A 57,671-nucleotide genomic window follows, 5' to 3' on the forward strand; every position below is an offset into this window, starting at 1 on the left:
TTTTTCTGTATGTATATCGAAGCCTTTACCATTATCTTCAACAGTTAATTGAATAGCATCATTTTGGTAACTGATTTGCACGTCGATTTCGGAAGCTTCTGCATGTTTTATACTATTGCTTACTAGCTCTTGCACAATTCTAAATATATTGGCCTCTGCTTTTTTAGACAGGTTGATGTCACTCCCAATAGATTGAAACGACACTTTTGCATCGTGAATGGCATTCGTTGTACTACAATAATCTTCAAGCGCTTCAACCAAACTAAAATCTTTAAGTGCTGGTGGCACTAAATTATGTGAAATGGCTCGAACTTGCTCACAGGACTTATCTATCATGATCACAGCTTCATTTATGACTTCATTATTCTTTTCTAATAATGACGTTAATTTGTATTTAATTGCAGACAGATCTACATTGACTCCATCATGTAATTCCTTTGCTATACGGAAGCGTTCTTTTTCTTCACCTTCCATTAACAACTCTAGTGTTTTTACTTGTTGTTCACGTTTAAGTGTTAGTATTTCTTGATTTTTCCGTTTTTGACGCTGTTGGTATAAAAACCAGATCAAAATAGATGTTAATAGCAGAAATATTGCTAGACCTGTCATGAGTTTATATTGAGATTGTTTTTTTTGAAGTTGGGATTCCTGTTTTTGAATTGATAGTTTTTGTGCTATAATTTCTTTGTCTTTTTTTTCTGTATTATATTTCGTTTCAACTTCATTAAGGTGTTCAAGATTTTCTTTAGAAAGTATAGAATCATTATAGGCTGAAAAAGCTTCATAATTAACTAAAGCATCATTATAATTGCGCTTTTGCTTGTAGATTTGAAACAAACTATAGTGAAGCTCTCTTAAAACTTTTTTGGACTCTGGTGCTTGTGCTATCCCTTCTTGTAAAACCTGTTCGCTTTTAGATAATTCACCTATTTTTAAATAAGCCTTTCCTAAGGAATTTCTGGTCTCTGCCAAAACTGTACTATAATTGTTTTTTTTCTGAATAGTATAGGCCTCTTTTAAATATGTAATGGCAGTTTTATAATCTTGTTTCTCAATATACAACTCAGCAATATTCTGACTGTTGATCGACAAACCCCAATCATAATTAAGTTGTTTATCCATTTCTCTAGCCTCTTTAAAGTAGAACAATGCACTATCTTGTTGTTTTGAATGCAGAAAGGCAGTTCCTAAATTACCATATGCATTGGCCAAATCATCTTTATACTGACTTCCTTTCAATGTTGTAATAGCTTTTCTATAAGTTGAAATTGCATTTTTGTATTGTTCAAGATTTTTCTGAAGAATACCAATACTATTTAAGGTCATACCTATGCCTTTAATATTATTTGATTTTTCGTAAATCTCTAAAATTTGATAATACAACGTTATACTGGTTTCATAATTACCTTTCAGGCTATTGATTACTCCTTTCTGAAACAAATCATTTGCAATCCTAAACGAATCCTTTTGAGATACGTTGTATTGGTAAGATTTGTCTACATAATCTAATGCTATATCGTAGTCTCCTTTAAGGCGAAACAAAACGGCATACCTGTAGTTTAATTGAGCCATGCCTTTTGGATTATTTGCCTTTGATAAAATTGCAAATGAAGAATCTAAATGAGATTGAGAAACTTCTAAGTTCTTTCCTAAATTTAGCCATGCAATTCTGCCGTGAACAGTTGCCTTTAATTTGAGACTATCTGTAGTTTTTAAAATCTGTTTTAGACTATCTAGTTCCTTATTTTGCGAAAAACAACAAAGTCTGAATAGAATTACGCCAATATATATAAGATGTTTCAAACCAATTGATTTATAGCTTATTAAAGATAGTATTTTTTAACTCAAGTCGTTTTATAATAATTAGTTATCATCAGAGACTTTACTAAGGTGTAAAATTTCAGGTGTATTGTTACTATACAACTCTTCAAACTCAATAACAGTGGCATTGCCGTTTACACTAGTGACAATCCAATCTTCAACCAGATCGTTCAAATCAGCATCTCCAGGATTATCGATATTATCAAAATCTAGATAAACAACCCAAGTATCTTCACTCAGATTATCTTCAATAAATACTTCAATTAAAGCGGTTTCTGAAACTTCATTGTAAGTTATAACAGCACGTTCCTCTTCAACATTGAACGTAAATTCGTAACCAGTAAATTCTGTGGTACGATTTTCATTTTCGTCTGTAAATAGACTAATACTCCATGTTCCATTTAGAAGCTCTGGCGAAAACTCTTGACTAGAATTTCCTGAGTCATCATCGTTGCTGCAGTTTAGCACTAATGAGAAGAAAACAAATAGGACTAAGGTTTTTAATAGAGATTTCATAGTAACAGATTTAAATTTATACCTGCAAGCTATTACCATATGACTAAAAATTGCTAAGGGCATTCCTTGATTTACGAAAAATCAGGGAATACCCTTATATAAAATTGAATTCGAAATAGAAGATGAAATCTGAAATGAGATACTGAAACAAGTTCAGCATGACAAACGCTGATTATCTAAAACGCATTAACAATAGCAAAAAAGTCTTCTGCTTTTAATGACGCTCCACCAATCAAACCACCATCTACATCTGGCTTAGAGAAAATCTCTTCTGCATTTGCTGGCTTCACGCTTCCTCCGTAAAGAATAGAAACACTGTCTGCTACATCTGCTCCATATTTGTTGGCTAGTGTTTTTCTGATAAACGCATGCATATCTTGTGCTTGTTCTGGTGTAGCCGTTTCACCTGTTCCAATAGCCCAAACTGGCTCGTAGGCCAAAACGATATCTTTAAAAGCTGTAGCCTCTAAATGGAATAACGCATTTTTAATTTGGTTACCAACTATGTTTTCTTCATTTCCAGCTTTTCTATCAGCTAATTCTTCTCCAAAACAGAAAATAACACGCATCCCTTTTGCTAATGCAGCGTCTACTTTTTTAGCTAATAACTCATCTGTTTCATTAAAATATTCTCTGCGTTCACTGTGTCCTAAAATCACTGTTTTTACACCTACACTTTTTAACATACCAGCACTAACTTCACCAGTATATGCACCATCTTCTGCAAAATGCATGTTTTGGGCAATTACTTCTATATCACTCTTTCTTAAGGACTCAAAAGCACTCCATAAATTTGTGAAGGAAGGTGCTATCATTACCTCAGCATCAGAACTTTTTGTTTGGTTTTTTAAATCGGTAATTAATGATTGGGTTTGCGACAAACCATTATTCATTTTCCAATTTCCGGCTACGATATGTTTTCTCATAAGGTTGATTTAAACTTCTCTAAAGAAGATGTGTGTATTTATATTTTATTAAATACAAAAATACTTAATTTTTCAGAGCTGCAATCAACTTTTCGTCATCAGCTTCAATAACATCAAATACAACGATTTCGCCAGCTTTATTTATGACCATGTATCTAGGAATCCAACCAATACTTACAAAATCTCCGAAAGATGATTTTTTCCCTTTGGGTAAAAAATAATGCTCACCAACTACATCATACTTTTTTATACCTCGTTTCCATGGTGCTTCGCCTCTATCTAAAGAAAAAAACAAGTACGCTGCTTCAGGATACGCCTCTTGAAGTGCTTTTACCTTTGGCATACCTTGAATACAATCTCCACACCATGATGCCCAAATATCGATGACTATAGTTTTACCTTCGTGTTTTTCTAAAATAGATTTTAGTGACATAGTATTCCCCTCTAAAGTCGTAAACGTGTCATTTAATGCTGCCTCACTAAACTGTGTTGGCGCTTCCGCACAACTAAGAAAACTAAATAGGAATAAGAACAAATAACTTATCTTTTTCATGCTTATCTTTTTATTGTAATTTAACTTTTGGATCTAACCAAACATAAATTAAGTCGACTAAAATATTAATCATTACAAACAAAGTTGCAATTACTAAAACAGAACCCATAATTACTGGTAAGTCTAAAGTATTAAGTGAGTTTACAATTTCTTTCCCAAGTCCGTTCCAACCGAAAATAAACTCCACAAACACAGCTCCTGCTAGCATAGATGCAAACCATCCTGAAATTGCCGTAACTACTGGGTTTAATGCGTTTTTTACCGCGTGACGTTTTATAATTTGAAACTCGCTTAAACCTTTTGCTCTTGCAGTTCTTATGTAATCTTGATTGAAAACTTCTAATAATGAGTTTCGCATCAATTGAATAACTACTGCAAGTGGGCGAATACCCAAAACAATGGCTGGTAAAATCAAATTTTTCCATTTAATGTGCATCGCTTCACCAAAATCATCGAGTTCGTAGAGGCTTCCTGTCATTTCCAAATTAGTGTATTTATGCAATACATAACCAAACAACCAAGCGAATAAAATTGCACTGAAAAACGAAGGTACACTCATACCTAGCGTACTGAAAATTTGAATGGTTTTATCAAGCCATTTGTCTTTGTACAATGCAGAAACTATTCCAAGCAATACACCTAAAATCATGGCAATAATAATCGCTGAAACTGCTAACACAAAAGTATTTGGTAAAGTTTCCCCTAAAACTTGAGTCACCTTTTTTCCTTGTTTTGTAAATGATTCTCGTAAATATGGAAACTTTAAAACAGTGGTTGTATTTCCTATTGAAAACAACTTTACCGCACTATACTTGTTTTGCGACAAATAGGTGTAATCCTCTTTGTTTTTAGAATGAAATGATAATGGTGATAAATCGTTGATGTAATAGCCATATTGGGTTAAAATAGGTTTATCAAAACCATATTTTGCTTTTACTTTTGCTAATTGCTCACTATCTTCATTTTGCCCCATCATCATTTGTGCGGGATCTCCAGGAAGTACATTAAATAAAAAGAATATCACCGTCACTACTCCAAATAATGTGAGTATGGCGTAAAGGGTTTTATTTAGGAAGTAGTTTATCAGTGGTTAGTTATTTGTTGTCAGAAAACTAAAAACTCTTTTAGTTTTCCTTTAATTTTACTTGAACAAAGCCTGTATAAGATGTGTTATTTTCAATATTATACTCTTTTAAAGCAATTTCATTTTTATTAACATTAACACTTTCAATCATATTTGAATCTAATGCTTCTACTAGTTCCTTTGTAGAAGCTTCTCCATCAATAAAGTACGCAATATTTTCATGTAGAAGTTTTTTGGGAGAACTGATTTTAGGTGCAACTTTAGGCAAATCTAAATCCTCCAAATCATTCCAATGCACTTTTTGCTTTACAGTGCCATTGTCCAACTCCAAAATTCCAGGGTTAGAACGCACCACTGTTTTTAACGCTTTTTCATCACATAAATACCATTCAAAATCAATATCATAGGCCTCATTTATACGATTTTTTGCTTCTTCGCCTGATGCCGTTAATCCTATTATTTGATAATTATTTTGTCTTACTCGTTTTTGTAATGCTTTTAACTTTGAAGCACCATCTCGTTCTATCTTTTCAAGGCTATATGATACTACTATAATTAGATTTTCTTGATCTAAATAGTGCGCCGTTAAGTCTTCATCTACACTTTCAATAGAAAAATCAACTACTGGCGGTGTATAACCCTCTTGAATAACTTTGGTTTCTACACCAATAAATTCACCTTCAACCGAGGGATAAGCTCCATTTGTAGTAATTATTTGTTCTTCTCCGTTTACTTTAAATTTCCAGCTATATTCCTGTACTGGTTTTGGTGCGTCTTCTGGAATGGTCATACCTTCCTTGATATTTTTCCCAATAGCATACGCCCTAAAATCTATCGTTGGCAAATGCATTAATACGTGGTAACCAAACCATAAACTCACGACAAAACCTAATAAGGCTAATATTGTTATTGGGAGCTTAGTAAAAACAGGTTTTATATGTTTTACACCGATGAATAGAATTAGTATAAGCACCAACAACGCCACATCTTTCCAAAATGTTTCCCACGGTTTTAATTTTATAAAATCTCCAAAACAGCCACAGTCTTTTACCTTTTCAAAATAGGCTGCATAAAAGGTTAAAAACGTAAAGAAGATTATCATCAATAATAAACTCCAAACCGTGAATTTGGGTTTATAGCCAATTAATAAAAACACACCTAAAACCACTTCAAACACAACTACAAAAACTGAAATTAATAAGGCATAAGGTTCTAAAAAAGGAATATTTAATACATCTGGACTGAAGTATTCCTGCAGTTTATATGAAAAACCTATAGGATCATTTAGTTTTATAAATCCTGAGAATATGAATAATACGCCTACTAAAATTCTTGAAATACTTACAATTGCTTTCATGCTTTGTCTTCATTTAAATGAATCATCGCGAAAACCGCATAGTTTATCATATCCTGATAATTAGCATCAATGCCTTCACTTACCAACGTCTTACCTTGATTATCTTCAATTTGCTTCACCCTCAATAACTTCTGCAAAATCAAATCCGTTAAACTACTCACTCTCATATCGCGCCATGCTTCGCCGTAATCATGATTTTTATCTTCCATTAACTTTTTGGTGATAGCTACATGCTTTTCATATAATTCAGTCGCTACTTTGGTAGACATGTCTGGTTGTTCCACCACACCCTTTTCCAATTGAATTAATGCCATAATACAATAATTGATAATACCAATAAATTCACTCTCCTGCCCTTCATCGACCTTCTGAACATCATTTTGTTGTAGGCCTCTAATACGCTGCGCTTTAATAAAAATTTGGTCAGTTAAAGAAGGTAATCTTAAAATTCGCCACGCACTACCATAATCGCTCATTTTCTTTACAAATAAACTTTTACAGGTATCTATTACCGCATCATATTGTTTTGAAGTATCTTGCATTGATAAATTGTTTTTTGCGTAAATTTCGCATAAATAATTAGAATGTTCAAAGTTTGTGGTTTAAAGTTTTAAACTACATACAAACACTTTAGAAAAACATATTAATGACCATAAATTGCAAAGGCAAACTTGTTGATTTATCTACTCCCAAAGTGATGGGTGTTTTAAATGTTACTCCTGATTCGTTTTATGATGGTGGCAAGTATAAAGATGAAACCTCTATTCTAAAACAAGTAGAACAAATGCTAAATGAGGGCGCTACTTTTATAGATGTTGGGGCCTACAGTTCAAGACCAAATGCGGAACATGTAAGTGAGGAAGAAGAGTTAAACCGCATCTTGCCTATTGTACAATTAATTTTAAATGAATTTCCAGAGACTTTAATCTCAATAGACACATTTAGAAGTGAGGTGGCTAAACAATGCATGAAAACTGGTGCTGCATTAATAAATGATATTTCAGCTGGTAATTTAGATGAAAACATGCTGAAAACCATTGCTGCATTGCAGGTGCCTTATATCATGATGCATATGCGAGGAACACCCCAAACGATGCAAAGTTTAACCGAGTATGATGATTTAGTAAAAGATATTTTATTTTATTTTTCTGAAAGAATTGTTGCTGCTAGGGATTTAGGTATTATAGATGTCGTGATAGACCCAGGGTTTGGTTTTGCAAAAACCTTAGAACAGAATTTTGAATTGTTGAACAAACTCGAATTATTTAAAATGATTGAAAAACCACTATTAGTTGGTGTCTCTAGAAAATCTATGATTTATAAAACTTTAGATACTTCAGCACAAGATGCACTTAACGGGACTACAGTTTTAAATACTATCGGCTTGCAAAAAGGCGCTTCTATTTTGCGCGTACATGATGTAAAGGAAGCTGTGGAAGCTATAAAATTGGTTGAGGCTCTACATTAAAACACCTCCCTGACCCACTCCTTTTAGGAGGGACACTCATAGTCTAAGAAACAGCACAAAAATGATAAATATCAAAAAGAAAACGCTACAGTTTCCTCTCTAAAAAGAGGGGATTAAGGGGTGTGTTAAGTGTATAAGATGAAAATCTACTATAATCCAAAACTAAAAGAACTTGCAAGACAACTTCGTAACAACTCTACGAAGTCTGAAATAAAACTATGGACATATCTTAGAAGAAAACAAATGCATGGTTACGATTTTCATAGACAGAAACCAATAGATAATTATATTGTTGACTTCTTTTGCAATAAATTACGGTTAGCAATTGAATGTGATGGGTATTCGCATGAAATCATAGAAGTTTATGAGAAAGATGTAAAGAAAACAAAGCGATTAAACGAATTAGAAATTCATATGTTAAGATTTTCTGATTATCAAATAATGAATGACATTGATAACGTTATTAGGGCTATTGAGGATTATATTTTTAAATTTGAAGAATATGGATTTACACCTCCCTGACCCCCTCCTTATTAGGAGGGACACTCATACTTTTAAAAATAAAAATAAATAAAATGTCGAAAGTTCATTAATAGTAAATTAAACGCAACAGTTTCCCCTCTAAAAAGAGGGGAGTAAGGGGTGTGTAAAAAAACTTATTCAAAAAATGAAATATAAGATTATATCTCTATTATTAGCAGCATTGTTTTTTTCCTGCGGAAACGAAAAAGAGCTACAACTACCTCAAATTGAAAAAGCGGATATCAACGAAATTCAAGATGTTTCTCCTGCTTACTTGTTTTATGATGAAACCCAACCGGATAGTGTTTTACTAAATAGAAAAAATTTGATAAGCACTACCAATTGGTTAGTAAATGTGGATAAACGCTTGACGTTGAAGCAGGCTATTCCACATATTAAGTTTTTACAGGACAAAAAGAAGTCTTCCAGTCATAAAAATGAAAATGCAAAGAATTACTTTACCTGTCATGATTTGAGTATTAATAATTTGGGGTTTTTAGAATTTACCACAACCAATTACAACCTAGAAAAACCAGAAATAATTCCATCAGATATCTCTAGCTTTGAACATTCTGGAAATATTCATTTAATTTATTTTGGTGAAAATAAAGATATTTCAATTTCTAAAGGAAATACTATTCCAATTCCAGAAAAAATGAATATTTCTACCTTGAAAAAGGAAATTAAAGAAATTGACACGCTAACAGGAAGAATAATTTTAAATTTTGATAAGAATTTAAAATTCCAAGATTATATTTTTTATAAATCCAAAATATCAGATTTAAATCTTAATCATCTATCAATATCAAATAAAGAGTATCTTTATAATTGATCACAATTTCTTAAATTTACCAAAACCTATCAGCTATTGAACATCTTTGATGACATTTTAAACCTTCGTTTTATAGACTATCTAGATGTTGTGCTTGTTGCACTCCTGCTCTATTATCTCTACAAACTTGTAAAAGGCACGGTTGCCATAAATATTTTTCTCGGTATTATCATCATCTATGGCGCGTGGAAATTGACCGAGTTCCTTAACATGGAACTGCTTTCTGGAATTTTTGGTGGCTTTATGCGTGTAGGTATTATTGCGCTTATTGTCGTATTTCAACCAGAAATCAGGAAGTTTTTATTAATGGTGGGATCTACAAATTTCAGCAGACGTCGCAAATTTTTAAAACAGCTTAAATTCTTAAAAACCGAGGGTACTAATGAAAGTGATGTGGATGCCATTATTTCAGCTTGCAACAAAATGAGCATGTCGAAAACTGGTGCTCTAATTGTTTTTGAGCGTAACAATAACTTGGATTTCCTTTCAGAATCTGGTGACGAAATGAATATTAAAGTTACCCAGCCCATTATAGAAAGTATATTCTTTAAAAATAGTCCGTTACACGATGGTGCCATTATCATAAGCAATAATATTGTAAAAGCTACTCGTGTCATTCTACCCGTAAATAACGAGAAACACATCCCGCAACGTTTCGGGTTACGTCATCGCGCCGCTATTGGAGTTACTGAAAAAACAGATGCCTTAGCATTGGCTGTAAGCGAAGAGACAGGACATATTTCCTATTTTAAAGATGGTGAATTTGTGGTTTTTGAAGACACTACCGAACTTGCTAAAATGATTAAGAACGATTTGGCGTAATGCAATGTAAAAACTGTAACATCGAGATACAAGCTTACCAAAACTATTGTTCTGAGTGTGGTGCTAAAGTTATTCGTAATAGACTTACATTCAAAAACATTTGGACAGAAATCAACCTCTATTTCTTTAATCTTGATAATAAACTATTTAAAACATTAGTATTCCTTTTTACAAAGCCCGAAGAAGTTATTGTAAGTTACATTGAAGGTACAAGGAAAAAGTATGTGGATGTAATTCAATACTTTGCTATTTCTTTAACATTGGTGGGAATTCAAGTATTTTTGATGAACACGTTTTTTAAGGATGCCATGAATTTAGATAGCCTCTACGGCGACTCTTTTAAAGAGCTTTCAAATCAAGAAAATAATCCTTTTGCTCCAGGAAATATGGATTATAGTGCCATAAATAACTACCAAAGTGTTATTTACGTGTTAAGCGTACCTATTTCTGCTTTTTCCACTTGGATAGCATATTACCTTGTTGGTGATAGACGTTATAATTTCACCGAACATATTGTAATTAACCTATACTACTCCGCACAAATTATTATCGTTAGTGCCGTATTAAGCATTCTATTTTTGGTTTGTGGAGGAGATTATTTAACAATTTCTGTCCTAGTAAGTGTTTTTACCTTTGCTTATCTTTTTTATATACTTCACAGAGTATTTAAAACAACACTTCTTGACAGTTTCGCAAGGTTTCTATTAATCGGTTTTTTATATGGAATTTTGTTTATATTTATTTCAATTGCTACATATGCAATAGGGTATCTGGCAGGAAGCGCAAATAATCATTAAAATGAATTGTAAAAATTGTAATAGTACATTAAGAACAGACTATAGCTACTGTCCAGATTGCGGAGGTAAAGTAGTAAGACAAAGAATTACTAATAAAAGCTTAATATATGACTTCTTAGAGCGCTATTTCAATCTGGATAATACATTTATTACAACCATAAAACATATGCTTGTAAAACCTGAAAATGTTTGTGGAGGTTATATTAACGGTTTGAGAAAAAAATATTTGAATCCTGTAAGCATGTTGGCCATCACACTAACATTATCGGGACTCACGCTTTTTTTAATGAAAAAGATTGCTTGGGAAAGTATAGATTTTGGCAGTATAAGCTATGCACAAACAAGTGCAGGAGGTGAGGGTACAAAAAAAATAATGGCATCGACTATGGAGTACAGCTCATTACTCTATTTGGCCTACATTCCCGTATTGGCTTTTGCTGGTCTTATATTTTTTAATAAAAAGAATTACAATTTTGCCGAACATATGATTATTGCAATTTATGGAATAACGGCTTTTAGTATTGTATCTTCAGTATACTCTGTAATTACGCTAATGATAAACCCTCAGTTTTATATAGATTATGCCTTATTGTATTCTTTAATTATGATTTTGTTCTGTGCCTATGTGGCATATCGTAACTCAAAAGATAGTGTTAAATCATTATTTTGGAGGGTCCCATTGTATTTTGTTTTCTTTCTGATGGGTTATATGGGGCTTTCTATCCTAACTATGATACTTCTTTTTTTAACAGGAGAAGTTTCAGTTCAAGATTTTATGCCAAAAAAGTAATAGTTAAGCTACCTCTTGCTCCTTTAAAAACTGAACTTCATACAAGTTCTTATAGTACCCGTCTTTCTTTTTCAGCAGTTCGTCATGGGTGCCTTGTTCCACAATTTCGCCAGCATCCATAACCAAGATTTTATCCGCTTTTTTAACGGTGGCTAAACGGTGCGCAATAACAATAGACGTTCTATCCTTAGTAATTTTATCGGTAGCATTTTGAATGAGTTGCTCTGAATAGGAATCCACAGAAGACGTGGCCTCATCTAACACCAAAATACTTGGGTTGGTAACATAAGCCCTTAAGAACGAAATTAACTGGCGCTGACCAGAAGATAACATCACACCACGCTCTTTAACATTATAATGATAACCGTTAGGTAAAGTACTGATAAATTCATGCACACCAATAGATTTTGCAGCTTCAATAACTTGCGCTTCGGTAACCTCAGGATTATTTAAAGTAATGTTGTTCAAAATAGTATCGGCAAACAAAAACACATCCTGCAATACCACAGCAATCTGAGTTCTTAAAGATGCTAAAGTAACACCCTTGATATCTTTACCATCAATGGCAATCACACCATCCTTAATCTCATAAAACCGATTCAACAAATTTATAATTGTAGACTTTCCAGCACCCGTAGCTCCTACAATGGCGATGGTTTGTCCTGCTTTTACATCAAAAGAAATACCTTTTAATACTGGCTCATCTTCCACATAATTAAACCAAACATTTTTAAAAGCAATATCACCTTTAAAATGTTCTGCTTCATGTGTGCCATGGTCATCAATTTGAGACGTAGTATCAAGCACTTTAAAAACTCTTGTAGCCGCCACCATTCCCATTTGAAGTGTGTTGAACTTATCCGCAATTTGGCGCAATGGCCTAAACAATTTTGGAATAAACATGATGAAGGCCACCAAAACACCTTGAGACGCAGTGTCGCTTAAAGCATTGCCCAAACCTCCAAAATACACCACTAAACCGATAGTAATGGACGACGATAATTCTGCAATAGGAAAGAAAATAGAGTTATACCAAATCGTTTTTAACCAACCTTTTTTATGGCGTTCGTTAATCTGTCTGAACTTTTCATTTTCAATATCCTCTCTGGCGAACAATTGTAAAATTTTCATCCCCGTTAAACGCTCCTGAACAAAGGAATTTAAGTTAGACACCTCGGTACGCACCTCCTCAAAAGCCTTTTTCATGTACTTTTGAAATAATCGTGTAGCGTAAAGTACTATTGGCAACATTCCAAACACAATCAATGTTAGCTTCCAGTTCATGTAAAACATGGCTCCAGAAACAACTATCATCGTCAACAAATCCTTAAAAATCTGAAACAAGCCTTGACCGAAAATATCCGCAATACGCTCCATATCAGTAACCGATCGTGTAATCAACACCCCAACCGAAGAGTTATCGTAATACTTCATCTTAAAACGTAGTAAGTGATTAAACAATTTCACCCTTACGTCCTTTACAACATGTTGTCCTAACCAACCCGAATAAAATATAAATACCAATTGAAACAAAAACTCCAAGAACAATAAGCCCACCATAATTAGTACAAAACCTAAAAAACCAGCTTCAAGCTTATTAGTCAGGTTTTCATCAATGGCTTGCTGCAACAAATACGGAGTAGCCACACCCAACGCCGCTATAATAAGTACCGAAATAAACACCGTGATAAACACAGTTTTATAAGGCCTTATAAACCTAAACAAGCGCTTAAACAGCGTTACATCAAATATTTGCTCCTTCTTCTTTGTCATTTATAATTTTATCGTTTCGGGGTACGCCACCTCGGTTAAATACAACCCATGTGCAGGTACCGAATAGCCCGCTTCACTCCTATCTTTAGAGGCAATAATCGCACGAAAATCATCCAACGAAATTTTCCCCAGTCCAATATTAATCATCGTACCCACAATGGCACGCACCATATTGCGCAAAAAGCGGTCAGCCGTAATGGTAAAATGTAACTCATCGTCGCGTAAAAACCATTTTGCCTTCATGATATCACAATAATACGTTTTTACATCGGTATGTGTTTTCGAAAAGCATTGAAAATCCTTATACTCAAATAAAATTTTGGCCGCCGCATTCATCGCTTCCATATCCAGCGGTTGCTTTAACAAATATGCGTTACGATGCGCAAACACGTTTTTCTTAAACCCCACGCGATACAAATAGCTGCGCCTTATTGCATCAAACCTCGCATGTGCCTCTGGCTGAACCTTAAAAATAGCAGCCACAGCAATATTAAACGGCAAAAACGAATTCAGTTTATACACCAAGTCCGTTTCGGTAAACGTCGCCTCAGTATCAAAATGCGCAAACATCTGTTTCGCATGCACGCCCGCATCCGTTCTACCGGCACCAACCACGGCAATTTTTTCATTCAATACTGTAGACAGTGCATCCTCTAAAACCTCCTGGACCGTTATGGCCTTTGGCTGAATTTGCCAACCATGGTAAGCCGTACCATTATATGAAAGCTCAATAAAATATCGCAATACCCAACGCTTTTGTGAAGCTACAAAGATAGAGAGATTTATAGTTGTGGTAAAGTGTGTTGTCTTAATTAAATATTAAAAAAGATTTTATAATTTGGGCGTTACCACGCCACGAGCGTGGTCGGGCTTTCGGCAGTCGCTCCCTCCTATGTCGGGGAGCTTCAACAAATGCCTCAATCCCTAACGCGGGTGTGTTTGCCATTTCCTGTTCTAGTCCGTAACTAATTTTTTCCTTACTAAGTTACCTAAAAAGTAAAAAATGAATAATAGCACAATCATTATTACCAACAAGAAAAAGGAATTTACCAATACACTCTGAATACCCAAAGCATTGACGTCCAAGAAAGGATAAGGGTAAAAATCTGAAAAACTGCCCCGAATCAATACAAAGGTGATATAGATAATAGGATACAGTAACCATTTCAAGAGGATTTTTAGTGCAACAACATCTGTTTTAACAGATAGCCCCCAAAGTATCAAAGCGCCCAGTGGCACTACGGTATGATGTATTTCACTTAAAATCATGGTTAATCCTTCAGGATTCCAAATGGGTTTAAGGGCAATATGATAAACAATACCTACAATCAAAATAAATGCTGTAAGCGCGGTTAGCGTTTCGGCTTTGGTAAATAGTGAAGGCTTATCTTCTTCTTTTTTTAATAGCTGTTTTGTGCAATATATGGTGACTAATACATTGGTAAGAATTGTAAAATAACTAAAAAACTGAATGGTAGATTCTAATGCAGAAAAATCAAATTCCGTTATTCTTAAATACAAACGGATAATAAGGGTTAACCAACCAAGTATTGCCAGTATTAAAAGGATTGTTTTTTTCATGTAGCGACTTAATTATTTGTTTTCCCAATATAGCGAAGTTATGGATTTATATAAATAAAGCTAACTTTTGTAGTTTGTATCTACTACATCAGAAAGTTTTAATAAACCTTTGCAGGTGTTATCGAAGTATACCTAATTGCTGATGTTGGTATTTGCAGGCTTGAGGAATAAATATTATAGATATGATTTTTGAAAAGGTTCGTTTAACGGTTTGTGTAAGGATAGTTGCGCGTGCGAGGAACTAACTTACTAAAAATGGAACGAACCAGAGGAAAATCCGCAGGATTTTCCGAGTAGGCAAGAACCAAGCAATTATTTTTACACGGTGTTATGGGCTGGATTTAATCTTTTATAAATTCTTTCATAGAAATCAAAATTACATAATAAAACCTCTTAACTAAATCCTCTTTTTCAATTCCGCTTGGACACCACAGTGGTTCCTCTTTCTCTTTCTCTGAATTAGCATATAGGAACATTAATGGTTTTGTATGTTCAATTTTAATAAACCCTAAACTATCAATTTCCTCTTTTGCAGAATAAATAGCACTCATATCGAAAGTAGACTTTCCAGTCAAACTAAAATCATGCTTTGACCCTATTCCATGTGATTTTATTTTTAGTGATATTAAAGAGTCTTTTTTATGAAAATAAAACCTATGGAAATAGATTGAGTCACTATCTTTTTTGGGAACAAGATAGTTAGAAGCTTCAATACCATATTTTTTAAATTTTTCTTTTGTGTCTTTTACGAGACTTATTTTGTTAATCATTTGCCCATTTTCGAACTCCTCAATCACTATATCATATATTTGTTGAGAATTTTGTTCTACGGGAAACTTAAATGTATAAAATCCCAGTTCACTGGTTATTGATTCTAAATCCGTTTTATCATACTCAAAATCATTATTTGTTCCTTGAGAGAAAAGGCAAAAGGGGATTGAGAAGGTTAATAGAAATAAGAAGGTTTTTGATTTCATGTTTTATTATAAATTAATTTAGTTTAATTGTTGTGAAACGTTCTGTTCATCTTGCCCATAACTTCTCTGGATATACGTCGTTTTAATGACTTATATCCAACGTTAAACGAAGTTCGACAATTTTTCTGACAAAGTCAAAAGAACAATGCATTACTTTTTACAAGCATAACACCGAGATTATGTAACTTTACAAACACAGGATTAATATTAAAATATCGCAATAAATATAGCATAAGTGACAAAAATCCTCCTGCTTTCCGACACCCACAGTTACATAGATAACGACATACTAAAATATGTAAAACAAGCTGATGAGGTGTGGCATGCAGGCGATATTGGCGATTTAAAAGTTACCGATGCCATTAAAGCCCTAAAACCTTTACGAGCAGTTTATGGTAATATTGATAATGCTAAAGTTAGAGTAGAATTTCCAGAACATAATAGGTTTACCTGCGAAGAGGTTGATGTTTGGATGACACATATTGGTGGCTATCCTCCAAAATACAATGCGCGGGTTTCGGAAACCTTAAAGCAAAACCCACCACGATTATTTATTTGCGGACATTCGCATATTTTAAAGGTAATGCCCGATAAAAAGTTAAACTTAATACACATGAACCCTGGTGCTGCTGGAAAACATGGGTTTCATAAAGTGCGGACCATGCTACGTTTTACAATTGACGGAAAAAAAATTGATGATTTGGAGGTTATTGAATTTCCGGTAAGACATCCAAAAAATTAAGAGCCCCTCCTAAATCCAACCCAAAAAGGGAGGACTTGCTTACTGTTGTGGCATGTTTTTACCAAAAAACTATGCTTTTAAAAATTTTTATAAAGCTGAATGTCTCCTTCTCTTTAGGAAGGTTGAGATGTGCTTTACTTTGAGAGAATTAAGGGAGACTTTTCTCTTAATTAGTTGTAAATTTGCAAACTTATTTAAAAACAGAAAATAGTATTAGATATGAGTGCAGTAAAAGAGAATGATACAGTAAGAGTACATTACACAGGAAAACTAAGCAACGGACAGGTTTTTGATAGCTCGCTAGAAAGAGAGCCACTAGAGGTTACTTTAGGACAAGGAATGCTTATTCCTGGTTTTGAGAAAGGTATGATTGCTATGAAAGTAAACGAGAAGAAAACGATTAACATTCCAGTTGCTGAGGCTTATGGTGAGGTACAAAAGGAATTATTTTACGATGTAAAAAAGGAACAACTTCCTCCAGAAATGACACCTGAGGTTGGCATGGGATTAGCGTCTAGAGGTGAAGATGGTAGAGAGATACAGTTTAGAGTTGCTGAAGTTTTAGAAGATCATATAGTTGTTGATGCTAACCATCCGTTAGCGGGACAGGATTTAATTTTTGATTTAGAGCTTGTTGAGATAAAATAAAAAGAGAAGCCCATCCTAAATCCTCCCCAGTTGGAGAGGACTTGCTTACTCCTATACAAAGGGATTACGAAGATAAAAAACGGCCTGAAACATATTTTCAGGCTTTTTTGTGTTCTTAGTTTTATTGATTACTTGCCTAAGCAAACATGGAACACCTTGATAAAAGCTAAACCTTGCCGGATAGGTGCGTTAGGGATTGAGGGATTTGTTGAAGCTCCCCGACGCAGGAGGGAGCGACTCCCGAAAGCCCGACCCGACCCAAGGAGGGTAACGCCCAAATAAAATATTTAATAAAGAGTTTTGAGTGTTTCCCTCCTTCGGAGGGATTTTGGTCGGCCACATACCCATCTCTTCAGCGGGATTAGTTCAACTATCTATTTTGAATGCGTTGCTTTGCAACTTTTAAAAATAGGATTTCACTAAAAAAAGCCCAAGATCTTCACCTTGGGCTTACGCACTAATACTACTAAGATGTTAGGTTTAACGCAATCGATCTACAGATTTTACAAGATCTTCATCCTTTTTAATGGCTTTATTGGCCAAGGCCAAAAACACGATAGAAATAATAGGAAGAAACATCCCAATACCTTTCTCTGAAACCTCAGTTTCTCCAGATAAATTTAGAGATAGATACACGAAAAATCCTAGTAAAAAAAAGTTTAATATTATGTTAAGGCGCCCCAATACAAATTGAAGCTTCCTGTTTTTAAATAAAAAAATAGTGATTAATGACAACGCTCCCGATGCTAAAAATGCCGCGAAAAACGGTAACTTATCTTTTGCGAAAACAGTGGTGCCCTCATTCGTTATCCATAAATGGAACACGAATATGAGCCCTAGCGCACTGGCCGCTGCCAATAGTAAATATACCGTTTGAATACGTTGTAACATGTTACTTTTATAATCTGGAAGGCAAAAATAGTAGTTTCTTTATTAATTTGACAGCTTAAATTAAAATAAAGTTGTATTATTGCAGTAATAATTCTCAACAATCGCCAATTCAGGTTGTTAATTCTTCAGAATAAAAAATCTATTTTTTTTCAGAAAACTCAAATTTTATATTCAATATAATAGCATACAACTAAACATTCATGTTTGAAATTTCACAATTAAAAGAAAAGAAACTTACTGATTTACAAGATATTGCAAAGCAATTAAGTATTCCAAAATTCCGCTCGATGAAGAAATTGGATTTGGTGTATCAAATATTAGATAAGCAAGCAGCAGATCCTAAAGTAGTAAAAGAAGCGGTACCTACCCCAGACGCAAAAACGGAACAACCTGCTAGAAAACCTAGACAGCGCGTACAAAAAGAGCATAAAAATGATTCTAGCCCGAAGGACAGTAAAGCGTCTGATAATGGACAGGAAAAATCTGCTGATAAAGACTCGTCTAACGACAGCCAAAAGCAAAATAACAACCAACAGAACAGAGGGCAACGCGATAACAAGCAGCGTAACCAGAACCAAAGACGCGACAATAACCACCAGCATAAAAACCAGAACCATAAGAATAAAGGCAACAATGGCAATAAGGATAATAGAAACCGTTACCGAGAGCCTGATTATGAATTTGATGCCATTATTGAAAGTGAAGGTGTTTTGGACATCATGCAGGATGGTTACGGGTTTTTAAGGTCTTCGGACTACAATTATTTATCGTCTCCTGATGATATTTATGTATCACAATCGCAAATTAGATTGTTTGGTCTTAAAAAAGGCGACACAGTTTTAGGACATGTGCGCCCACCGAAAGAAGGTGAAAAGTATTTTCCTTTAATTAAGGTGAGTAAAATTAACGGTCAGGATCCTAATGTGGTGAGAGATCGTGTTGCTTTTGAGCATTTAACACCGTTATTCCCTGAAGAAAAATTTAATTTGGCAGAACGCCAAAGCACCATTTCTACTAGAATTATGGACTTGTTTGCTCCTATTGGTAAAGGGCAGCGTGGTATGATTGTATCACAACCTAAAACTGGTAAAACCATGTTGCTTAAGGATGTAGCCAATGCTATTGCAGCGAATCATCCGGAAGTATATCAAATGATTTTATTGATTGATGAGCGTCCTGAAGAGGTAACTGACATGCAACGTAATGTGCGTGGAGAAGTTATTGCTTCTACTTTTGATAAGGAAGCCCATGAACACGTAAAGATTGCCGATATTGTTTTAGAAAAAGCAAAACGATTGGTTGAATGCGGACACGATGTAGTGATTCTTTTAGATTCTATTACACGTTTAGCACGTGCTTATAACACCGTGCAACCTGCATCTGGTAAAATATTATCGGGTGGTGTTGATGCTAATGCATTACACCGACCAAAACGTTTCTTTGGTGCCGCACGTAACATTGAAAACGGTGGTTCTTTAACCATTATAGCTACTGCACTTACTGAAACTGGATCTAAAATGGACGAGGTGATTTTTGAAGAATTTAAGGGAACTGGTAATATGGAGCTTCAGTTGGATAGAAAAATATCTAACCGTAGAATTTTCCCTGCTATCGATCTTACGTCTTCAAGTACGCGTCGTGATGATAAGTTATTAGACGAAAATACAGTACAACGTATGTGGGTGATGCGTAAGTATTTAGCAGATATGAATCCTGTGGAAGCTATGGAGTTTATTAACGAGCGCTTTAAACAGACTAGAAATAATGAAGAATTTTTAATTTCCATGAATGGATAATTAAGAAGTTGACTAACTCAAATTAACTATGGCCCTAGCATATTTTGTTAGGGCTTTTTTTGTGTTGAAAACTTAAGATTGGAGTGGTTTAAATAGTTTATTTTAAACTTCGTAAAATAAAATCTACTTTCTTATCCGTGTTTTTATTTTCGGCATAGGAATCTGTGATGTGTTTTGAAGGTACTGCAAATCCTTTTTTAATTAACGATTGAATTTCATCAACATAATCTAAAGACACTTTTCCTGTTAAAAGCAAATTCAAATCTTTCCCAGAATGGTAATAATCATAAATCTTTTTAAGACCAGAGAGGTATAAATAGTCCTTTGTGAAGCCACCTCCACGATGCGCCCTAAGTGTTATGTAAAATGCACTTTCTCTATCTAAATCATAATTGTTATGCAACAATCTAAAGGTTCTTGAAAATGGATAGCCTTTTGCTAAACTATCCACGGCTATCACCCGATATGCTAGTTCTTTAAGACGTGTTACCGTTAAATTATTGCTCATATATTCTGAAAACACCGCTAAGCCTTCTTGAGTTTCTTCATTATCAGGAAAACCATGAGAAAATATTTTTAATGGGTGCAACAACCCATTCATGGTAGTAACCATGTGTACTCCAATTTCATGGTTGGTTAATACCGCAAGTTCATTTTCTGAATAGGTGTGATTCGTATTTAACACCAAGGTTTTAATGTTATTTAAAACCATGGCAATTGCAGAAATCTTATCAGAAAATTCTATGTTGTAACTAAAGTCGTATTTTTTTGAAAACTCCTTAAAAAAGATTTCAGAATCCTTTGCTGAATATTTTGGTTGAAAACGCTCAAGGTCTTTATTTTCATCTTCAAAATGAAGAATAAATTTAGCATTTTCAACATCATTTTCTGTTGGTGTCCCAAAACAATGTAAACTATTAAAATAAAAATGTTTACCATTCCCGATATTTTCAATGCATTGAATGAGTCCAGAGTAGGCATAAATAATATCCTCGTAAAGATTACGAATATCAATGTCTTCAATTTGCTCTAAGGGTTGTGTAAACAGCTCTCTATGAAGTTTGAATTTATCAAAATTGATATTAGGATACTTAAACACCGGATCGGTTAGGTACTTCGATGCAAAAAAGCGTTCTTTTTCTTCTTCTATATTTATAGGGTTGACGTAGCTCAATAATTCGATTTGCTTCACCAACTCATCAATGCGCTTATCAATCTCCAACAATGCTTTTGTGCTTGTGCTATTATCCACCATCATATTTAGCCCAATTATATTTTTATATTCTGAATCAAGTCCAGAATGATAAGTTTAATTTTTGAATGTTTCATAAACATATTCAGCATGCCTAGGAATTCGAGTTTTCAATTCCTCTTCTACAGTTTCAACCACTTCAGGGAAAATAACTTGCTCATATTCATCGCAATAGACCTTTGCTATTTCGGTTGCCAAAACTAAGGTATTTTTAAAGTTTTTAGTAATATATTTTAAGAAATATCCATTGCCTTGAAATGTATCATTTATTAAAGACGTAGATTTTATGTCATTCGGAAATTTAATTTCAGAAAGACTCTGTCTCCAATCTTCTATGACGTCTCCAAAACGCGCATTATCAATATTACTTGTACCCAAATTCCAAGTGGGTACTGCCCTATCCCAACGTTTCCAGTTATAGCTGTGCATGTCATAAACCGTACAAAATCCAAATTTTTTCTCTAGAGTTTCAATTAAAGCATGCACTACCTTGTAAAAATTTACATGCTTATTCAAACTTTTGGTTTTCATATCTTCTGAAAGTGGTTGATGCCACAATTGCTTACCCCAAGCAGTTTCAAAAACGGCATCTTCGGGCGCACGGTTTAAATCATATTCAAAGCGTGAATCACAACCCGCAATCAGTATAGGGTGTGATTGTACCATATTTTTGGTTTCAGGGTCTTCCTCGTACCAGCGCTCATATTCGGTATGGATACAATTCTCCCAAAGTTCTTTTCTAAATTGATGTCCGTCATGAATCGCCGCACACGCATAAGGCACGTATTTATCAATTTTTATAGTAAACGAATAGTCGGACGCTACGGCTTCAAAGATTTCCTCAGATTGTATTTTTGAAATTATTTGTGTTACGGTTAACCTATCCATCCTTCAAAATCCTTTTCAAATTAGCATAAACCGCTTTTTCCATATCATCGTATTCGCCATCAGCAAATGCCATTAATTTGATATCGGCAAACAAATCAGCAAAATCATTTCGGTAATAATTGTTTGCTTTAACTGCCTCTATGATATTTTGGATACATTGGTAATCATTATCTTTTTTGAATTGCTCATAAACCCGCTTATATACATCCTTTTCCACGCGCTTTAAGATATACTCTTTCTCTTTCCACGTTTCACTAAGATCTGAATGTAAGACATAAATTAAAATGTATGCCAACACTTCATCTTTTGTCGATGTTTTTGGTTGTTCCATATTACCTGAAGTTAAGGTTCCGAATTCTGTCCATGAGCCATCATAGACAGATATGTTTTTATGACCTGAAATTTCTGCACCTAAAGCTAACACACATGCTGTAATACCTGAACCGCAAGAAAAGATGATGTCTTCATCTTTTTCAGCTACCATATAAAAAGACTTCTCAATCTCCTTTTTTGATTTTAGTTTACCATTTTCCAATAAATCCGTGAATGGCAGATTTATAGAATTGGGAATAGTTCCTCTGCGTAAACCTTCCCTGGGCTCAGGAACGTCGCAATTGAATCTTGCAGCAGACCGTGCATCAACTATATTATGGGTTTTAAATGTTGAAGCGTTTTTTATATCATCAAAAAACTTCATGAAGTTAGGCTGAAGATTTGCTTCAAAATCACCTAAGTCACCTTCATAAACTTGCATATATTCCGTTGGAAAACCTGCGTTTTGCCATTCTGGAAACCCACCATCCAATACGGCAATATTTTTAAAACCAAACGCTTTAAACAACCACCACACCCGGGCGCTAGAGTAAATACCTTTATCGTCATAAACCACAATTGCGCTGTCATTATTTATACCTAATTTTCTTGCTTCTTGTTGAAATTGCGCTGCCGAAGGAAATGCACTAGGAAAGGGATTTGACGTATCGCTGAACTTTTTTTTGATATCAAAAAATCGTGCTTTTGGTATTTGTAAGGACATCGCATCAAACGCTTTAGCGATGGTGCCATCCAACACTATCAGATTTTTAGCTTCTAAATTATCGTGAAGCCATTGTACTGAAACTACTGGCGATGTTGTTCTGATATTCATTTTTTCTTTTAATGAGACTACTGTAAACTGTGATTGCAACTGTAAACTACCTAAGCATCTTGAACAGCCTTACGCAACCTAGTTCGTCTATCAAAAGCTTGTAGTTTATCCAGTACCTTCATCTCCAAGAAATCAATAACCTTCTCCTCTATTTTTGTTTTAAGCTTATAGACTTTATTGATATACGTAATCCCACCAGGAGACATTACATTTACCTCAACCAGCTTTCCGCCTATAACGTCAATACCAACAAAATAAAGTCCGTCGTTTACCAATTTTGGCCCGATTTGTTTGCATAACGCCTTTTCCTCTTTAGTTAAGCTATGTTTTTGTACGCTACCTCCAGCAGAAACATTAGAGCGATGATCGTCACTTCCCGGAACACGTTTCATGGCGCCCACAGGCTCTCCATTCAAAATCAAAATACGAACATCACCTTGGTCGGCGCCTTCAATATAATCTTGAAGAATCACATAACTTGAAGAACCATCACTATTTGTAATATAAAAATCCAGCAAAGAATTAATATTGCTCATTGCAGATTTTTCAATCAAAATAACACCAGAACCTCCAAAACCATTCAAAGGTTTCAAAATCATTTTATCAGCGGTAGATTCCTTAATTTGTTTGATTAAATAGCGCTTACTTTTTGATACATGCGTAGCAGGAATAATATTGCTATGTGCATCGCCAAATGCAGCAGTATATAATTTGTTATTTGCTTCGCGCATACCTTCCAATGAGTTCATAATAAAAACGTCATCCTTGACAGAATCCAGAAAATTTAGCATAATGGGATCCAAAGGTGGGTTTGCTCTGAAGAAAATAACGTCAAACCCCGCCAAGGGCAACATTTCTTCTCTAATTTTTACCTTATTGTAAAAAGATTTTAAAGAAGAAGGTGTTTTTTCCATGCGGTTAATCACCGAGCAATTTGCTGTGGTAACACTGTTCCGTATGGTTAAATCTGCGGGAATACACATGGCAACACCATGATTTCGTTTTACACATTCTTTTATAAGCGCAAGAGTTGTATCATTATCAGGATCAATATTTTCCCAAGGATACATGATGAAGCAAATATTCATGCTTTAGTGGTTTTAAAAATTTGATTAATTCCCTTAAAAATAAAGAAAAAAAGTCGAGAATTAAATCTCTTGGAGATTATTTTACCTCGTCATAATGGTCATCCCATTCTTTAGGTTGCGGCTCATGAAGCTTATCTAAAGATTTTGCCACGAGCATAGATACCGTGGCATCGCCTGTTACATTAACCACAGTTCGGCCCATGTCCAGCGGTCTGTCTACCGCAAAAATTAGCGCAATTCCGATAGGTAATAGTTCCGCAGGAAACCCAACGGACTCCAATACAATAACCAACATAACAATACCTGCACTTGGCACAGCAGCACTACCTATTGAGGCTAAAACAGCAGTACCGATAATAACCAATTGGTTAGTGAAAGTTAATCCTTCCGGCCATAGTACTTGCATAATAAACACCGCAGCAATACCTTGGTACAAACTGGTTCCATCCATATTTACAGTAGCGCCTACAGGCAAAACAAAACCTGAGACTTCCTTATCTACTCCCAGATGCTCTTCTACGCGCTCCATAGTCACCGGCAATGTTGCAGCACTACTGCTGGTGGAAAACGCTAATAATTGTGCTGGACTAAGTTCTTTTAGAAACCAAATTGGTGATTTTTTTGCGATAACACTTACCAAAACTAAATAGACTATTATCATTGATATCAGCCCGCCAACTACACATAATGCATAATATAAGAGTTTTACAAGTATCTCGGTATCATCAAACGCAATAATAACATTTGCTAAAAGTGCAAAAACAGCATAAGGTGCAAAAAGCATAATTAAGTCTACCATTTTCATAACCACCTCGTTTAAAGAATCGAAGAAATTCACCAATGGTTTTGCCTTTTTCTCACCAATTAACAATAAACAAATGCCAACAAATAGGGCAAAAAATATGACTTGCAACATTGAAGCGTCTGCAAACGCTTTAAAAATATTACTTGGAAAAATATCTACCAAAGCTTGCAAAGGACCTGCATCTTTTTGTGCTGAAGCCTGAGCTATTCTATCAGTAACACCAGCATCATTTTCATACTTAAGTTTAATTTTTTCTAAAGTGTCCTGTGGCATTCCATTACCTGGCTTAACAACATTTACTATTGCCAAACCAATAATAACAGCTATTAAAGTAGTTGTCATATAAATACCAATGGTACGCAAACCCATTGATTTAATTTTTGAAATATCTTTTAAATCTGAAATCCCTTTGATTAAAGAAGCTAAGATTAATGGTACAGCGATTAGCTTTAGAAGGTTAATGAAAATAGTGCCAAAAGGGGAAATCCAATTAGTAACAATATCTTTTCCACCATCAATACCGTTCATTATAAAACCAAAAATGATTCCAAGAACCATTCCTATAATAATTTTCCAGTGTAATGCTAGTTTTTTCATATAATCCCTAATAACCTCTCAAAAAGAGAAGATACTTTATTAATTAATATTTAAGAGGCAATATAAGTATTTTTTGATGTTTTTCTTTTTTTTAGGTACAACCAAATTACTAGAATAATAATTTGAAAAAATGTAAAAACAATAATCCAAGCCTCTTCAAAACCATTATAACTGCCACCTCTAAAAGAATACCAATCAATGTCATTATAATCAGTATCAATATTACCATTACCAATATCAAAACAGTTATGATAAAATATGTATGTAACAAAATAGTCTCCCCAACTCGTTTGCTTTCCCCTAACTTTTTTAACCAAAACAGAAGGTGTTGTATCGCTTTCTCCAGAAAGTATAGTTATTTGTTTTACTACAGAATCCTTTCTGTAAATAACATAATCTGATGTAAAAGGATGTCGTATTGGCGGATAAGGGTTATAATTTTCTACCTTGGCAAAGGAAATGCGCTTTTCTTTTTCTTTAGAGTCTAAATCGAACTTTTCTCCTAGCTGAAGTTCTAAGAGCCTTGATTCCATTTTAGGGCTAAAATCAAAAATACGATCGGCGTTTTTAAGTTCATTACCAAGTTTAGTTTCATGGATGTTTTCTATAATTCCATTGACTCTTAAAAGATATTCCGTAACTAAGAAGTTAAAGGAAATCAGTACTAAAATGATAAAAATCCACTTTACTACTTTCATTAAATTAGGTTAGTTAAGATAATCGGATATTTTATTCAATATCTGCAAATTAAGGAACGTTCTAAAAAGAAAAAAAGTATAGCGAGACCGCTCTAGCAGAAATAATAGAATTTAAGAGTTTAACCAAAATTTTGCTGATAGTTTAGCCCCGATTGAAACGGCATCCTTTTTGGGAAGCCACAAATAACGAAGTATTTCTTAGAAAAAAGAGTTAGTATTAAATAGTTGAGACCCTGAAACGAGTTCGGGAAGCTTCGCAAAAAGATATAGTGGAAAGCGGGAATAGCTCCTTAAAAATCTAAGAATATATCTTATTAATTAAATAAAAATCAGCCAAAACCAAAGCAGCCATAGCTTCAACAATAGGTACCGCTCTTGGCACCACACAAGGATCGTGGCGCCCCTTACCTTGCATTTCTACGATTTCTCCTTTTTTATCTATGGTTTCGTATTTCTGAATTAAAGTCGCCACGGGTTTAAAGGCCACGTTAAAGTAAATATCCATACCATTGCTGATACCACCTTGTATACCACCAGAGTTGTTAGTTTTTGTAGAACCGTCTGTATTGAAAGCATCATTATGATCACTGCCGTACATGGTACTTCCATGGAAACCGCTACCATACTCAAAACCCTTAACCGCATTTATGGATAGCATTGCCTTACCTAAATCGGCATGCAGCTTATCAAAAACTGGTTCGCCTAAACCAGCTGGTACATTTTTAACAACGCAGCTAATGATGCCACCTACAGTATCTCCCTTACTTCGTACTTCCTTAATATATTGCTCCATTTTTGTCGCCATTTCTTGGTCTGGGCAACGGACAATGTTACTCTCAATTTTGGTTAAATCGAGTTCTGAATAAGGTTTGTCCAGCTTCATGGTACCAACGCCAGAAACATAGGCGTATATTTCTATACCTTTCAATACTTGTTTGGCAATTGCCCCAGCCACAACTCTACAAGCGGTTTCACGTGCTGAACTTCGCCCACCGCCTCTATAGTCGCGTGTGCCATATTTTTTATCGTATGTATAATCGGCATGACTCGGTCTATAACTATCCTTTATATGCGAATAGTCGTGAGATTTTTGATTGGTATTCTCAATTACAAAGCCTATCGGAGTTCCTGTAGTTTTACCCTCAAAAATACCTGAGTGAAATTTCACGCTATCTGGTTCTTTACGTTGTGTAACAATGGCTGATTGTCCTGGTTTACGGCGATTCATTTCATTTTGAATAGCATCCATATCCAGCTCAATACCTGGTGGGCAACCATCAATTACACCTCCCAAAGCGGGTCCGTGAGATTCACCATACGTCGTTATACTAAAGAGTTTTCCAAAGGAATTTCCAGCCATCTTGAAATTTTTTTGCTAAAATAAACTTTAGCCTTGAATTACGCTAATTTTTTAAGAACTGCAGCTTGTAAGAATTGATAACATTAACCTAACAATAACCTCATACTTTATTAATTAAATAGTAAACTTTACATAATACTAAAACTAGTTATTTGTAATGTGAAAAACCGCGAATTTACAAACTATTTATACCCCATTGAAAACAAAACGAAAAGTAGAAATTGCTGTAATCTCTGATGTACATTTAGGCACCTACGGCTGTCACGCCAAACAACTCCTCACCTACTTAAATAGTATCAATCCGAAGAAATTGATTCTAAACGGAGATATTATTGATATCTGGCAATTCAGTAAGCGTTATTTTCCTAAATCACATTTAAAAGTGATTAAGAAAATAATGGATTTTGCGGCAGATGGTGTTGAAGTATTTTATATTACAGGTAACCATGATGAGATGTTGCGTAAGTTTAGCGATACGTCTATTGGTAACATTTCAATTGTGGATAAAGTAGTTTTAGATTTAGATGGAAAGAAAGGCTGGTTCTTTCATGGTGATGTGTTTGATGTTTCCATACAAAATGCCAAATGGTTGGCGAAACTGGGTGGCTACGGCTACGATTTACTAATTCTCTTAAATAGACTTACTAATTGGATCCTCACCAAACTTGGAAAAGAGCGTTATTCGCTTTCTAAAAAAATCAAAAATGGCGTAAAAGGTGCCGTTAAATTTATGGCCGACTATGAAAAAACCATTACAGACTTGGCAATAGATAACGGTTACGATTATGTGGTTTGCGGACACATTCACCAACCCAAAATGGAGATTCGGGAGAACAAGCACGGTAAAACCATGTATTTAAATTCTGGTGATTGGGTGGAAAACTTTACAGCTTTGGAATATCAGTTTAAACGCTGGAAAATCTATAACTACAATAACGATAAACTTTCGCCCTTCATTGCAGATGAAGAGGTAAAAGAAATGGAAGTGAAAGATTTAATTGCGGCGATTACTATTGTTGATAAAGCTGCAAAAGCTAAATAATTATCTCTCGCAAAGGCGCTAAGTCGCAAAGGGTTTTTATAAACTAAAACTTAACTCCTGAATAAATAAGCGAATAGTGACTACTGTTCACTGAATACTGAACACTGCCTACTGAATCAGTGCTTCTTTTAAAATAGTTATGGGATGTTTCGCAATTCTTCCTGTACCATCTTTAATCTGATGTCTGCAACTTGTTCCATTTGCAGAAATAATTACGTTTTCCTTTGCTTTTCTTACGGCTGGAAATAAGGTTTGTTCACCTATTTGCATGCTGACTTCATAGTGTTCTTTTTCATACCCAAAACTTCCTGCCATTCCACAACAACCGCTAGGAATAATAGTAACTTTATAGTTTTTAGGAAGATTTAATACAGAAAAACTAGATAATTGGTTACTTAATGCCTTTTGGTGACAATGCCCATGAAATTTAATTTCCTTTGCCTCTAGGGAGAATTTATCTGAAGTGATATTGCCAAGTTCAATTTCTTGCTGAATAAATTCTTCAATCAAAAATGTGTGTTGAGCTATTTTTTCTGCGGAAACGTTATCGTCTGCTAGTTTCAAATATTCGTCTTTAAAGGTCAAAATTGCCGAAGGCTCAATACCGATAAGTGGGGTATCTTCAGAAATAACTTCCTTAAAAAATGAAACATTTTCTTTAGAAAGCGCTTTAGCTTCTTCTAAAAACCCTTTTGAAATAAAGGAACGTCCAGACTCTAAATGAGATACAGGAATAACCTTGTAATTTAGGGATTCTAATAAAATTATACAATCCGTTGCGATATCAGATTCTAAATAATTGATAAACTCGTCTACGTATAGATAAACTTTTTTTGTTGGATTAGCGTTTTTATTCTTTCGATATCCAGCATACTTAAATTTAAATGATCTTGTTACTTTTGGTAAACTTCTATCATTATGAATTACTAAAGAGGATTTAATCAAATTTGAAGTTATAGGATTTTGAGACAACCAATTATAAAACTTCGGCGCTCTTGAAGCTATTTTATTATACCTTGTGGCATTTGCAAAGAATTTACTCTTAAAGCTAAATCCGTTTGCTTTTTGATACTGATATTGAAATTCCGCTTTTAAACTCGCCACATCCACGCTGCTTGGACATTCGCTAGCACAGGCTTTACAGCTTAGGCATAAATCGAAAACCTCCTGCAATTCTGAATGGTTAAACTTATTCGCTTTATCAGAATTGGTTAAGTATTCTCGTAATGCATTTGCTCTAGCTCTTGTAGTATCCTTTTCGTTTCTAGTAGCACGATAACTTGGGCACATGGTACCTCCAAATTCTGGTAGTTTTCTGCAATCCCCACTCCCATTACATTTTTCAGCTTCTCGCAGAATTCCTTGAGATTTTGAAAAATCCAGCAAGGTTTCAATTTCTGGTTCTTTTCTTTCAGGAACATATCGCAAGGATTTATCCATGGGTAAGGCATCCACAATTTTTCCTGGATTAAAAATATTATCTGGATCAAATGTGTTCTTAATATGCTTTAAAAGTTCATAGTTACGCACTCCAATCATTAATGGAATAAACTCTGCACGAACAATACCATCTCCATGTTCGCCACTAAAAGAACCGCCGTATTTCTTTACTAGATGTGCAACATCGGTTGTGATTTTTCTAAATAAAGCTACACCTTCTTTTTTCTTTAAATTTAAAACGGGACGCAAATGTAATTCTCCAGCACCGGCGTGTGCATAATAAATAGCTTTCTGATCATAGTCTTTCATTAAATTTGTAAACTCAGAAATATAGTTTACCAAATCTGATAACCTTACCGCCGTATCCTCTATACATGCAGCCGATTTCTCATCGCCAATTATATTGCCCAATAACCCTAATCCCGCACTTCTTAAGTTGATGGCTTTATCTATTTCATCTCCAACCAATACAGGATTGGCATAACTTAAACCCGATGCATCTAGAGTTTTAACTAATGTTTCAGCCTGTTTTTCGGCTTCACTTAGGTCGTTTGACTTTACTTCACACATCAAAATAGCCTCAGGGTCGCCAACTAAAAACCTTCTATTTTCCTGTTGGGTTTTATTACGCTTTGTACAATCCAAAATGGTTTTATCCATCATTTCACAAGTGTACAAATTGTGTTGCATCACTGGAACTACAGCCTGCAAACATTTTTCTACAGTTTTAAAATGTGCTGCTACCATGATACTATATTCCGGAGGCAGATCATCAAGTTGTAAAGTAATTTCGGTAGTTATGGCTAATGTGCCTTCGCTACCAGAAATCAACTGACACATGTTAAAACTTGTTTCTTCTTCTGAAAAAATCTCACACTTTAATAATTCATCAATAGCATAACCTGTATTTCTCCTATGGATTTCTGGTTTAGGGAATTCTTTTTTTATGTCGTTTTGAACAGCTTCTTGTTTTAATGACTCATATAAGGCATGATAAATCTTGCCTTCTAAAGTTTTAAGCTTTGTCTTCTCGATAAAATCTTCCTTAGATAACGCTCCAAAATCAACTTGGTTACCATCGCTTAAAATAGTTTTTGATTTCAAAACCTTGTCGCGCGTTACACCATATTGAATTGAGGTTGTTCCAGAAGAATTATTACCTACCATACCTCCAATCATACAACGGTTGGAAGTTGATGTATTAGGTCCAAAAAACAAGCCATATGGCTTTAAATAATTATTTAGTTGATCTCTAACTACCCCAGGCTGCACAGTTACCGTTTTAGCCTGTTTGTCAAGGCTAATGATTTTAGTAAAATACCTAGACACATCAACTACAATTCCTTGTCCGACACATTGTCCTGCCAAAGAAGTGCCCGCAGTTCTTGGAATTAATGAGGTTTTGTGCTTTTTTGCAAACAACACCAATTTTTTAATATCACCTTCATTCTTAGGAAATGCTACGGCCAAAGGTAGCATGCGATACACAGAAGCATCCGTGGCATAAATTGCCTTAATTAAATCATCAAAAAGTAACTCTCCTGATAATTCTGATTTTAAGGATTTTAAGTTTTCCTGCATCTAAAGCGTCATTAATAAAATAAAAATGATAAATATAAATACAATTTTGGCGTTATTTTTGTAAAGTTGTTGAGAATAATACACAAAATCTATTTTGACACATAGATCGTATATTCATTAATCAAATAAAAACTAAAAACTTATGAAAAAATTATTCGTATTAGCAGTAGCCGTATTAGGATTTACTTTTACATCAAACGCACAGGAGATAGCTGAGAATGCTATTGGATTACGTTTGGGTGATAGCGATGGCTTTGGTGCCGAAATCTCTTATCAACGAGCATTGGGAGAAAACAACCGTTTAGAGCTAGATTTAGGTCTTAGATCGGGAAGTAACTTTGATGGTTTTAAACTAGCAGGTTTGTATCAGTGGGTATGGTTACTTGATGGTAACTTTAACTGGTATGCTGGTGTAGGAGGTGGTATCGCTTCTTATGATTTCGATAGAGTACCACAAGGGTTTGATGATGGTGACACCTTTGTTTTCGCTGCTGGCGATATTGGTATCGAATATAATTTTGACATACCTTTGCAACTTTCCTTAGATTTTAGACCAGAAATAGGTTTTGGCGAAGGTGTTTATAATAATGATGATTTAGATTTTGACATCGCTCTAGGTATCAGGTATCAATTCTAAAAAAATCTTTATTCAATGAAATTAAGAAGCACCCGTTTGGGTGCTTTTTTAGTTTTATAATAGACCATGAATGCACTATATTTGAAATGCTATTAACAATTAAAAAATGAAGATAATTAAATGGGGATTTATCGGTTGTGGTAGTGTCACCGAAGTTAAAAGTGGACCAGCATATCAATTAACACAAGGCTTTGAGGTTACAGCAGTAATGCGTAGAAATATAGAAAAGGCTGAAGATTATGCAAAACGCCACAATATCAAAACCTATTACAATAATGCAGATGACTTAATTAATGATGAAAATGTTGAAGCTATCTACATCGCTACGCCACCTGACAGTCATTTACAGTATGCCCTAAAAGTTGCTGAAGCTGGAAAGATATGCTGTATCGAAAAACCCCTAACACCTAATTACAAAGATAGTTTAAAGATTAAAAAAGCATTTGAGGCAAAAAGCTTACCCTTATTTGTTGCCTATTATAGGCGATCGTTACCTCGATTTTTAAAAGTAAAATCTTGGATTGACGATAATTTAATTGGAGAAATAAGACATATCAATTGGATATTTTCCAAACCTCCAAATGATTTAGATCTCAATAAAACATACAATTGGCGAACGGATGCTAAAATTGCTCCTGGTGGCTATTTTGACGATTTAGCCAGCCATGGTCTAGATTTATTCTCATTTTTGCTAGGTAATTTTATTGACACAACTGGTGTTTGTAAAAACCAGCAAGGGCTTTATGATGCCTATGATGCCATTACTGCAAACTGGATTCATGAAAATGGTATTACCGGATCTGGAAGTTGGCATTTTGGAAGTAAAGACCGTATGGATGAAGTTGTTATTATAGGAAGTAAAGGACATATTAAATTTTCAGTGTTCCTTGAAAACCCTATTCAACTTAAAAATAATACTACCGAGGAGTGTTTGACTATAGAACATCCAAAACATATACAACTATACCATGTTAAAGGCATGAGAGACGAACTGGTTTTAAACAACTTCAAGCATCCTTCCACAGGAAAAACCGCTACACATACAAGTTGGGTGATGGACAAAATTTTAGGTAAACTTTAATTGTTAATAAGCTAACTAATAGAGGTATTTAAAGTTTCATATATCAATTTATAGGAACTTTTATTTATCTTGACGGAAAATATATTCTAAATTATTTCATGAAATCCATCAAAATTACCGTTTGTCTTTTTTGCGCTGTATTATTTACACTTAACTGCAAATCTAAAGAAATCCAAAAAAAAGATGCACAGTCCAAATTAAAAGCACTAATCATAGATGGTGAAAGCGGTCATGGTATTTGGCCAAAAAGCACATTCATGATTAAAAGCTATCTTGAAGAAACAGGACTTTTCGATGTAGATGTTGCACGAAAAAAATACCTTTGGATTGGTCCTCATCACAATAAAGTAGAAGAAACAGATGATATTAAAGAACTTTTAAATATATATCCTTTTGAAGATGGTATCGAAAGAATTGTGTTGGATTCTACCAGATATGATCCAAGTTTTAGCCCAGATTTTAAAAAATATGATGTCATAGTCAATAATCTAGGGTGGAAATCTTCTGAATGGCCAAAAGACACAAAACAGCGTTTTGAAGATTACATGAAAAATGGCGGTGGATTAGTAATTGTGCATAGTGCCAATAATGCTTGGGGGCAATGGGAAGAATACAATAAAATGATAGGTCTTGGCGGTTGGGGCGGAAGAACTATAGAATCTGGCCCCTATGTTTACTTCAATAAAAATGATGAACTAATAAAAGATCCCGCTGAAGGTCCTTGCGCTACCCATGGTCCACAGCACAACTACATTGTTAAAACTAGAGCTCCAGAACACCCAATAATGAAAGGCTTGCCAAAAGAATGGTTACATAATAAAGATGAACTTTATGAACGCATGAGAGGTCCTGCAGAAAACATGACTATTTTGGCTACAGCATATTCAGATTCCAAACACGGTAAAAGAATGACCGATAGACATGAACCCCTTTTGATGACTATAGAGTATGGTAAAGGGAGAACCTTTCATACAGCACTTGGACATATGGACTATTCTATGGAATGTGCAGGCTTTATCACAACCTTACAGCGCGGTGCAGAATGGGCGGCTACGGGAGAAGTAACACAAGCCATACCTGAAGATTTTCCAACAACTGAAAACACAAGCATTAGAAAGTGGCGTTTAAACTGACAAAATGCTTTACAAATAATTCATTGGGTATTACAACATCACACTAGTTATAATTTGAAACACAAATAAGATTAATGCATTTCAAAACATAACAAATAATTAATGGTTTTACAGATTTTACCCAATTTAACTTCATTTAACATTTTGAATTAAAATATAATTGGTTTAATACTTAACTTTAGCCAAACTAATTGACAAACAGTTAACATTTCATTAATTTCAAAAACGTTTTATGAAGACAAATTCTATCTGGCGGTTAAAGGCAATTTTAGTGCTTTTAGTTGCTATTTTCGTAATGCCCCTTAATGTTGATGCTCAAAACAGGAGAAAAGACAAGAAAAAGAAAAACAAAACCGAAGCACCAGCTCCTGCCAAAAAACCATCAAAAAAGAAAACTGTTGCTTCGCTAACTAAATCCAGTAAAAAGCTTGAAGGCCTTTTCACGCTATACCAAGACACCATTACTGGGTCTCTTCAGATGCTAATTTCAGAAGATGATATTGGTAAAGAATATATTCATTTTGCACAGATTGCAGATGGCGTACTTGACGCTGGCAGATTTAGAGGGGCTTACAACCCAACCCAGGTTATCAAAATAAATAAGCATTTCAATAAAATAGAGTTTGTAAAACAAAATACATCATTCTATTTTGATCCTGACAATGCGCTTTCCAAAGCTAAAGACGCAAATATTTCTCATGGAAATATTGCCAGTTTAAAAATTGAAGCAAGCGATGACAAAAAAGGAACTTACCTGGTAAAAGTTGATGACTTATTCCTGAAGGAAACATTCGGGCAAATAAAACCACCAAGGTTTCCTGGTAGCTCCCCAACGTCCTTTTCACTTGGTAATTTAGATAAAAACAAAACCAAAATAAATTCCATCAAGAACTACCCTGACAATATTAATATCACGTCTGAGTATGTATACTCAAAACCCTCTGTTTTAAATGGTGGATCTAATGCCGTAACTGATGGTAGAAACGTTAGCATTAAAGTAAACCACAGTTTAATAGCAATGCCAGACAACGATTATGAGGTTAGGTTTGATGATCCTCGTGTGGGCTATTTTACAAGACAAGTTGAAGATCAAACAAGTACAAGTAGCACACCATATAGAGATTTGATCCACAGATGGCATCTTAAGAAAAAAGATCCTAATGCTGAAATCTCTGAACCGGTGGAACCCATAACTTGGTGGATTGAAAATACGACGCCTGTTGAATGGAGAGAAACTATTAAAAATGGGGTTTTACAATGGAATAAAGCCTTTGAAAAAGCTGGATTTAAGAATGCAATGGTTGTGAAGGTACAGCCTGATGATGCCGAATGGGATGCTGGTGATATTAGATATAATGTTCTACGTTGGACCTCATCTCCTCGTCCACCCTTTGGAGGCTACGGCCCTAGTTTTGTAAACCCAAGAACTGGACAAATATTAGGAGCAGATATCATGTTAGAATATGTTCATTTTACCAACAGGGTACTTTATGATAAAATCTATAATAACGTAGGGATGTCACTTGAAGAAGATTACAAATATTGCAGTCTTGGTCATGAAACACATCAAGAACTTATGTTCGCTAATGCTGTGGTTGCTGCTACAGGAGCATCCGATTTGGAAATGGAGCGCATCAAAAAAGAATCCATGACGGCATTGATAATGCATGAGGTTGGGCATACTTTAGGCTTAAACCATAATATGAAAGCAAGTCAGCTTTTCTCAAGAGAGCAATTAAACGACGCTGATTTTATTGAAGGCAAATGTTTAACAGCTTCAGTAATGGATTATGCTGCTTTAAATATCACAAAAGATAGAAGTAAACAGGGACAATATGATGATGTTGCTGTAGGACCTTACGATGTGTGGGCTATTCAGCTTGGATATACGCCCTTTGCTTCAGAAAATGAAAGACAGGCATTATTAAACGAGTCTACAAAACCTGAACATATTTTTGGGAATGATGCCGATGATATGCGTAGCCCTGGAAAAGCTATTGACCCTAGAGTTAATGTATCAGACCAATCCAATGAGCAAATTGATTGGGCTATAGATAGAATTCAATTATCTGACCAACTTCTAAAAGATGCCAAAACTAATTTTTCAAAAGAAGGAGATTTTTATGAGGAATTAAAACGGGTATACTATGTTTTATCTGGACAACAAGGTAGTGCGGCCAATACGATTTCAAGATTTATCGGGGGTGTTTATGTTGACAGAGCTATGGCAGGCCAAAATGGAGCAACCAAACCTTATACACCCGTGAGTCTTGAAGATCAGAAAAAGGCAATGAACGCATTAAGTAAATATGTGTTTGCACCTGATGCGTTTGATGCACCCAATGATTTATATAATTATTTAGCAAGTCAACGTAGAGGTTTTAATTTTAGATCTCCTGAGGATCCAAAAATCCATAGTCGCGTTTTAGGAATGCAAAAACGTGTTTTAAGTCATTTATTACATTACAACACATTGCAAAGAATAACTGATTCTGAACTATATGGTAATGCATACAAATTATCGTCCATGATGACTGACTTAAATAATGCTATTTTCAAAGCTGATATTTATGGGAGTGTTAATACTTTTAGACGGAACTTACAATTGGAGTATACAGAGATGTTGCTAGAAATGATTACAGGTAAAACAAGCTCGAGATACGCCCATAATGCGAAATCTATGGCACTTTATAATTTAAAACGTATCAGAACTATGGCTGCACCTTCTGGAAACATCGCATCCAGAGCACATAAAGAGCATCTAAGAACACTAATAGATAATGGATTGAAAGAATTGAAATAAATAACATTAGATTCCCATTTCCACAGGAATGGCAGCTCCAAATGAATTCCTCAACGCTTTGCTCGAGGAATTCATTTCAATTAAAAAAGCTACTTCAAATGAAGTAGCTTTTTTAGTAGTGGTTAATGTTTCTTTTTAGGGACAAGGAATTGTTTACTTTATGTTTCATGAACCATCGCTTTATACAATACAAAACCTATGCCAAAATATCGAATTTAATCTACGAGTATTCAGGAATTTTACCTTTAACGCCTTTATAGAAAGCTCGTAAATGCTTAAAATCAGATGCAACATCATCGGTAGGATAGAATGGTTTTGAAAACGTGTTTTTCTTGTTTTCAAAATCTAGAGTAAACATCACGATAGGAACTTCAGCTTCTTTTGCTATATAATAGAATCCGGTTCTCCATTTATCTACTTTTTTTCTTGTACCCTCAGGAGCTAAAGCCATTCTAAAGGTTTCGTTTTCCTTGAATAATTGAGCAATTGCCTTTACTTTGTTTTGACTGTTTTGACGGTTAATTGGTCTTCCTCCTAAAGCTCTAAAAAAGTAACCAAAAGGAAAAATGAACAATTCTTTTTTACCAATAAAATTCACCTTAACACCTAATACCGCACGCACTAAAACACCTATATAGAAATCGTGCCAGCTGGTATGTGGTGCCGCAATAATAATGGCTTTTTTTAAGTCGTTTTGAAGAATGTCGTAATGTCCATCAACCTGCCAGCCCAATAACGTGTGGTAGATAAATTTTGCCAGCTGTTGTCGCATATTACATTTTTAGGTAGAGTTCCTTAAGCTTTTTGGATGTAATTGTCTTTTTCCAATTTTTCCCAATGGCATTTTCCCATAACGGCTCTAGACTTAAAGCAACGTTTATCATGGTTTCTAAATCCTTGTCGCTCAAATCACGACAAATACCTGTTGGCAATGTAATGTCATGTTTGTCCAACATCTTTTTAAATAACTTTACATCCTTTGGATAAAATTCCTCCAAATAGTTAAATACGATGCAGTTACCGATGCCGTGTTTTGTCCCTAGCAAATATGATAATCCATAGCTCATAGCATGCGCTACACCAACTTGTGAATAGGCTATGCTCATACCTCCATGCCATGAGGCCATCATAAGTTTGTCCTGAGCATCTTTTTTAGTGAGACTACCATCGAGATAAATCTCTTTACAAATCTGGTAGGCCATATCACCATAAGTTTTGCTAAAAGCGTTTAAGTATGTCCCATTTAATGATTCAACACTATGGATAAAACAATCCATCCCAGTATAAAACCATTGTTGTTTTGGCACACCCTTCGTTAACTCAGGGTCTAAAACTACTTGATCGAAAGGCGTGTAATCTGAATTAATACCTAATTTACGGGTTGGTCCTGTTAAAACCGTGGTTCTAGAAACCTCAGCACCTGTTCCAGAAATCGTTGGAATACCTACGTGGTACACTGCTTTGTGTTTAACCAAATCCCATCCTTGGTAATCTTCAGAACTACCTTCGTTATTTAGCATAATAGCTACTGCCTTGGCTAAATCTAAAATTGAGCCGCCCCCTATACCAATAATTCCCGACGGGCGCTCTTTTGAGGTCAAAATGATATCCTCAACCAACTCATCTACCTGAGATGTTTTTGGTTCCTCGATAGTAGAAACATATATTATTTTATCGTCGTAAGCAATTGGGATTCTAGATGTTATATTTATTTCAGTTCTAAATACGTCATCTACTAAATATACAAAAGGGGCTTGGTTGTTTAAGCGATTTGGAGCCAACAATTCACCTAACTGATTGAAACTACCTCTGCCAAAAATTACTCTTGGCACCATTGGAAAGTTCTTATAACTCATGCAGTGTCTTTTCTTTTACAAAATGTAAAAATAGTATTATTTTATTTTTACTTCATTAAAATATCTTGAAACTTCAACATCCATCACTATTTCACCCTTAAGGCACTAATTTTAACAGCTCTCGTAAAGTTTGTATGGTTTTGTATTGTTTCCCGTTAGTTTCTTTTTCTGTAACCATTTCGTGCGCCCAGGTGGTATGAAACGGCACATGAATAGCTTTAGCTTCAATATTTACCAAAGGCAAAATATCTGATTTTAAGGAGTTTCCTATCATCAAAAATTCTGAAGGGTTAATATCCAAATGATTCAAAAGCTTACTGTAATTGGCTTCTTTCTTATCGCTTAACACTTCAATATGATGAAAATAAGATGTTAATCCAGACTTCTCCAATTTCCGCTCTTGATCCAGCAAATCGCCTTTTGTGGCAAGAATAAGTCTGTATTTCTTTGACAATTTTTCCAAGACTTCCTCAACCCCATCTAGCAATTCTACCGGCTCATTCAACATGTTTTTGCCTATGTTTAAAATTTTCTGAATTTTTTCATTTGAAATGGTATAATTTGAAAGTTCAAGTGCACACTCAACCATAGAAAGCGTAAAGGCCTTAACACCATAACCGTAAAGTGGTAAATTACCAATTTCCATTTTAAACAATTCTTGATCTATCTTATTAGGGGTTTCAAACTCCGATAATAATTTAGCAAACTCTTCCTCTGCCTTCCTAAAATAGGTTTCGTTTACCCATAAGGTATCATCGGCATCAAATCCAATTACTTTTATGCCACTATAATCTATTTCCATAGTTTCTTTGCGCGTTCTAAATCTTCGGGCGTATCAATTTCGACACCTTCAACTGAGGTTTCTACCATTTTAATACGTTTGCCATACTCCAAATACCTTAGTTGCTCTAGTTTTTCTGATGCTTCTAAAGTTAACATTGGCAAACGATAAAAATCTAAAAGCGCTTCTTTTCTAAAGGCATAAACACCCTTATGCTTGTAATATTTTACATTTACACTTTCATCTCTTGGATATGGAATTGGGCTTCTCGAAAAGTATAGTGCAAAATTGAAATTATCCAAAACCACCTTCACCGTGTTTGGGTTATTAATCTCATTTTTATCAGCGATATGCACCATTAATGACGCCAAATCTACCTGATTCTCTGGATCGTTTTTAAAAACCTCAATCAATTTGCTTAAAGATTCTGTATCTGTAAATGGTTCGTCTCCTTGAACATTGACTACCACATCAACATCTAAATTTTCAACAGCCTCGGCAATCCTGTCACTACCACACTCATGCTCTTTTTTGCTCATCATCACCTTTCCGCCATTCCTAGAAATTTCATTATAAATAATATCACTATCAGTTACTACAATAACATCATCAAACAGTTTGGTAGCCACAGTAGCTTCGTAAGTACGAAGAATTACCGTTTTACCATTTAAATCCTGCATAAGTTTCCCAGGAAATCGAGAGGCACTGTAACGTGCTGGTATCATTGAAATTATTTTCATTTACTTACTGGAATTTAAATTCAAAAATACCAAATATTTATGCAACTGTGTCTTTCTTCTTTGTGAATCGTCGGTAAATTTTGAAAATGATAAAAAGAATAATAACAACCAAAATGACCGCTATAATCGGAGCAAAAACAGAAAGCGCGGACATTACTATAGACGTACCTGTTTCAAGAGTTGACACTACAGGATTTGCAATACCTCCTGTAGTGGCAGTAGATGCCAATCTTGTTGTGCTAGAAGACCCTGCAACTGCTGCTGCCGTTCCTCCTCCCGCTATTATTGCCAATGCCCAAGTGGTAACGGGACTCAAATCTGCTACCGTAGAAAGCATAACCGCTGTTCCTGCAATAGCTGCCAACGGTACTGCAATACTATCCAATAAATTATCAACATAAGGAATAAAATAGGCGAAAATCTCAACTAAGGTAGCAACACCCAAAGTGATAAGTGCGGGCATGCTTCCTACCCATTCCCAAGAGTCATTAAGTTGCCAAACATCAAAATATGCCGCCAAACTTAATGCAAAAAGCGGTACAAAAACCCGAAATCCTACAGAAGCGGACAAGCCTATACCTAAGCAAATACTAATTATTGTTTCTGGTGTCATTTCAATTTAAATTAGGCTTCAAAAAAATCATCTTTAAAACCAATAAGATACAATTTTTCTTTGGCTCTTGTTACTGCTGTGTAGAGCCATCTCATATAATCAATATCTATACCATTTGGCAAATAGGGTTGCTCTACAAATACAGTATGCCACTGCCCACCTTGAGATTTATGGCAAGTAACAGCATACGAAAACTTAACCTGCAATGCATTAAAGTGCTTGTTATTCTTCACTTTTAAAAATTTCTTATAATTGCTGGTTTCATCTTCAAAATCTTTCATCACTTCTTGATAAAGACGATTGGACTCGTCGTAAGACAATGAAGGAGTCTCAGCATGAATGGTATCCAATAACAATACCGTTTCAAAAGGACGCATCCTTGGATAATCTACCATACGCACTTTTACTTCCGCGAAGCGAAAACCATACAACTCTATAATACTGAAGATTTCCAGTACTTCAATAATATCACCATTGGCAATAAATCCAGCCTCAGTAGTAGGTTTAATCCAAAAATAATTGTTTTTAACTACCATTAGGTAATCTCCAGCTGTTAATTCGTTTTCATTAAACAAAATTCTACTTCTAATTTGCTGGTTGTAAATATTTGCCCGTTTGTTGCTTCTTACAATTATAGCCGTTTCTTCATTTCCCAGGGTACTATAGGCGTCATTAATGGCATCCATAATTTCATAACCATCCACTAGTCTTACAATGTCGTTAAAACCATCTAAATCAAACTTAAAAGCATCAAAAAAATTACTAGACATGGTCTCTCTTAGCAATGTGGCATTTGCCAAAATACCAGAATCTTGTTCTTGACGCACTACCTGATCTAATTCCATTTTAGTAACTTCCTTATTGTAATTCAAAGCAAGTTTGTTTTCATCTAAAGCAGGACTAATATCCAACTTAACGGGCGGTAACTGTGCAGTATCGCCTATGAGCAATAATTTACATCGAAATCCAGAATATACATATTGCATTAAATCATCTAAAAGCGAACCGTTTTCGAAGAGTTTTGAATCTCCCGGTGTATCAGGAATCATAGATGCTTCGTCTACAATAAACACAGTATTTTTATGCTTATTGGGCTGCAATACAAACTTCACACCTCCACCAGAATTTTTCTTAGGAAAATAAATTTTTTTGTGAATGGTAAATGCTTCTTTTTTAGAATAATTGGAAATTACCTTAGCCGCACGACCGGTTGGTGCCAGTAATACCGCACTCATTTTTGCTTTCCATAAATTATTAACAATGGTGCTTACTATGGTGGTTTTTCCCGTACCTGCATATCCCTTGAGCAAATAAACAGCATTGGGTGTTTTGCTAAATATAAATTGAGCGAGTTGCTGTATTACAATATCTTGCTTTACCGTAGGCTGAAATGGAAATTGTTGCTTTACAAGAGAATAAAATTCAGCTGAAGTCATTTAAGTGCAAGACGATTTAGAAATTAATCAAATATAGAAATGATTTTTATTAAGATAGTTTTAACCATAAAAAAAAAATTGTAGATTTGCGAAAGACCATTATTAAACTTGTAACAAATAAAGTACTATGTTAACAGTAATTCTCGTTGTAGTTGGTGTAATATTGCTAACCATTGTTTTAGTTAAATTAGTTGATAAATTTATTCCATCAAAATTTAAGCCTGTACTAATGATTGCCCTTTGGCTTTTAATTGCTTTTCTGGGCTATAAAACATTTATGTCTATTTACAATCCTATACTTTTCAACAAAGAAAAGAATAAGCGCTACGAGAAAGTTATCGCCAGTTTAGAGGATATTAGAGATGCCCAATTAGCACACAGAACGGTTACCGGGAAGTTTTCAGGAAAATGGGACGATTTAGTAAAGTTTATTGACACAGCACAATTTACTTTGACACAGCGCAGAGATTCGAGTATTGTTGATGAGGAGTTAACCAGACGTTACGGTGGTGTTGAGACGTTTAAAGATATTGTTATCATTGATACTCTTGGTTTTAAATCTGTAAAAGATTCACTGTTCAAAAATTCTGATAGATATAAAACTATGATGAATGTTCCTGTAGGAGAAGAAGGTGCTAAGTTTAAGTTAGAAGCAGGATATTTAGAGCAAAACAATATAAATATACCAGTGTTTGAAGCATCAGTTAAGAAAGATGTTATTCTACATGACCAACCAAGAGAGCTTGTTATTCAAGAAAACCAAGTGATATCGGTTGATGGTGTAAACGGGGATGCCTTAAAGGTAGGCTCAATGGATGAGGTGAAAACTATAGGTAACTGGCCAAAAACATATGGCACAACAGACTAAAGATTTAGATACAATTACCAATCAAAAACTGTCCATTCAAATTAGTTTGAGTGGACTTTCTTTTTGTGTCCTAAATGCCAACTCAAATACCGTTTCAAGCATTGAGCATATTAAGTTCAACAAAAAAGCAAACCCTTTTGAAGCTTTAGAACGTTTAATCCATTTTTTTGACACCAAGCCCTATCTTCAGGATAAGTTTGATGATATTTTAGTAATTCATGAAAACGATTTGTCAACATTGGTTCCCAAGCCCTTATTCAACAAGGATTATTTAGCCGATTATCTAAAATTCAATTCGAAAATATTAAAGTCTGATTATTTAAGCTATGATGTTTTAAATAACGACGAGAGTGTTAACGTTTATGTGCCTTATGTGAATATTAACAATTATATTTACGAGGCTTTTGGAGAGTTTACGTTTAAGCACTTTTCTACAATTTTAATAGAAGAAGTTTTAAAAAATGAAACGGATTCAAAATCAAATAAGGTATATGTACATGTTTGCGAACAGCATTTTGAAATAGTTGCAGTTGATAACGGCGCACTTATACTTTACAACACTTTTGAGTACAGCAATGCCGAGGATTTCATCTATTATATTTTATTCACTTTGGAGCAGCTTAACTATGATCCTGATAACATTGATATAGTTTTGATTGGTAATATTTCAGAAGAGGGTGCCTTGTACAAAATGGCATATAAATATATAAGGAACATCACTTTTGGAACCATTGGCCAACAAATAGTTGAAGACTCTGAAGCAAATCATTCAAATTACATTATTGTAAATAGCTTTTAATGCGAATAATTTCTGGCCAATATAAGAGCAGAAAAATAGTGGCTCCAAAAAACTTACCCGTTCGCCCAACCACTGATATGGCGAAGGAATCCCTATTCAACATTCTAAATAACAACTATTATTTTGATGATATTTCTGTTTTAGACCTCTTTGCTGGAACTGGCAATATTAGTTATGAATTCGCCTCCAGGGGCACTGAACAGATTACTTGTGTAGACCAGCATTTTGCTTGTATTAGATTTATCAATCAAACGGCAGAACATTTTGAAATGCCTATTGACACCGTTAAGGGTGATGTCTTTAAATTTTTGGAGCAAACCAATGCTAAGTTTGATATTATTTTTGCAGATCCGCCTTACGATTTTTCTCAAGAACAGTTTGAGCGTATTCCAGAACTAGTGTTTAAAAAAGAGTTGCTTAATGACAGCGGCACGTTAATAGTAGAACATTCCAAACACACCAACCTCGCATCTACAGCCAATTTTGATGTATCTAAAAGCTACGGTGGTAATGCTTTTAGTTTTTTCAAAAAGCAATAAAATTAACATTTGTTAATTTCTAAGTGTTTTTTTTTCAGTACTTTAGAACTCTCCCTTAGAGTCCCAAGCTCTATACGCACTTCTCTCAAAATTCAAAAAGGTTTTTCTTTTTTGCGAAACGGTTATGGTTTTATTTTGAATACTAACCTTTAAAACCATACATAATTATGAAAAATCAAAAAACCTTACTATTAACTTGTTTATCACTTTGTTTTGCAATTACAATGTCCTTTGCGCAACAAGCCTATTTAATTCATCAAGACAATGTAAAACCATCAAAGTTCATGGAATATGAAAAAATAGCAAAAGAATTTCATGAAGCCTGTTTAGAGCATAAACCCGATGCCATGTGGATGACTGCGATGCGAGACGATTTCACCTATTATTACATTACTCCTGTAGAGAATATGGCGGAATTAGACAAGCAGCCAATGGCAGAAATGGCCAAAGCCATGGGAGATAAATTTAAAGACATGTTTAATGCCTTCGACCAATGCTACGATTCACATGGATCATACATCATGTATAGCGTAGACGATTTAAGCTATAAAGCTCCAGAGGGAGAGGATAGATCAGATTTAAACTACCGTGTATGGTATCAATTACATTACAAACCAGCCAATGCAAAAAAAGTAAAAGAAGGCATGAAAGCCATAAAAGCTATGTTTGAAGAGAAAGGCTCAAAAGAATATTACAATGTATACCACACCGGATTTGGATCAATGGAAAACTATTATTTAGTTTCAGTAGCGGCTAAAGATGAAGTAAGCAGTGCTACCAATGCAAAAGCCAATCAGGATGTTTTAGGACCAGATCGCTACGAAACATTCAACAAACTAATGGCAAATCTTGAAAAAATGTTAGAACATAGAGGAGAAATGAGACCAGATTTATCCTATATACCAGAGAAAAGTTAATTATTTCTGTTAGTCACCAACCAATTTAAACCATAAACCCTTCCCGAAACATCAGGAAGGGTTTATTATATTTAAGCAAATCTATAAGCCGAATTCTGTACCCTTTCCAAAAAGAAAAAGCCCTTATCATTTATCTCAATGTTTTGTTACCAAAACACTTTAGCTGCCTACCCTCCAGCAATCAAACGTGCCGCTTTCAAGCGCTGGTATACATGGCATTGCACCACACAGAGTTTACCTGGTTTCACTACGGCATTACCCGTACATACTTTCTGTTGCACTTTTCCTAACCTTTCGGCCGGTGGCTGTTAACCACTGCGTTGCACTACGGTGTTCGGACTTTCCTTTACACCAATGGCGTAACGATAAGGCGATTTACTCAATGGCAAAAATACAATTACTCCAGTGGAAATGAAATTTTATTTTTTGGGCGTTCCCCTGTCGGGTCAGGCTTTCACTACTCACTCCCTCCTATCGTCGGGGAGTTCAAACATGCCGTTCAATCCTTAACGCGGGCATGTGTGCTGGCTAAGTTTCTTAAACTAATAGTATTCTATTTTTCTGGTTTGTCTAGGATAAAGTGTATGCTGGTACTGAAAGTATTGACAAATATTTTGATGTATTGGAAGTAGAGTTAACTTCAATAAGTTCAAATTAAGGAATTCGGTTGCAATGATCTTTACATTTTATAGATAAGAGCTTTAATATTCAAATTCCACTTCATAGTTGTCATCAATGTTCAACACGTTAATATCTTGTTCAATTTTCTCTTGTAGGTTACCATTCTTTCTCCTCACAACAACTATCTTATTAACACCAATTATGTTTAAAGACGAATACGTATTATTGGTTTCTACAGCATATCTTTGTTCTTGGATTGTGCCTGCATAATTTTCAGGGAAACCATAGGGAACGTATAAGTTGTAAAAAAAATAATCATCCTCTTGACTAGGTGAAAAATTATTAAGAGAAATATTTAAGTTATTCGATTTATACGGAACAAAATAATTAATTTCGAATGTTTCACTTCTTTCCGTAATATCGCTTATTAAAAAAGAATCGTATTCAGAATGAAGAAATAAATCTGTTGGTTTAAGAAAATTATTACTCAATTTCATATCTAACTCGCTAAAACTTAATTCAAATAAGAAATAGCCATGCGAATCTCCAACTTCATGATCTTTGAGATAAACATTCATTTCATAGAATCCATTTTCATCAGTTCTTATTCGACCAATTGTTCTCTTTCGTACCGATAATTCTTGAATACTTTGATATCTAAAAATAAGTTCTAAACCCTCTACTCCCTTACCATCTGCCCTTAATAATTGTCCTCTTATTTGTGTACAATCAGACAGACAAATCTCATCAGAATCATCTTCATCTTTGACACATGAAATAAATATCAATAATGTTAAAAATAGAAGATTTTTTTTCATATCGTATATTCTATTTTACTTAAGATGAAAAATATCCTTATAGGTTGCGCTAAATTGTCGCCAACTTTATGGATACTAAACGATTTAATAACATTCATCATCACCTAAACAAAGTTCGATAATTTTTCTGACAAATTCAAAAAAATATGGCTTTCCTATTTGTTAATAGCTCCTATCAAATTCTGAATCCTGAATTCTGAATTCTGAATTCTGAATTCTGAATTCTGAATGTATATAATTAAATTTGTTTTCTAAGTTTACATCATCGAGCACTTTGTAGTATCAGCCCGTAAGTACTGCCCACAAACTTTTAAGGATGTTGTGGGTCAACAGGCTATTAACCACTGCGTTGTACTACAGTGTTCGGACTTTCCTTTACGCCAATGGCGTAACGATAAGGCGATTTACTCAATGGCAAAAATACAATTACTCTATTGGAAATGAAATTTTATTTTTTGGGTGTTCCCCTGTCGGGTCAGGCTTTCACTACTCACTCCCTCCTATCGTCGGGGAGTTCAAACATGCCGTTCAATCCTTAACGCGGGCATGTGTGCTGGCTTAAGTTTTAAACTATAAAATTATCTAGCCTGTATTCAGGACGGGGCAATTGTTTTTACGCGCTTTTTCAGCGTGTAAGCACAATAAAGCTTGTAGGTAGCTATATAAAAGAATCTTAGCTAAGGGAAAGAGTAAAAAACTAGAATTGGTAGCAGTATCTTACTACCTGTTAAAATAGGCCTTTGCAATAGCAAAAAGCAGATTGCCTTATGATGAGAACTTTGTTTCCAAATTAGCTTAAAAACACTACATTTTCAACTCAGTTCTTTCTTGTGTCTCGTTATTTTTCTCCAATATGTTTTTTGTAGAATTCCCAAACTTCTTTAGCCACATTTCGACCCAATTCGAGTCCAGCTACATTGTCCGCTTGTATGTGGTAGCCACCTAATACTCTTGATATGCCAGCCATTTCTGCTGTTTCTGTAAAAGTTGGGAATTCCAATGTTACTGTATCTCCCAAATTATCTGGTTCGGTCATCGCGCCTGCAACTAACTCTGCACTAGAGCCAAATTCATCACTACCAGTCCAAATTTTTAAGGCTTCACCGCAGCCACCACTAATCGTACTATGTCCAGAAACATAACTTGGAAAAGGTGGACATAAAAATGTCTCGGGTGAATAAGGTCTCCATTGTTTGCCATCCATTTCAATCATTCCCTTTCCTTCTCCTCCCCAAGCTTTTATTTTTTGGTTCTGGTAGTATTCGTGGACTAATGCATATGGTCGGGCATAATCATAAAACATTTTAGAATCCCAAGAGGCAATAAAGGCATCCATAGCTACAACTTGGTTGTAGAAGTACATTTTTACATCTTGGTCTAATGTATGGTTATCTCTTCTTGAAACGTCTTGCGCAAATTTTAGCCAATGTCCTGCTTGTTGCACAGATTGCGGGCCATCTCGCATAAATTCCACTAGAGCTTTTTGGTAATCGGTTAAATTAGCCTGCATTTCAATAACTTCCTGAACCTCTTTTTCTAATTGTTCAGAACCAATCATTGGCGGTGGGCCTGGTCTAAACTGACCACCAGATTTTAATGCAATTGGCTTGACTTTGTCCCAATAAGGTGTTAGGCAACCTGGTGCAAACGTTCCACCTTTGCCGTCCGAGAAATATTTTGGTTGCCAACGATTTGCGTCAACGTTCTTATCGGCTGAATTAACAGGTTCATAGCCTACATAATTGAAGTAAGGTTTTCCGTCCGACCCATCTTCTTCTCCATATTGATTCGCTCCGTCTCCTTTTCGTGCCTCTATGACGGCTTTAGCGGCTAAATTCCCAATTCCTTCTGGTGTGTTTGGGTCAAGGCTCTCATTACTTGGGTCTAACCCCAATTCTCTCATAAAATCTTCAAATAGTTTTTTATCAGAGTAGTAATACTCATTCATTGCTCTGAATGCCGCATAGCTTATGGCTATTTCCTTGTTTTTCAATGATTGCTCATTTTTTGGTCTTCTTTCTACATCATTTAAATAAACAGGAATTGCTTTTTCATCATATCTTGACCAAGCATCAAAAACAGCAACAGAAATTAAGCCTAAATAACGAGAGGTAATTGTTGGTCTTGGTTTGAATCTTTCAGTGTCATTTGCTGTTGCGGTTAAAGCCATTTTACCCCATCTATATGCAATATTTTCAGCTCCTTTGGGTTCAGTTATTTCAATCGAATTTTGTTGTTTGTTTTGGTTATTCTTACACCCAAAAAAAGTCAGGGTAATTAATGATATCAGTAATATTCTTTTCATTATTTGTATGTTAATTTTACTTCAGAAATTTAAAATAATTTTTTGAGATCGTAATTTTTCATAATGAGAAACAACTTCTCTGGATATACGTCATTTTAATGACTTATATCAAACGTTAAGCGAAATTATCATTTTTTCTCGCAAAGTCAAGTTTATATGTCGTCTATTTTTGTTAATAACTCATCGTAAATTCCACCCTCAAAATTCATAATTCAAAACTGAATTTTTAAATTTGTTAATGATGAATTCAGTGTTGAAAAATGCTGAATAAAATTCAGAATTTAATGGAACACTTCGTAGTATCAGCCCGCAAGTACCGCCCGCAAACCTTTAAGGATGTTGTGGGGCAACAGGCTATTACCAATACGTTGCTCAACGCCATTGAAAACAACCACCTAGCACAGGCGCTATTGTTTACTGGTCCGCGTGGTGTGGGTAAAACCACTTGCGCCCGTATTTTGGCTAAAATGATAAACAGTGATGGTACAGAGAAAGAGGACGAAGATTTTGCCTTTAACATTTTTGAGCTAGATGCGGCTTCCAACAACTCGGTAGATGATATTAGAAGCCTTACCGATCAAGTACGTATTCCACCGCAAGTAGGTAAATACAAAGTTTATATTATTGATGAGGTACACATGCTTTCCCAAGCAGCTTTTAATGCGTTTTTAAAAACACTGGAAGAACCACCAAAGCATTGTATTTTCATTCTAGCAACCACAGAGAAGCACAAAATAATTCCTACCATCTTATCACGTTGTCAAATTTTTGATTTCAAACGTATCACAGTTAAGGATGCTAAGGAATACCTAAAATACATTGCCGAAGAACAAGGTATTACTGCCGAAGATGACGCCCTACACATCATCGCCCAAAAGGCGGATGGCGCCATGCGCGACGCGCTTTCTATTTTTGATCGTGTGGTAAGCTTTTCTGGGAAAAACCTAACCAGACAAGCCGTTACCGAAAACCTAAATGTACTGGATTACGAAACCTATTTTACCAGTACCGATTTAATTCTGGAAAATAAGATTCCAGAACTGTTACTGCAATTCAACAATACACTGTCCAAGGGCTTCGATGGGCATCACTACATTGCTGGTTTAGCATCCCATTTTAGGGATTTGTTAGTGAGTAAAACCGAAAGCACTATTGCACTACTGGAAGTAGGAGACCAAATAAAACAAAAGTATTTGGAGCAATGTAAAAAAGCATCGCAACAGTTTCTGTTAGATGGTATTGCACTGGCCAATGAATGCGATTTAAAATATAAAACGAGTAAAAATCAACGTTTATTAGTTGAACTATGCCTTATGCAGCTTGCCTCTATCACTTTTGATGGAGAAAAAAAAAACAATAAACGCTTCATAATTCCTGCTTCTTATTTTCGCAGAAAGGGTATCGCTCCTATTCCTGTAAACAAACCTGAATTAGAACCTAAAAAAGTTGAACAAGCTCCAGTTCCACAAGAAAAAGTTCTTGAAAAAGTTTCAGTTTCAGGAAAAGCTGAAGTTATAGAAAAGTTTCAGGTAAAAGAGCCTCCCAAAATTGAACTCAAACAAGAAACAAAACGCAAGTCTGGTTTATCATTAAGTAGCATTAAGGCCAAAAAAGAGCACCAGTTGAAACAAATTGAGGTAGTTCTTGATGAAAAAGAACTACCAAAAGAGGATTTCACCGAAAAAGAACTTATCGCACACTGGAACACCTTTACCGAGAAAACCCAAAAACAAGGCAAACATAATTTGGCTTCTATTTTAGCCATAGACACACCAAAAGTAAAAGGCACAACCATACACCTAGAGTTTCCAAATGAAACCAATAAAGTAGAGCTAGAACGACAACAATATGATTTGATGGGTTATTTAAGAAAGTCCCTCAATAATTTTGACATTAACCTTTCCATTACCGTAAACGAACAAGTTAGCAAGAAATACGCTTACACTACACGCGAAAAATTTGAGAAACTAAAGGAAAAGAATGCCTCTATTGAAACATTGCGTAAAACATTTGATCTAGATTTATAACCATGAGATATATTTTAGTTTTACTTTGTATTGGCCTCATTGCATTTTATAGTTGTGATGGCAGAATAAAGAAACGAGAGGCTCTGAAAAAATCGGTAAAAACATTTAAGGAGGCTCAAAATGTTTCTAAAACCATAGCCGTTTTTCCTGAACAGTATGCCGAAGTTAAAACCGATACTATTTTGAGTAATGGCTACCGCGTAACCGTAAAGAACTTTACGAATATGGATAAAATGGTGCAACTTACAGAAGGTGCACTGTTGGACAACGCACAGCAATTTAGGCAAATTGATTCTGAAATAACTGTTTATAAAAACAGTAAGCTCATTTTTAAGAAAGTGTTGAGTAATGCATTTTCAGATAAAAACCAACAAAAAGACATGAACATTAAGCAGTATCTGAATAATGGCATAAGCGTAGATGAAATGGCCTCCTTAGAAGAGAATAAGGTGATTTTAATAACATCTAACGTTGTACCAAAAAACGCGCACAATGCCTTTTATCGAATTAGTATTGATGCATTTGGACATGCAGATTTTAAAAAAATAAAACATGCTAGGACTTAAGTTACCAACTGACCCACGTTGGGTGAATATTGTAGAAAAAAATATTGAAGAAATATTAACCGATCATGCATTTTGCGAACAAAAAGCTACAAGTACCGCTATTTCGCTAATTGTAAGTTTCCCAGAATATACTGAGTTGGTGCAAGAAATGACCGCTTTAGTGAAAGAAGAAATTAGTCATTTTAAGATGGTGCACGATAAAATCATTGAACGTGGTTGGACTTTAGGCAGGGACAGAAAAGACGAATACGTTATCGAGCTGATGAAATTCTTCCCAAAAGGAGGTAGCAGAACCACGCAACTAGTGCACAGATTACTATATGCGGCATTGATTGAGGCGAGAAGCTGTGAACGTTTCAGGCTACTTTCTGAAGAATTGGCAGATGAAGAATTGCGCACCTTCTACAGAAACTTAATGGTGAGCGAAGCTAATCACTACACCATGTTTTTAGGCTTTGCGAGACAATACGGGAATAAAAAAGAAGTTGATACCAAATGGCAGCAACTTCTTGATTATGAGGCTAAAATTATGTCTGACCTAGGAACTTCAGAGGCTATTCACGGTTAAAATTGATAGCCTATACCAATTTGGATATTGGTATTGATAGCTTCAACACCTACATTGTCGTCAAATATATTTGATAATCCGTAACTATATCTCAAATCCACATATATCATTTGGTTGAATTTATATTCTAATCCACCAATGGCTGAATAATGGAAATTACGCATCATATCACCTTCTTTATGTGATTTTAATGCTGCTTGTGGACCAACACCAAAACGCCATTTTTGGTTTAAACGAAATTTAAATAGTACTGGCATCTGTATTAAATCCAAATGTAAACTTTCAGCATTGGCTCCCTCAGGAGAAAATTGAAGTTCTGGAACTACCGAAACCACATTGGATAATCTGAAGTCTCCATAAAAACCGATGTAAAAACTGTTTCTATGTTCGTTAACCATAGTTGGTGCTCCTTCAAAATCTAAATTTGAGATCGTATAACCTGCGCGGACACCATATGTGCCCTTCTGAGAATACGCTTGAAATGATAGGCTAAGTAAAATAGCTATAAGTGCTAATCTTTTCATTTTTAATAGTTTTGGGTTTATATTTTTGTATAAATATACGCCCACGAATATATATTATAAATTTAAAATACAGGAGAAAATGTAGTTGAATTGCAGAATTTTACTGTGTATTACTAGAAACCGTATTGAAATACACGCTTTTTATGATACCATCTGCGAGTCCTATTTTTGGCACATAAATGTGTTTGGCGCCACTCCATTTCATAGCAAATAAATAAATGCGCATTGCGGGAATAATTACATCTGCCCTATCCTGATTTAAGGAAAGCTCGGTAATTCTCTCCTCATAAGAATAACTTTGAAGCGTATTATAATAAGTAGTTAAGTAAAAATAGGTAAGCGGTTTTCCAAGCGCCTTTCCAGAGACCTTGAAAATTTTATTGATGTTCCCACCAGAGCCTATAACACTAATCTTCTCATAGTGACCGGTATGCTCTTTTATCCAAGTGTTCAACTCGGTCCAAGCATCTTTCTTTACCATATCGTTTAACAAACGTACTGTACCTATTTTAAATGAACGGGAAACAATACGCTCTCCTTTAGTAATCACTGAGAATTCTGTGCTTCCACCACCAACATCAACATACAGATATACCTTTTCAGGGTCTATAAATTTATTTAAATCGGTAGCTGCAATTATAGCAGCTTCTTCTTCCCCATCAATAACATCAATACTTATCCCAGCATGATCAAAAACGGCGTTAACAACATCACTTCCATTTTTGGACTCTCGCATAGCAGAAGTTGCACATGCTTTATACTTCACTACCTTATGGGATTTCATGAGCAGCTTAAAAGCCAACATGGTATCCAACATTCTTTGGGTGTTCTCTTTTGAAATTCGACCTTTAATAAAAACATCAGCTCCCAAACGGATAGGTACTCTTACCAAGGAATTCTTTTTAAATACCACGGGTTTACCTTTTTCCTCTATCACGTTGGAAATCAACAATCTTACAGCATTTGAACCAATGTCTATTGCTGCATATTTTTTTATCGAGAGCATATTATTTTTTTAACTTATCAAGATAATAATCATACAATGCGATCTGAGATCTTACTCTTGGATTATCATCAACTCGGTATTCATTTTCCTTCTGTGTATTTATTAATCTAGCCTTCACATTGTCGCTCCAGCAGATATCAAAGTTATCAATTATTTCCTGTTTAATATCTTCATCATAAATAGGGCAACTTACCTCTACCCTGTTTTCAATATTTCTTGTCATCCAATCTGCCGAAGATATATATATTTTAGCATTTTCATTCTTACCAAAAATATAAACACGAGGGTGCTCTAAAAACTTATCTACAACACTTATCACCTTGATATTTTCACTCATACCTTCAACTCCAGGAATTAAGCAGCAAATACCTCTAACAATCATATCAATCCTTACACCAGCATTACTAGCTTCATATAGTTTATCTACCATATCGTAACTTGATAAACTATTCATTTTCAACCTAATATATCCTTGATTTCCATTTTTACTTTCTTCTATTTGCTCATCAATAAGTTTAAAAAAGGCTTTCTTTGTGTAATGTGGAGAGACTATTAAATGTTTGTATTGGTAAATTCTGTAATTGGTTTCAAAAAAGTTAAATATTTTATTTACTTCTTTTAAGACTGGTTGGTTTGAAGTAAACAATGTATAATCAGTATATATTTTTGCAGTGGATTCGTTGAAATTACCAGTACTAATAAAACCGTAGCGCCTTAGTTTTTTGCCTTCTTCGCGCTCAATAACACACATTTTACTGTGAACCTTGAGTCCTGGTACTCCAAAAATTAGGTTTACACCCTCTTTTTTCATCTGTTGCGCATAATAAATGTTAGCTTCTTCATCGAACCTAGCGCGTAATTCGATAGAAACAGTAACCGTTTTCCCGTTAATAGCTGCGTTAATTAATGAGCTGGCTACATGCGATATTTGAGCAAGCCTATAAATAGTAATTTTTATAGTTTTTACTTTTGGATCTAAGGCAGCTTCTCTCAAAAATTTCACGACGTATGAGAACGTGTGGTATGGGGCATGCACCATATAATCCTTTTCAGATATGGCTTCAAATATACTGGTCTCTAAGCTCAGTCCTTTTACCGGTAAGGCTGAAATTTTATCATAGAGTAAATCTCCTCTACCAAGACTTGGAAATCCCATGTAGTCTCGCTTATTGTGATATCTTCCACCGGGGATAATACTATCGGTATTATCAATACCCATCTTCTCCATCAGATACTCAAGTGTATCAAGATCAATGGTTTTATCATAAACAAACCTAACAGGTTCACCAACTTCCCTGTGCTTTACACTATCGGATATTTTTTCTATAAAACTCTTACTTAAATCACTGTCAAAATCTAATTCACCATCTCTAGTTATTTTAATCATATGTGCAGAGATAGATTCGTAATCAAAAATATTGAAGATATCACTTAGGCAATAACGCAACAAGTCATCCACCATTATGATGAAGTTTTTATCTCCTCGCTTTGGCAATACTACAAAACGATCCACTGTTTTTGGTATTTCAACAAGAGCGAACTGCTTGGTACCATCATTCATCTGCATTTTTACCGCCAAATACGCTGCGCTATCCTTCAAATTAGGAAGCACCACTAAGTCATTCAATATAATAGTAACTAGAGCTGTACTTATATTTTGAAAATAATAATTTTTAATAAACTCCTTCTGTTTATCGTCTATTTGAGACTCATTGATGACGAAAATATTTTCATTCCTAAGTGCTTCATCTATCTCGTTTAAAACCCTTATACTCTCAGCCTGCTGTTCAATTACTATTTTGGTAATGATCTCAAGTAATTCCTTGGCCTTAATTCCTCCTAGTTCATTTTTACCGCCTTTTCCTGCTTCAACGATACGTTTAACTGTAGCGTATCTTACTTTAAAAAATTCATCTAAATTGTTTGAGAAAATACCAAGAAATCGCAATCTTTCAATTAACGGAACACTTACATCTGTTGCCTCTTGCAATACCCGCGCATTAAACTGTAACCAGCTAATTTCTCTATTGATATACCTACTTTCTGCAATTTCTGATTTAGTCATTTTCTGTCAAATTATAGTACCAACAAAGATATTTCATTTAAGGTAAAAAGCTATTCTAAAGACCATAAAAAATTTTGTCAACCTTACACTTTTAGAAAGAGTCAAAATAAAGCGTCTAACTTTAAGATTATTCTTTTAAATCTCTTGGAAAAATGGTGAATACAGTTTTTCCAGGATTAATCTCAGACCATTTATCCTCATTAAACTCCACTGTAACCACACCACATGTTGGTACATTATCAATAAACCTATCTCCATAAGTATTTACAAAAGCTGTGATAGCATGGTTATGCCCAAATACCATAAGGGTTTTTATGTCATCATCACAACTTCTAACAACTTCAACCAAATCTCTACCTGAAAAGTCATATAGTTTATGTTCAAAACTAACCTTGCTATCTGGAATGTTTAGGGCTGGCAACAGTATTTGTGCCGTCAACTTAGTTCGTGCTGCATCACTTATTAAAACCTTGTCGGGATTTATATTATAGGATTTCAATTCATTCGCAACAAGATTTGCGTCTTTTATACCTCTATTTTTTAATGGGCGTTCATGATCGATAACATCAAATTCCCAAGATGATTTTGCGTGTCTTACTAAAATTAGTTTTTTCATATACTCTCGATTAAAAGCATTTTTTTTCGATAAAATGTTGTTTTTATCGATAAAATTCAATTTATTTGCTTATTAAACTAGAGTAAAATAACTAAAATCAACAAAAGAATCAACATGAATCGCTAAATGCCAGGTATTAAACAATTTATAAGTGCTATCAACCGATGAATGGTATATTATACCGATAAGTAAAAACAATAAACCTCTTTGTCGAATAAAATAGTGTTTTTGGCATTTTTTTTTGAAAAACATTGAAGATATATGTCTATTTGTAGCACCTATAAACTAGAGAAAATGACCCCAAATCAAATTTCAAACGGTAAGACGGCTTCTTCAGCTACCTTTACTTCTAATTGTTTTTCCCTCAAAAACTTTACGATTTTTGTTTTGCATTCAAGTCATAATTATTTGACATGATTGGTTTATTTGATTTAGAGTAAAAGAAATGAAATTTAATAAGATAACTATTCGTAATCATGAGAAAAACAACAATTATAATTATATGCTTTGTTACCTTCCTTCTTGGAAATAACATTGGTTTTTCACAAAATAACTCTG

Annotated in this window: 54 protein-coding genes, 1 other RNA gene and 1 pseudogene (2 of these 56 cut by a window edge); 23 read left to right on the plus strand and 33 right to left on the minus strand. The window is 34.8% G+C overall.

All coding sequences use genetic code 11. The features are described from left to right. The 7 genes from EYD45_RS14255 to EYD45_RS14285 form a co-directional block, all read right to left on the minus strand. Nucleotides 1-1,803, minus strand: the 5' portion of a protein-coding gene (locus tag EYD45_RS14255; RefSeq protein ID WP_130965235.1) for a tetratricopeptide repeat-containing sensor histidine kinase. Its footprint begins 126 nt before the window's first position; 1,803 of the gene's 1,929 nt are visible here — the first part of the coding sequence; the start codon lies at nt 1,801-1,803; its stop codon lies beyond the left edge, outside the window. A gap of 60 nt (nt 1,804-1,863) precedes the next feature. Beyond that, complete coding sequence (locus tag EYD45_RS14260; protein ID WP_130965236.1) at nt 1,864-2,337, minus strand: hypothetical protein; 474 nt, start codon at nt 2,335-2,337, stop codon at nt 1,864-1,866. 176 nt (nt 2,338-2,513) lie between these two features. After that, complete coding sequence (tpiA, locus tag EYD45_RS14265; RefSeq protein ID WP_130965237.1) at nt 2,514-3,263, minus strand: triose-phosphate isomerase; 750 nt, start codon at nt 3,261-3,263, stop codon at nt 2,514-2,516. A gap of 64 nt (nt 3,264-3,327) precedes the next feature. Further along, nucleotides 3,328-3,816: a TlpA family protein disulfide reductase gene (locus EYD45_RS14270; RefSeq protein ID WP_130965238.1), complete on the minus strand. Its 489-nt coding sequence runs from the start codon at nt 3,814-3,816 to the stop codon at nt 3,328-3,330. 10 nt (nt 3,817-3,826) lie between these two features. Further along, a complete protein-coding gene (locus EYD45_RS14275) occupies nt 3,827-4,903 on the minus strand; it encodes an ABC transporter permease (RefSeq protein ID WP_130965239.1) in 1,077 nt (358 codons plus the stop codon). A gap of 37 nt (nt 4,904-4,940) precedes the next feature. Continuing rightward, entirely contained in the window at nt 4,941-6,257 is a 1,317-nt protein-coding gene (locus EYD45_RS14280) for a BT_3928 family protein (protein ID WP_130965240.1), read from the minus strand. Beyond that, nucleotides 6,254-6,799, minus strand: a complete 546-nt coding sequence (locus tag EYD45_RS14285) for a DUF1599 domain-containing protein (protein WP_130965241.1) — start codon at nt 6,797-6,799, stop codon at nt 6,254-6,256. Before EYD45_RS14285 ends, EYD45_RS14280 begins: the two co-directional genes overlap by 4 nt. A gap of 104 nt (nt 6,800-6,903) precedes the next feature. Between EYD45_RS14285 and folP the strand changes: the two genes are divergently transcribed. The 6 genes from folP to EYD45_RS14315 all read left to right on the plus strand — a co-directional run bounded on the left by folP (nt 6,904) and on the right by EYD45_RS14315 (nt 11,488). Next, the gene (gene folP / locus EYD45_RS14290) at nt 6,904-7,725 is read left to right on the plus strand and encodes a dihydropteroate synthase (RefSeq protein WP_130965242.1); all 822 of its coding nucleotides are present in this window, start codon (nt 6,904-6,906) and stop codon (nt 7,723-7,725) included. A 138-nt stretch (nt 7,726-7,863) separates the two neighbouring features. Next, nucleotides 7,864-8,247, plus strand: coding sequence for an endonuclease domain-containing protein (locus EYD45_RS14295; protein ID WP_130965243.1), 384 nt, complete (start codon nt 7,864-7,866; stop codon nt 8,245-8,247). A 145-nt stretch (nt 8,248-8,392) separates the two neighbouring features. Beyond that, entirely contained in the window at nt 8,393-9,079 is a 687-nt protein-coding gene (locus EYD45_RS14300; RefSeq protein ID WP_130965244.1) for a hypothetical protein, read from the plus strand. Between the two features lie 36 nt (nt 9,080-9,115). Continuing rightward, nucleotides 9,116-9,901 (plus strand): diadenylate cyclase, encoded by a 786-nt coding sequence (locus tag EYD45_RS14305; protein WP_130965245.1) that lies wholly within the window; start codon nt 9,116-9,118, stop codon nt 9,899-9,901. After that, nucleotides 9,901-10,698: a DUF3667 domain-containing protein gene (locus tag EYD45_RS14310; protein ID WP_130965246.1), complete on the plus strand. Its 798-nt coding sequence runs from the start codon at nt 9,901-9,903 to the stop codon at nt 10,696-10,698. The genes EYD45_RS14305 and EYD45_RS14310 overlap by 1 nt, the downstream gene beginning before the upstream one ends. Before the next feature lies 1 nt (nt 10,699). Further along, complete coding sequence (locus EYD45_RS14315) at nt 10,700-11,488, plus strand: DUF3667 domain-containing protein (RefSeq protein ID WP_130965247.1); 789 nt, start codon at nt 10,700-10,702, stop codon at nt 11,486-11,488. Nucleotides 11,489-11,491: 3 nt separating this feature from the next. Here the strand turns inward: EYD45_RS14315 and EYD45_RS14320 are convergent, their stop codons facing one another. The 4 genes from EYD45_RS14320 to EYD45_RS14335 form a co-directional block, all read right to left on the minus strand. Next, nucleotides 11,492-13,261, minus strand: a complete 1,770-nt coding sequence (locus EYD45_RS14320; protein WP_130965248.1) for an ABC transporter ATP-binding protein — start codon at nt 13,259-13,261, stop codon at nt 11,492-11,494. Then, nucleotides 13,262-14,005, minus strand: coding sequence for a tRNA pseudouridine(38-40) synthase TruA (truA, locus tag EYD45_RS14325; protein WP_130965249.1), 744 nt, complete (start codon nt 14,003-14,005; stop codon nt 13,262-13,264). Between the two features lie 210 nt (nt 14,006-14,215). Then, nucleotides 14,216-14,842 carry a Pr6Pr family membrane protein gene (locus tag EYD45_RS14330; protein ID WP_130965250.1) on the minus strand — a complete coding sequence of 209 codons (627 nt, stop codon included), beginning with the start codon at nt 14,840-14,842 and terminating at the stop codon, nt 14,216-14,218. Between the two features lie 341 nt (nt 14,843-15,183). Beyond that, a complete protein-coding gene (locus tag EYD45_RS14335) occupies nt 15,184-15,819 on the minus strand; it encodes a hypothetical protein (protein WP_130965251.1) in 636 nt (211 codons plus the stop codon). A 235-nt stretch (nt 15,820-16,054) separates the two neighbouring features. Between EYD45_RS14335 and EYD45_RS14340 the strand changes: the two genes are divergently transcribed. Continuing rightward, nucleotides 16,055-16,561, plus strand: coding sequence for a metallophosphoesterase family protein (locus EYD45_RS14340; protein ID WP_130965252.1), 507 nt, complete (start codon nt 16,055-16,057; stop codon nt 16,559-16,561). A gap of 219 nt (nt 16,562-16,780) precedes the next feature. Then, nucleotides 16,781-17,209, plus strand: a complete 429-nt coding sequence (locus EYD45_RS14345) for an FKBP-type peptidyl-prolyl cis-trans isomerase (protein ID WP_130965253.1) — start codon at nt 16,781-16,783, stop codon at nt 17,207-17,209. Nucleotides 17,210-17,689: 480 nt separating this feature from the next. On the opposite strand, the gene EYD45_RS14350 is transcribed toward EYD45_RS14345, so the two are convergent. Then, nucleotides 17,690-18,100: a DUF4293 domain-containing protein gene (locus tag EYD45_RS14350; protein WP_130965254.1), complete on the minus strand. Its 411-nt coding sequence runs from the start codon at nt 18,098-18,100 to the stop codon at nt 17,690-17,692. 200 nt (nt 18,101-18,300) lie between these two features. On the opposite strand from EYD45_RS14350, the gene rho reads away from it, so the two are divergent. Next, entirely contained in the window at nt 18,301-19,896 is a 1,596-nt protein-coding gene (rho, locus tag EYD45_RS14355) for a transcription termination factor Rho (RefSeq protein ID WP_130965255.1), read from the plus strand. 97 nt (nt 19,897-19,993) lie between these two features. Here the strand turns inward: rho and EYD45_RS14360 are convergent, their stop codons facing one another. The 7 genes from EYD45_RS14360 to aroC form a co-directional block, all read right to left on the minus strand. Further along, complete coding sequence (locus tag EYD45_RS14360) at nt 19,994-21,154, minus strand: flavohemoglobin expression-modulating QEGLA motif protein (RefSeq protein ID WP_130965256.1); 1,161 nt, start codon at nt 21,152-21,154, stop codon at nt 19,994-19,996. Between the two features lie 51 nt (nt 21,155-21,205). Next, the gene (locus EYD45_RS14365; protein WP_130965257.1) at nt 21,206-22,036 is read right to left on the minus strand and encodes an N-formylglutamate amidohydrolase; all 831 of its coding nucleotides are present in this window, start codon (nt 22,034-22,036) and stop codon (nt 21,206-21,208) included. Further along, on the minus strand, nt 22,029-23,183 hold the full coding sequence (locus tag EYD45_RS14370; protein ID WP_130965258.1) for a sulfurtransferase: 1,155 nt from the start codon (nt 23,181-23,183) through the stop codon (nt 22,029-22,031). Before EYD45_RS14370 ends, EYD45_RS14365 begins: the two co-directional genes overlap by 8 nt. Nucleotides 23,184-23,233: 50 nt before the next feature. Beyond that, complete coding sequence (gene gshB, locus EYD45_RS14375; protein ID WP_130965259.1) at nt 23,234-24,271, minus strand: glutathione synthase; 1,038 nt, start codon at nt 24,269-24,271, stop codon at nt 23,234-23,236. Nucleotides 24,272-24,347: 76 nt separating this feature from the next. Further along, nucleotides 24,348-25,673, minus strand: a complete 1,326-nt coding sequence (locus tag EYD45_RS14380; protein ID WP_130965260.1) for a dicarboxylate/amino acid:cation symporter — start codon at nt 25,671-25,673, stop codon at nt 24,348-24,350. A 50-nt stretch (nt 25,674-25,723) separates the two neighbouring features. Beyond that, a complete protein-coding gene (locus EYD45_RS14385) occupies nt 25,724-26,371 on the minus strand; it encodes a hypothetical protein (RefSeq protein WP_130965261.1) in 648 nt (215 codons plus the stop codon). 298 nt (nt 26,372-26,669) lie between these two features. After that, nucleotides 26,670-27,731 carry a chorismate synthase gene (gene aroC / locus EYD45_RS14390; RefSeq protein WP_130965262.1) on the minus strand — a complete coding sequence of 354 codons (1,062 nt, stop codon included), beginning with the start codon at nt 27,729-27,731 and terminating at the stop codon, nt 26,670-26,672. 196 nt (nt 27,732-27,927) lie between these two features. Here aroC and EYD45_RS14395 point away from each other — a divergent pair, with 196 nt between their 5' ends. Beyond that, entirely contained in the window at nt 27,928-28,773 is an 846-nt protein-coding gene (locus tag EYD45_RS14395) for a UDP-2,3-diacylglucosamine diphosphatase (RefSeq protein ID WP_130965263.1), read from the plus strand. Nucleotides 28,774-28,881: 108 nt separating this feature from the next. Here the strand turns inward: EYD45_RS14395 and EYD45_RS14400 are convergent, their stop codons facing one another. After that, a complete protein-coding gene (locus tag EYD45_RS14400; protein ID WP_130965264.1) occupies nt 28,882-31,794 on the minus strand; it encodes an FAD-binding and (Fe-S)-binding domain-containing protein in 2,913 nt (970 codons plus the stop codon). 142 nt (nt 31,795-31,936) lie between these two features. Here EYD45_RS14400 and EYD45_RS14405 point away from each other — a divergent pair, with 142 nt between their 5' ends. The 4 genes from EYD45_RS14405 to EYD45_RS14420 all read left to right on the plus strand — a co-directional run bounded on the left by EYD45_RS14405 (nt 31,937) and on the right by EYD45_RS14420 (nt 37,448). After that, nucleotides 31,937-32,431, plus strand: coding sequence for a hypothetical protein (locus EYD45_RS14405; protein WP_130965265.1), 495 nt, complete (start codon nt 31,937-31,939; stop codon nt 32,429-32,431). A gap of 106 nt (nt 32,432-32,537) precedes the next feature. Further along, nucleotides 32,538-33,512: a Gfo/Idh/MocA family protein gene (locus EYD45_RS14410; protein WP_130965266.1), complete on the plus strand. Its 975-nt coding sequence runs from the start codon at nt 32,538-32,540 to the stop codon at nt 33,510-33,512. A 98-nt stretch (nt 33,513-33,610) separates the two neighbouring features. Continuing rightward, the gene (locus EYD45_RS14415; protein ID WP_130965267.1) at nt 33,611-34,645 is read left to right on the plus strand and encodes a ThuA domain-containing protein; all 1,035 of its coding nucleotides are present in this window, start codon (nt 33,611-33,613) and stop codon (nt 34,643-34,645) included. Between the two features lie 232 nt (nt 34,646-34,877). Next, nucleotides 34,878-37,448 (plus strand): zinc-dependent metalloprotease, encoded by a 2,571-nt coding sequence (locus tag EYD45_RS14420; RefSeq protein ID WP_130965268.1) that lies wholly within the window; start codon nt 34,878-34,880, stop codon nt 37,446-37,448. Between the two features lie 220 nt (nt 37,449-37,668). On the opposite strand, the gene EYD45_RS14425 is transcribed toward EYD45_RS14420, so the two are convergent. The 6 genes from EYD45_RS14425 to EYD45_RS14450 form a co-directional block, all read right to left on the minus strand. Next, on the minus strand, nt 37,669-38,220 hold the full coding sequence (locus EYD45_RS14425) for a 1-acyl-sn-glycerol-3-phosphate acyltransferase (RefSeq protein WP_130965269.1): 552 nt from the start codon (nt 38,218-38,220) through the stop codon (nt 37,669-37,671). Nucleotide 38,221: 1 nt separating this feature from the next. Next, on the minus strand, nt 38,222-39,304 hold the full coding sequence (locus EYD45_RS14430; RefSeq protein WP_233702665.1) for an iron-containing alcohol dehydrogenase family protein: 1,083 nt from the start codon (nt 39,302-39,304) through the stop codon (nt 38,222-38,224). A gap of 97 nt (nt 39,305-39,401) precedes the next feature. Then, a complete protein-coding gene (locus EYD45_RS14435) occupies nt 39,402-40,106 on the minus strand; it encodes an HAD family hydrolase (RefSeq protein ID WP_130965270.1) in 705 nt (234 codons plus the stop codon). Further along, a complete protein-coding gene (kdsB, locus tag EYD45_RS14440; RefSeq protein WP_130965271.1) occupies nt 40,097-40,825 on the minus strand; it encodes a 3-deoxy-manno-octulosonate cytidylyltransferase in 729 nt (242 codons plus the stop codon). Before kdsB ends, EYD45_RS14435 begins: the two co-directional genes overlap by 10 nt. A 37-nt stretch (nt 40,826-40,862) precedes the next feature. Then, nucleotides 40,863-41,438, minus strand: a complete 576-nt coding sequence (locus EYD45_RS14445) for a DUF4126 domain-containing protein (RefSeq protein ID WP_130965272.1) — start codon at nt 41,436-41,438, stop codon at nt 40,863-40,865. A gap of 11 nt (nt 41,439-41,449) precedes the next feature. Beyond that, on the minus strand, nt 41,450-42,874 hold the full coding sequence (locus EYD45_RS14450; protein ID WP_130965273.1) for an ATP-dependent DNA helicase: 1,425 nt from the start codon (nt 42,872-42,874) through the stop codon (nt 41,450-41,452). A 127-nt stretch (nt 42,875-43,001) separates the two neighbouring features. Here EYD45_RS14450 and EYD45_RS14455 point away from each other — a divergent pair, with 127 nt between their 5' ends. From EYD45_RS14455 to EYD45_RS14470, 4 genes are all read left to right on the plus strand, one after another. Next, nucleotides 43,002-43,742, plus strand: coding sequence for a hypothetical protein (locus tag EYD45_RS14455; RefSeq protein ID WP_130965274.1), 741 nt, complete (start codon nt 43,002-43,004; stop codon nt 43,740-43,742). Continuing rightward, complete coding sequence (locus tag EYD45_RS14460) at nt 43,726-44,541, plus strand: DUF3822 family protein (RefSeq protein WP_130965275.1); 816 nt, start codon at nt 43,726-43,728, stop codon at nt 44,539-44,541. Before EYD45_RS14455 ends, EYD45_RS14460 begins: the two co-directional genes overlap by 17 nt. Continuing rightward, nucleotides 44,541-45,080: a 16S rRNA (guanine(966)-N(2))-methyltransferase RsmD gene (gene rsmD, locus EYD45_RS14465; protein WP_130965276.1), complete on the plus strand. Its 540-nt coding sequence runs from the start codon at nt 44,541-44,543 to the stop codon at nt 45,078-45,080. Before EYD45_RS14460 ends, rsmD begins: the two co-directional genes overlap by 1 nt. A 167-nt stretch (nt 45,081-45,247) precedes the next feature. After that, the gene (locus EYD45_RS14470; protein WP_130965277.1) at nt 45,248-45,997 is read left to right on the plus strand and encodes a hypothetical protein; all 750 of its coding nucleotides are present in this window, start codon (nt 45,248-45,250) and stop codon (nt 45,995-45,997) included. A gap of 68 nt (nt 45,998-46,065) precedes the next feature. Here the strand turns inward: EYD45_RS14470 and rnpB are convergent. Together rnpB and EYD45_RS14480 are read right to left on the minus strand one after the other, a co-directional pair. Beyond that, nucleotides 46,066-46,379: RNase P RNA component class A (rnpB, locus tag EYD45_RS14475), an RNA gene on the minus strand. A gap of 319 nt (nt 46,380-46,698) precedes the next feature. Continuing rightward, nucleotides 46,699-47,436 (minus strand): hypothetical protein, encoded by a 738-nt coding sequence (locus EYD45_RS14480; protein WP_130965278.1) that lies wholly within the window; start codon nt 47,434-47,436, stop codon nt 46,699-46,701. Between the two features lie 607 nt (nt 47,437-48,043). Here EYD45_RS14480 and EYD45_RS17115 point away from each other — a divergent pair. Next, nucleotides 48,044-48,235 (plus strand): annotated as a pseudogene (locus EYD45_RS17115) (IS110 family transposase); the annotation flags it as partial. Nucleotides 48,236-48,274: 39 nt separating this feature from the next. Here the strand turns inward: EYD45_RS17115 and EYD45_RS14485 are convergent. Then, a complete protein-coding gene (locus EYD45_RS14485; RefSeq protein WP_130965279.1) occupies nt 48,275-49,741 on the minus strand; it encodes a vanadium-dependent haloperoxidase in 1,467 nt (488 codons plus the stop codon). A 284-nt stretch (nt 49,742-50,025) separates the two neighbouring features. Here EYD45_RS14485 and EYD45_RS14490 point away from each other — a divergent pair, with 284 nt between their 5' ends. Genes EYD45_RS14490 through miaE form a run of 3 tightly spaced genes read left to right on the plus strand, consistent with a single transcriptional unit; the run spans nt 50,026 to nt 52,902 of the window. Next, nucleotides 50,026-51,768, plus strand: a complete 1,743-nt coding sequence (locus EYD45_RS14490; protein WP_130965280.1) for a DNA polymerase III subunit gamma/tau — start codon at nt 50,026-50,028, stop codon at nt 51,766-51,768. Nucleotides 51,769-51,770: 2 nt separating this feature from the next. Further along, a complete protein-coding gene (locus EYD45_RS14495; protein ID WP_130965281.1) occupies nt 51,771-52,334 on the plus strand; it encodes a hypothetical protein in 564 nt (187 codons plus the stop codon). After that, complete coding sequence (miaE, locus tag EYD45_RS14500; protein WP_130965282.1) at nt 52,321-52,902, plus strand: tRNA-(ms[2]io[6]A)-hydroxylase; 582 nt, start codon at nt 52,321-52,323, stop codon at nt 52,900-52,902. Before EYD45_RS14495 ends, miaE begins: the two co-directional genes overlap by 14 nt. Here the strand turns inward: miaE and EYD45_RS14505 are convergent. The 4 genes from EYD45_RS14505 to EYD45_RS14520 form a co-directional block, all read right to left on the minus strand. Further along, nucleotides 52,899-53,426 carry a porin family protein gene (locus EYD45_RS14505; RefSeq protein ID WP_130965283.1) on the minus strand — a complete coding sequence of 176 codons (528 nt, stop codon included), beginning with the start codon at nt 53,424-53,426 and terminating at the stop codon, nt 52,899-52,901. The two genes, miaE and EYD45_RS14505, sit on opposite strands and share 4 nt — an antisense overlap. A gap of 100 nt (nt 53,427-53,526) precedes the next feature. Next, complete coding sequence (locus EYD45_RS14510; protein ID WP_130965284.1) at nt 53,527-54,432, minus strand: Ppx/GppA phosphatase family protein; 906 nt, start codon at nt 54,430-54,432, stop codon at nt 53,527-53,529. Between the two features lies 1 nt (nt 54,433). Then, nucleotides 54,434-56,497: a polyphosphate kinase 1 gene (gene ppk1, locus EYD45_RS14515; protein WP_130965285.1), complete on the minus strand. Its 2,064-nt coding sequence runs from the start codon at nt 56,495-56,497 to the stop codon at nt 54,434-54,436. Nucleotides 56,498-56,624: 127 nt separating this feature from the next. Beyond that, complete coding sequence (locus tag EYD45_RS14520; RefSeq protein WP_130965286.1) at nt 56,625-57,113, minus strand: SixA phosphatase family protein; 489 nt, start codon at nt 57,111-57,113, stop codon at nt 56,625-56,627. A 476-nt stretch (nt 57,114-57,589) separates the two neighbouring features. Here EYD45_RS14520 and EYD45_RS14525 point away from each other — a divergent pair, with 476 nt between their 5' ends. Beyond that, nucleotides 57,590-57,671 carry the 5' end (the start) of a hypothetical protein gene (locus EYD45_RS14525; protein ID WP_130965287.1) on the plus strand. Its footprint extends 425 nt past the window's final position, so only the first 82 of its 507 coding nucleotides appear in the window; its start codon is at nt 57,590-57,592; its stop codon lies beyond the right edge, outside the window.

Source organism: Hyunsoonleella flava (genome assembly GCF_004310325.1).
Classification (GTDB): Bacteria; Bacteroidota; Bacteroidia; order Flavobacteriales; family Flavobacteriaceae; genus Jejuia; species Jejuia flava.

Coding starts and splice junctions, on each gene's coding strand:
- EYD45_RS14260 (WP_130965236.1), bottom strand. CDS start 2,337: ATGAAATCTCTATTAAAAACCTTAGTCCTATTTGTTTTCTTCTCATTA.
- tpiA (WP_130965237.1), bottom strand. CDS start 3,263: ATGAGAAAACATATCGTAGCCGGAAATTGGAAAATGAATAATGGTTTG.
- EYD45_RS14270 (WP_130965238.1), bottom strand. CDS start 3,816: ATGAAAAAGATAAGTTATTTGTTCTTATTCCTATTTAGTTTTCTTAGT.
- EYD45_RS14280 (WP_130965240.1), bottom strand. CDS start 6,257: ATGAAAGCAATTGTAAGTATTTCAAGAATTTTAGTAGGCGTATTATTC.
- EYD45_RS14285 (WP_130965241.1), bottom strand. CDS start 6,799: ATGCAAGATACTTCAAAACAATATGATGCGGTAATAGATACCTGTAAA.
- folP (WP_130965242.1), top strand. CDS start 6,904: ATGACCATAAATTGCAAAGGCAAACTTGTTGATTTATCTACTCCCAAA.
- EYD45_RS14295 (WP_130965243.1), top strand. CDS start 7,864: ATGAAAATCTACTATAATCCAAAACTAAAAGAACTTGCAAGACAACTT.
- EYD45_RS14300 (WP_130965244.1), top strand. CDS start 8,393: ATGAAATATAAGATTATATCTCTATTATTAGCAGCATTGTTTTTTTCC.
- EYD45_RS14310 (WP_130965246.1), top strand. CDS start 9,901: ATGCAATGTAAAAACTGTAACATCGAGATACAAGCTTACCAAAACTAT.
- EYD45_RS14315 (WP_130965247.1), top strand. CDS start 10,700: ATGAATTGTAAAAATTGTAATAGTACATTAAGAACAGACTATAGCTAC.
- EYD45_RS14320 (WP_130965248.1), bottom strand. CDS start 13,261: ATGACAAAGAAGAAGGAGCAAATATTTGATGTAACGCTGTTTAAGCGC.
- EYD45_RS14330 (WP_130965250.1), bottom strand. CDS start 14,842: ATGAAAAAAACAATCCTTTTAATACTGGCAATACTTGGTTGGTTAACC.
- EYD45_RS14335 (WP_130965251.1), bottom strand. CDS start 15,819: ATGAAATCAAAAACCTTCTTATTTCTATTAACCTTCTCAATCCCCTTT.
- EYD45_RS14345 (WP_130965253.1), top strand. CDS start 16,781: ATGAGTGCAGTAAAAGAGAATGATACAGTAAGAGTACATTACACAGGA.
- EYD45_RS14350 (WP_130965254.1), bottom strand. CDS start 18,100: ATGTTACAACGTATTCAAACGGTATATTTACTATTGGCAGCGGCCAGT.
- rho (WP_130965255.1), top strand. CDS start 18,301: ATGTTTGAAATTTCACAATTAAAAGAAAAGAAACTTACTGATTTACAA.
- EYD45_RS14360 (WP_130965256.1), bottom strand. CDS start 21,154: ATGATGGTGGATAATAGCACAAGCACAAAAGCATTGTTGGAGATTGAT.
- EYD45_RS14365 (WP_130965257.1), bottom strand. CDS start 22,036: ATGGATAGGTTAACCGTAACACAAATAATTTCAAAAATACAATCTGAG.
- EYD45_RS14370 (WP_130965258.1), bottom strand. CDS start 23,183: ATGAATATCAGAACAACATCGCCAGTAGTTTCAGTACAATGGCTTCAC.
- gshB (WP_130965259.1), bottom strand. CDS start 24,271: ATGAATATTTGCTTCATCATGTATCCTTGGGAAAATATTGATCCTGAT.
- EYD45_RS14380 (WP_130965260.1), bottom strand. CDS start 25,673: ATGAAAAAACTAGCATTACACTGGAAAATTATTATAGGAATGGTTCTT.
- EYD45_RS14385 (WP_130965261.1), bottom strand. CDS start 26,371: ATGAAAGTAGTAAAGTGGATTTTTATCATTTTAGTACTGATTTCCTTT.
- aroC (WP_130965262.1), bottom strand. CDS start 27,731: ATGGCTGGAAATTCCTTTGGAAAACTCTTTAGTATAACGACGTATGGT.
- EYD45_RS14400 (WP_130965264.1), bottom strand. CDS start 31,794: ATGCAGGAAAACTTAAAATCCTTAAAATCAGAATTATCAGGAGAGTTA.
- EYD45_RS14405 (WP_130965265.1), top strand. CDS start 31,937: ATGAAAAAATTATTCGTATTAGCAGTAGCCGTATTAGGATTTACTTTT.
- EYD45_RS14410 (WP_130965266.1), top strand. CDS start 32,538: ATGAAGATAATTAAATGGGGATTTATCGGTTGTGGTAGTGTCACCGAA.
- EYD45_RS14415 (WP_130965267.1), top strand. CDS start 33,611: ATGAAATCCATCAAAATTACCGTTTGTCTTTTTTGCGCTGTATTATTT.
- EYD45_RS14420 (WP_130965268.1), top strand. CDS start 34,878: ATGAAGACAAATTCTATCTGGCGGTTAAAGGCAATTTTAGTGCTTTTA.
- EYD45_RS14425 (WP_130965269.1), bottom strand. CDS start 38,220: ATGCGACAACAGCTGGCAAAATTTATCTACCACACGTTATTGGGCTGG.
- EYD45_RS14430 (WP_233702665.1), bottom strand. CDS start 39,304: ATGAGTTATAAGAACTTTCCAATGGTGCCAAGAGTAATTTTTGGCAGA.
- EYD45_RS14435 (WP_130965270.1), bottom strand. CDS start 40,106: ATGGAAATAGATTATAGTGGCATAAAAGTAATTGGATTTGATGCCGAT.
- kdsB (WP_130965271.1), bottom strand. CDS start 40,825: ATGAAAATAATTTCAATGATACCAGCACGTTACAGTGCCTCTCGATTT.
- EYD45_RS14445 (WP_130965272.1), bottom strand. CDS start 41,438: ATGACACCAGAAACAATAATTAGTATTTGCTTAGGTATAGGCTTGTCC.
- EYD45_RS14450 (WP_130965273.1), bottom strand. CDS start 42,874: ATGACTTCAGCTGAATTTTATTCTCTTGTAAAGCAACAATTTCCATTT.
- EYD45_RS14455 (WP_130965274.1), top strand. CDS start 43,002: ATGTTAACAGTAATTCTCGTTGTAGTTGGTGTAATATTGCTAACCATT.
- EYD45_RS14460 (WP_130965275.1), top strand. CDS start 43,726: ATGGCACAACAGACTAAAGATTTAGATACAATTACCAATCAAAAACTG.
- rsmD (WP_130965276.1), top strand. CDS start 44,541: ATGCGAATAATTTCTGGCCAATATAAGAGCAGAAAAATAGTGGCTCCA.
- EYD45_RS14470 (WP_130965277.1), top strand. CDS start 45,248: ATGAAAAATCAAAAAACCTTACTATTAACTTGTTTATCACTTTGTTTT.
- EYD45_RS14480 (WP_130965278.1), bottom strand. CDS start 47,436: ATGAAAAAAAATCTTCTATTTTTAACATTATTGATATTTATTTCATGT.
- EYD45_RS14485 (WP_130965279.1), bottom strand. CDS start 49,741: ATGAAAAGAATATTACTGATATCATTAATTACCCTGACTTTTTTTGGG.
- EYD45_RS14490 (WP_130965280.1), top strand. CDS start 50,026: ATGGAACACTTCGTAGTATCAGCCCGCAAGTACCGCCCGCAAACCTTT.
- EYD45_RS14495 (WP_130965281.1), top strand. CDS start 51,771: ATGAGATATATTTTAGTTTTACTTTGTATTGGCCTCATTGCATTTTAT.
- miaE (WP_130965282.1), top strand. CDS start 52,321: ATGCTAGGACTTAAGTTACCAACTGACCCACGTTGGGTGAATATTGTA.
- EYD45_RS14505 (WP_130965283.1), bottom strand. CDS start 53,426: ATGAAAAGATTAGCACTTATAGCTATTTTACTTAGCCTATCATTTCAA.
- EYD45_RS14510 (WP_130965284.1), bottom strand. CDS start 54,432: ATGCTCTCGATAAAAAAATATGCAGCAATAGACATTGGTTCAAATGCT.
- ppk1 (WP_130965285.1), bottom strand. CDS start 56,497: ATGACTAAATCAGAAATTGCAGAAAGTAGGTATATCAATAGAGAAATT.
- EYD45_RS14520 (WP_130965286.1), bottom strand. CDS start 57,113: ATGAAAAAACTAATTTTAGTAAGACACGCAAAATCATCTTGGGAATTT.